Genomic DNA, 57671 nt, shown 5'->3' on the forward strand with positions numbered 1-57671 from the left:
GAGAAAAAGGCGGCATCGGTCAAGCCGCTGCCGCCCAATAATATTTTGCTCCGTTCTGCTCCACCGTTTGGAGTTTACACAGAATTTGGGATACACCCATAAAAACAGTCCCGAAGTACTCGGTACCTTTGCCACACGCTCACCCATGCGTCCAAACCCTATTGCACTGGATTGTGTTCAAGTAACCTATATTGACCATGAAAATGCCGTGATTGGACTTGCATATATCGAAGCGTTTGACGGTTCTCCTGTATTGGATATTAAGCCATATACGCCGAGCCTCGACCGCGTGGAAAATCCTGTTGTTCCCGAATGGTGCAGCCATTGGCCGAAGTCTTATGAAGAATCCGGCGATTTTGATTGGGAAAGCGAAATGACTAGTTAAGCAATGCTACCGAAAACGTCTGCCTGCATAAGGCAGGCGTTTTCTTTATGCCTGAAAGAAGGTGATTTAATTGGCCTACGTTCCCGTTCCCAAGGACCTGACCGCCGTGAAAACGAAGGTCCTGCTCAACTTAACAAAGCGGCAGCTTATCTGTTTCGGCGGCGGTGCGATGATCGGCATCCCGCTTTTCTTTTTGCTCAAAGGACCGGCAAACCTCAGCGCCAGCGGCGCTTCTCTCTGCATGGTTCTCGTCATGCTGCCATTTTTCCTGATGGCCGTCTATGAAAAAAACGGCCTGCCGATGGAAAAGATCGTCCGCAATATCGTGCGGGTGCTGTTCCTGCGGCCCAAACAGCGGCCCTATCAGACCAACAACTATTATGCCGCCTTGACGCGGCAATTCCAACTGGACAAGGAGGTAAACGACATTGTTCGGAACACACAAAAAAGCGGTACGGCAAAAGGGAAAGCTCCAAGAAAAAGATGCGGTTAAGGCGCACTTTCACGACACGCTGACCCGCGCCGAACGCCGTCAGATCGAAGCCGCCGTCGCAAGGGCGAAGCGGACGGACAAGAAGGAAAAATCCGCGCAGGATAGTATCCCGTTCCAGCGGATGTTCCCGGATGGCATCTGCCGCGTGACGGACAGCTATTACACGAAAACCATTCAGTTTCAGGACATCAACTATCAGCTCAACCAAAACGAGGACAAGACCGCCATCTTTGATAGCTGGTGCGACTTCCTCAATTATTTTGACAGCTCCATTCGGTTTCAGCTTTCCTTCCTGAACCTCTCCGCGACGCGGGACAGCTTTGCGAAAAGCGTCACCATCCCGCCCCAGGGCGACGATTTTGACAGTCTGCGCGCGGAGTACACCGAAATGCTCCGAAACCAGCTTGCCAAAGGCAACAACGGCCTCATCAAGACCAAGTACCTGACGTTCGGCATCGAAGCGGACAGCCTGAAAGCGGCCAAGCCCCGGCTGGAGCGCATTGAAATCGACATCCTCAACAATTTCAAGCGCCTCGGCGTCACCGCCGCTTCTCTGAACGGCACGGAGCGCTTGCGGCTGCTGCACGACATTTTCCAGATGGACGCGCCGGAGCCGTTCCGCTTTTCGTGGGACTGGCTGGCCCCCTCCGGCCTCTCCGTCAAGGATTTTATCGCTCCCAGCTCCTTTGAGTTCAAAAGTGGCAATCTGTTCGGTATGGGACGTAAGGTGGGCGCGGTCAGCTTTCTCCAAATCCTTGCGCCGGAGCTGAATGACCGGATGCTGGCGGATTTTCTGGACATGGAAAGCTCCCTCATCGTCACCATGCACATCCAGTCCATCGACCAGGTGCGGGCCATCAAAGCAGTGAAGCGGAAAATCACGGACCTGGATTCCATGAAGATTCAGGAGCAGAAAAAGGCCATCCGTTCCGGGTACGACATGGATATCATCCCCTCGGACCTCGCCACCTACGGAGAGGAAGCGAAAAAGCTGTTGCAGGATTTACAGTCCCGCAATGAGCGCATGTTCCTTGTGACCTTCCTCGTCCTGAACGTGGCCGACAACCGGCAGCGGCTGGACAACAACGTATTTCAGGCCAGCTCCCTCGCACAGAAATATAACTGCGCGCTGACCCGTCTCGACTTCCGACAGGAAGAAGGGCTGATGTCCTCGCTCCCACTCGGATACAACCAGATCGAGATAAGGCAAAGTACATGCTGGCGTCCAAATTGATTCAACGCAAACAGTATGACAAAGCGCAAGAAATTCTGGATATGCTGCCGGACTGGAATGCGTTGGACAAGCGCGGGATGCAGGCAGATGTATGGAGCAAACAGGGAAAAACCGCTAAAGCGGCGGAATTGTTAGAACGGAAATTGACATTGAGCGTACAGGATCACCAGACCACTCTGGTCAAATTGATTCAATTGGCTGTGCAGGAGGGCGATGAGAAATCAGCCTTATCTCTGGCAGATTGTGCTCAAAAAGAATGCGTGGCTTTCCACTTGGGCGAATACTGGTCGAACATTGCCCCGTTGGAAGCAGCCGTTGCTCGAAGAGATGTGTTGAGCAGTATGAAAGCCCTGACGATACTACTGGACGCTGCGGCAAGACCGTGGAATAGTCGTTTTTCTCCGCTATTCCATCATATTCCATGCAAGGAAAGCTCGACAGAATTTAGTTTTCATCTTCTCACACCGCTGTTGTCTAATTTGGAACAGGCACCGGAATATGAATTCCTTCGTGCTGTTCCGGAATTTCAGGAAATGATCAAATCTTATAGTGCTAAATGCACTGATGACAAAAAGGAACCCAATAGGTAACATCTGCCCGTAGAATTAAAATTTGTCAGACACGGCAACAATCGCTTAATGTGCTTAATCTATGTTTAACCCGATGTAACAAATCTTAAAATAGCTATTACGTTTAAGGGCAATCGAGAAATCGGTTGCTCTTTTTCTATTTCAACACCGAAGGAGCGTAAAAAATTGAAACTTGTAATCAGTGAAAAGCCCTCGGTTGCCCAAAGCATCGCCGCCGTGATCGGCGCGAAGCAGCGCGGCGGCGGTTATCTGGAGGGCGGCGGCTACCTTGTTTCCTGGTGCCTGGGCCATCTCGCGGAGTTGGCCGAAGCGGATACTTATGATAAAAAGTACGCCAAATGGCGGCGTGAGGACCTTCCCATTCTGCCGGAGAGCTGGCGCTTCACCGTAGGGAAAGACAAATGGAAGCAGTTCGATATTCTCCGAACCCTGATACGCCGCGACGATATAAGCGAGGTCATCAACGCCTGCGACGCTGGACGCGAGGGAGAGCTGATCTTCCGCACCGTTTACTGTATGGCGGGCTGCACAAAGCCCATGAAACGGCTTTGGATTTCCTCAATGGAGGACGAGGCCATCCGTCAGGGCTTTGCCGACCTGAAACCGGGCCGGGACTACGACGGCCTGCATCAGTCCGCGCTCTGCCGGTCCAAGGCCGACTGGCTGGTGGGCATCAACGCAACGCGCCTCTTTTCCGTCCTCTACCACCGTACCCTGAACGTCGGGCGTGTTATGTCCCCGACGCTGGCCCTTATCGTGCAGCGGGAAGCGGAGATTTTCGCGTTTCATCCGGAGCCGTTTTACACGGTCAACCTCGCCTGCGGCGGCTTTACCGCCACAGGCGACAAACTGAAAGCAAAGCCGGAGGCCGAAGCGATTGCTGCCGCCTGCAAGGACAGGGCGGCAACCGTCGGCGCCGTGGAGCGGAAAGAAAAATCTGAAAAGCCGCCCGCGCTCTACGACCTCACCACGCTCCAGCGCGACGCCAACCGCCTGCTCGGCTATACGGCCCAGCAGACGCTCGATTATCTGCAATCGCTCTATGAAAAGAAGCTCTGCACCTATCCTCGCACGGACAGCCGGTTTCTGACAAATGATATGGAAGGAACCGTTCCAGCGCTTACTTCCGTCGCCACTGCGATCTGCGGCACGGACGCGCCTGAACCCCTTAACGCCGGTCAGGTCTGCGACAGCGCGAAGGTCAGTGACCATCACGCCGTCGTTCCCACGTCCGCAGCGGGCAAAGCGGACGTTTCTGCGCTGCCTGCCGGAGAGCGTGAAATTTTGCGGCTTGTATCCCGGCAGCTTCTCTGCGCGGTCAGTGAGCCGCACCGATACGCCGAAACCGCCGTTACGCTTGACTGCGCCAGGCATGGCTTTGCCGCCAAGGGCAAGACCGTCCTTGTTCCCGGCTGGAAAGCCTATTTGCAGGAACAGGCGGACAAGCCCCTGCCTGAACTGGAGGAAGGACGGAATATTTCTGTCACCGCCGTTTCCGTCAAAGAGGGCAAAACCTCGCCGCCCAAGCACTACACAGAGGACACTCTCCTTTCCGCGATGGAGACGGCAGGCGCAAAAGATATGCCGGAGGACACAGAGCGTAAGGGCCTCGGCACCCCCGCCACACGCGCGGCCATTCTGGAAAAGCTCGTCACCACCGGCTTTGTGGAGCGGAAAAAGGCTAAGAAAACGGTCAGTCTCATCCCGTCCCAGGTGGGCGTGTCCCTTGTCACCGTTCTGCCGGAGCAGCTTCAATCCCCGCTGCTGACCGCCGAGTGGGAAAACCGGCTCAAGCAGGTGGAGCGTGGAGAACTGGAACCGGACGCTTTTATGGACGGCATTGCCGGAATGCTCCGGGAGCTGGTAAGAACCTATGCGCCGCTCAAGGGTGCGGAGGTACTGTTTCCATCCGGACGTGAAGTCGTCGGCAAATGCCCCCGCTGCGGCGGCGACGTGACCGAGAGCAAAAAAGGCTTTTTCTGTGAAAATAGCGACTGCCGGTTTGGGCTGTGGAAGGACAATAAATTCTTTGCCAGCAAGAAAAAGACGCTGACAAAGGCCGTCGCCGCCGCGCTCCTGAAGGACGGGCGCGTAAGGCTCACCGGCTGCTATTCTGAGAAAACCGGCAAGACCTACGACGCTACGGTAATTTTAGAGGACACCGGGGAGCGCGTCAATTTCAGGCTGGATTTTGGCAAGGAAATGAAAAAGCTTGGTGAGCTATGAAACCTACAAAATACGAGTAGGAGACGATCATCTGCTATAACGAGGAAGAAGCGACGGTTTACACATACAATAAGAAGCTCATCCAAAAGCTCAGAAGGCTCTCGGAGAAATACCCCGACAAAGTGAAGTCAGAGCGCCCGGAGCATCGTGGAGCCGTCAGCTATCTTATCCCCAAACGCTGTGTTTCCGTCCGGGAACCGTACAGCGACCGGCGGCGTGAAGCCGACAGTTTGCGAGCCAAAACAACGAAAATACGTCCACCCGACAGGAGCATACGTTCCAAAAAATAAATAATGAGCGCGCTCCTGCATGGGCTTCCCAAGCCTGTGCTGGGGGCGCGCTATTTTTGATTCTATGAGCTGTGAAAGGAGCAAAACTATGGCCGAAAACAGCAATAACAAAGATCGTTTGAAGGAAATTACCGACAGCATTGAGCAGGGCATCCGGGACCTGTTCCAGAGCGACCGCTACGCGCAGTACCTCCGCACCATGTCCCGGTTCCACCGCTATTCCGTCAACAACACCATGCTTATCTACATGCAGAAGCCTGACGCCACCTTGGTTGCGGGCTTCAATAAATGGCGCGATCAGTTCAGCAGGAACGTCATGCGGGGGGAAAGGGGCATCAAAATCATCGCGCCCACACCCTTCAAAAAGAGAATCGAGGAAGAAAAACTCGACCCGAATACAAAACTTCCCGTTCTGGATGAAAACGGCAGCGTCGTCATGGAGGAAAAGGAAATCAAGATTCCCATGTATAAAGTGGTGTCCGTGTTCGACGTGTCGCAGACCGATGGAAAACCGCTGCCGACGCTGGCCAACGACCTCACCGGGAACGTAAAGCAGTATGCCGTTTTCATGGAGGCGCTGCGGCGTTCCTCTCCCGTACCAATGGAATTTGAAGCGATGGAGCCGAATATGGACGGCTATTTTAGCGAAAAAGACCAGCGTATCGCCATCCGCACCGGCATGAGCGAGGTGCAGACCGTTGCCGCCGCCGTCCACGAAATTACCCACGCCACGCTGCATAACTATGAACAGGCCCGCCTTGCCGCCGCACAGGGCGACGAAACCGCAGAGCCACCCAAGCCAAAAAGCCGGAATACCGAGGAAGTAGAAGCCGAATCCGTTTCTTTTTCCGTGTGTCAGTATTACGGCATCCAGACCGGCGAAAACAGCTTCGGTTATATCGCCACATGGAGCCACGGCAAGGAGCTGCCGGAGCTGCGGGCCTCTCTGGAAACGATCAATAAAACCGCCTCCGGCCTCATCACCGACATTGACCGGAGTTTCCGCGAGGTCTTAAAAGAGTATGATCCCGTTCTGGAGCAGTTTGCCGGTGACGTGTATCAGTGCACGGCCTCCGTGATGGAGCCGCCACTTCCGCTGCACCCCGCCGAGGAAGAAATCCCCATCATCGTGGAGGATTTGAAGAACGGTTCTGGAAAGAGTGTCCGCGACGATATTTTGAACGCCGCAAAAAAGGACGGCGCGCGCTCACCGGGTGATCTGCTGCGGCGGCTGGACGAAATCGAAAAAATCTACCCGCCGAGGGAAACCGAGGCGATGTATCTGCTGGATCATGCCGCGTATCTCTATGTGAAGGAAAACGAGAACGGATACGGCTACACCCTTTACGACAAGGAAAGTCTGCGGGAAACGGTCAGCGGGTTTGCCGATGACAGCGCCGGTTCCATTTCCGACGCTTACGATCAGGCGCTTTCTGCTGAAAATCTGACACCCGAAAGCACCGAAAAGGTGTCGCTGGATATCCTCCGGGAGATCGACGCCGTGCGGGAGCGCGATATACACGAATATCTCCATAAAAATCATATGAGCATGGACGGCCATCCGAACACAGAGCCGGAGCTGGCGCTGGACGAATACCCCATGCCGGATTCGGAGCTGACTGTGGCCGATTTGGAAGCCTGCGGGTATCTGGACGGAGACCTGCTGCCCCTCTCCAAAGACCGGGCGCTGGAGCTTTTCGAGCAGGACCTCACCGTCTACATGATTGAGGACGGCGGCGCAAGCATGGCGTTTGACCCGGATGAGATTCATAAGCATAGCGGCCTGTTCGCCGTGAGCCGTGAAGAATGGGAGGACAGCCGGGAATTTTCCGAAGCCATTGAGGACCGGATGAAACATCAGGAGCAGCGGGAAGCCGCTTTTCTGAACGCCTCTCAGGATGCTTTCGCCATTTATCAGTTGAAGGGCGGCGACGAACTGCGGGATATCCGGTTTGAGCCTTTAAGCTGGCTGGAATCCAAGGGGATCGCCGTAGACCACGGACACTATGATCTCGCCTACACCGCCCCGCTTATGGACAAAGGCGATACGGAGGACCGGCTGGAGGCTTTGTGGGACAGGTTCAACAACGACCATCCCGCCGATTATCACAGGCCGAGCCTGTCCGTCAGCGACATCGTTGCCTTAAAGCAGAACGGCGTTGTATCCTGTCATTACGCAGACAGCTTCGGTTTTCAGGAGCTTCCGGCTTTTCTGAAACCGGAAAACTATCTAAAAAACGCGGAGATGGCGATGGAGGATGATTACGGGATGCTCGACGGCATCATCAACAACGGTCCAAAAGCCACCGTCGCGGAGCTGGAGCAGCAGGTCAAAACCGGCCAGCCGATCTCGCTTCTGGAGCTTGCCGAGGCGTCGCGGCGGGAAAGCGCCGAAAAGAAAAAATCCGTCGTGGAACGGCTCAGAAATCAGCTGGTCAGCCGGGAATACAAAAAAACAGCGCCCGACAGAGGCGCGGAAATGGAGCGATAACATGTTTACAAACGATGAAATCAATCTCATGTGCATTTACAACACCGGAACGCGAGAGGGCCTGATCGCGGAGCTTGAGCAGATGCGCGGCTATCTCGGCGCGGAGGAAACAGAACTTCTGGCTCTGACCGATTCCGCGCTGGGAAAGCTCCGGGCCATGAGCGATAACGAATACGCCGGGCTTGATTTGTTCCCGGACTTTGATGAGGCCGAATAAACCAGTCAGTTGTATAGTGACATTGTCCTGAATAGGCGCTATACTGATAAACAAATAGGAATTTGCTTCGCCGTCGGAGGAAAAGGTGTACACAAATTGATACATGGAGGATGTAATATGTTACCAAGAAGGGTCCTTGCATCTGGAACGCCCTACAGAAACATGCTCTCATGGAAATAGTAGAGCAAGGGGTGTACTTTAATTTTCTAAAATGCAAAATATCTGCAACATTTGACAGGCAGAAAAAAATCAACAAATTTCTTTGATCCTATAAAAATTGGACGTATTCCCTCCATTACACCGACAACGCCTGCGATTTTCTATATAACCTAGCTTCTCCAAATCCCGCAGCGCCCGTTTCACGGTGCTGCGGGATAATTTTAGGTCTGTGGCGATTGTTCGGATGGAAGGCCAGCATACGCCATCCTGATTTGCCCGATCCCGGAGGTACATAGACACCATCCGGGCACGGGATGGCAGCCGGTCATCAGCGTAGATTGTTCCAAAATAGCTCATGTGGATTCTCCTTCTATGGATAGCCTGTTGTTCTTTCTCTGTCTTAATCTTTCAAGTGAGTCCTTCTTGGGGTGCCACCATGAACCTCCCCGTGGCCCACATGACTGCGCTGATGCCCCCTTGGCGGCACGGTATGCTGACAAGAGGCGGGGATGAGATGGATGAGATGATTACGTGGGGATACTCTTATCAGTATGAGGATTGGAAGTTTCCCAACGGGACGCGGGCCATAGCACTGATTCGGTCCTATGATAACGAGAAGAAGTAAATCCACGGCAGGATCGTAGGCAAGTGGTAAAGGAGAGGCGCCTCCCAAACGGTTATTTTGCACTAAAATTTTTATGCTGAACTAAAGTACATTTAAGGCAACACCGCGCAACGGCATAAAAAATCCACGCCATCTGCCAGACGCGGCAAACAGCGTGGAACTCTTCTGATTCTATCTGGGAAGGCAAACCGAATCAGACTGCCAGACAGGGCCTGTCAGCCAGAATCAGATTTGCCAGCGCAAACATCATATTCAGTTTAGCGGTCTGCTTTTGCAGACCTCGGTATCGCGTTTTTCGGTACCGCAGCAGACCTTTCACAACGGCAAAAACGTGTTCTACTTTGGCACGAACCGATGATTTTTCGTGCTCTCTGCGCTTGAGCTGGGCTTGCGAGCGGATGGAACCCTTTTTGATTTGCGATGGGCGACGATTGAGCTTGTAACGGATGCGCTTGCCGGTTTCGTTCTTTGTAATAGCATCCTCACGCTTTGCCGCTCCCAGATAGCCGCTGTCCCCGTATACAACGCTTTCCTCTCCCGTCAGCAGTGAGGAGGTCATGGCAACATCATGGACATTGGCGGCTGTCACCTCGACCGTGTGAACCAGGCCACTGTCTTTGTCAACACCTACGTGCGCTTTGTAGCCGAAGTGCCACGCATTGCCCTTTTTCACCTGATGTGCATCCGGATCCCGCTGCTTATCCTGGTTCTTTGTGGAGGACGGAGCGGCAATGATGGTGGAATCCACAATGGTGCCTTTCTTTAAAAGCAGGCCCTTTTCTCTCAGCAGTTTTACTACCTGTGCAACAGCTGCTCCTGCAAACCATTGTGCACGAGGATATTCCGAAAGCGACCGAGTGTATCGCCGTCCGGTACCTGATTGCTGGACTCCACGCCACAGAAATCCGAAAAGGCACGGCTGTCGATCGCTTCGGCCACCGTTGCCTCGTCGGATAGATTATATAAGTTTTGCAGCAGATACAGCCGCAGCATCAATTCCAGGTCATAGGGCTTGTTTCCGCGCTCTCCCTTATAGTAGCACGGCTTGATCATGGTGATCCATTTACCCACGGAACTATGCATTCGATCTGCTCGAGAAATTCTTTTCTTCGTCCGTACCTGTGCCAGTTCATCGCACAGAGCAGACATACTCATCTGCTTATCCATAGTTCTATTTTATCATATCTGCTTACTTACCGCAGCTTTTTTTGTGCGGTGTTGCCTTAATAATATCAATTTTCAACCTGTTTCAGTGTGTTTTGACTGAGACCTAACTTATAATAGGATGGAGGATTTGACTTTTCATCTCCCGCTTCTTTTAACTGAAAGCATGTATACAAAATGTATCCATCTTTGTATTCCGCAGTCACGGAGGTGCTTCCATTGATCTCGTGATAAATATCCAGATTTGCATTATATACTTGAAATGCGTCTGTATCACACACTTTTGTTATTTGAGAACCATCCAGTTTTACTTTATCAATTTCGTCTAAATTAGGAAGATAATACACCCATTCGCCTGCTACACAAGGCGCTTCCGCTACATCTTTCACAATGATGTTACCGTTTGCATCATCGTTTTTCTTAATGCAAAGATTGTGCTCATCATCAATATATGCTATCCAATCATTATTATCTGACGAAGCTTTGGAACTGGCCTGCGTGGCGGATGACGAAGATTCGGAAGGCAGATTTTCCGCTAAGGAACCAGTTCCAGAACTTACCACATCCTCCCCATTTGGTGCGCTGCAGCCGGTCGTTAGAATCAACAGCGCTGATAAACAAATGAAAAACATCTTTCTAAATTTCATGGAAATATACCCCCTAAATATTCTTTATGACAAACCGTATATTTAATAAGCTTTTGTGAAGGAATATGCCGCCTGAGCTTCCAAGAGAGCACCCGAGGCATTATAAACTCAGACGTACAGCTTACCCGAAAAGTTCTGTGATTTGATCTTTTCTTGCCATAATGTAAACCTCCGTTTTGGTGTTTCCATTCTACACCGCAACGGAGGTTTACACAAGCTCTGGGACGGGCTTGCCGGATGCTTCTTCCTTCGTATTTATTTCGCAGCTATTGGTAGTTTCAGCTAAAAAGGATCATGTTTTTCAGCGCATATTAGTACGTCTGTTCCTTTGAATTGAAAGACTCGGTTTCCAGCAGTGTCGTTCCAGTGGAGTTATATATCTTTGCGGTAGTCAGAACCCTATACGTACCTCTGGCAACATAATAATCTTCTTCAATAATCAGACCAGACTGTCCACTTCCAGATTTACTCCATGATTTTACATTTTCCCATGAACTGTTGTTCTTTTTTTGCAGTGTAACGGTTAAATTCACATAGTACGAATTACTGGACGCATCAACACTTCCTGAACAATGCGCTTTCCCAAGAGAGCTAATTTTAAGCCCTGCACTCATTTGCCAGATATAGGTGTAGTTGGGTGTCATTATGCTGCTGCTTGAGTAACTGCCGGTTTCAGCGGCCAATGCGGGTGTCGCGAGAAGGGTAACCATTAGAACTGCAAGGACAGATGCTAAGATTTTTTTCATGATAAATGCCTCCTTTATGTTTTTATTAATAAAAACAACAAAGGAGGCATTATGCAACAGCAAAATAAATATTAATTTACAAATTTTACGTTCTCGGCTATTTTTGTAGCCTCATCAGTAGATATTTGCCCTTGAACAACAAACAAATGGCCGTCCATTTTCCATACCACAGTGGTAATTGAGCCCTTCTCAGATAATGTTCCGTCATGCCCGTTAATCTTTATCGTTTCAATCAGTGAGGCATCTTCTGTGTCGATCGATAAGCTGCTGTCAGATTCATATTCAGTATAAATAATGCTGGAGGAATCAGCGTTTTCTAGAATAACCTTTTTCAGCGAATCAGAAGAGGACATTTCCGTAACTTCATATCCCTCCGGCATATAACTAGGAACATAGGAATTGGTCCAATTTACAATCAATTTTTCATTATCCCCGCTCTGATCGTCGTCTTGAAGTTCATACGAGGTGTATTTCGGTTCAATGCTGATCAGAAAATTAAGGACACTGAGGCGAAATGCCTGTACTGTCACCATCATAGACGAAAAGGTAAGAAATATTGCCAGAACCACGACGGCTGCTTTATTGAGAGCTGAGAAATGATGTACTCTGCGAAACTTTTTCTTTTTCTTCAATTGGGCGTCCAGAAGCCTCGTAAATCCTTTTATGTTTTCGGCTGAAGGACTATTCGGTTGATTAGCATTGAGCGTTTTATTTTCCTCTAAATATTGTTTTCCCTCTTCCTCTGCGGCATCACTCATTACCAATCGGAACAGGGCGTCCTCATACTCTTCGTTTAGCTTAATAATGTTGTCTTTACTCGGCACTGCTACTCATCTCCTTTTCCATGAGCCGTCTAGCATTTCGTCGAGCACGAGTCAGATACTGTCGCACGCTATCAGGTGATATTCCAATCGTTTCCGCTATTTCAGGATCACTCATATCAAGCAGGTACTTGAAATAGAGCAGGTCCTTTTGGCTCTGTGGCAGCAAAGAAATCGCGTGACGCAATGACGTGATATCTTCCTCTTGAATAAGTCGGTCATCAAATTCACTGCCGGATTCCGTACAATCATCCAATATATCCGTGTTTTCGCTGTAATACAGATGCTTCATTTCCACGGCCTTGTGCTTTAAATGATTGATTGAGACGCTTTTAATCGTATAAACAATATATGTAGTGAGTTTGCAACACTCAAAATTACGAATTAACGAAACTTTTTCAATTAGTTTGACAAATACATCGTCTATTAGGTCCTCAAGGTCATCTCTGCTATGCGTGATATTAAAAATATTTTTGCGTGCAAGATTGTAGTAGTTTTTATATAAATTGAGCATAAAGGCGCGGTCATCATCATCAAGCTGTGTGACCAGCGTGGCAAACATCACGATCTACATCCTCCCAACCTTCGGTTTACATATTATTATACATCAACTGCGCGATACCGTAAACCGATTCTATATCTGTAGAACACTATCTTTAGTGTTCTAATAAGCTGTTCAGAATAAGACGAAGGCTCTCTCGTCCATTCAGCTTTAAAGAACGATATTTAGCCACTACATCGGCTTCTTCTTCGTTTAGATCGAATTTTTCAATTCTCTCCGGTTTGCTCGAAATATCCGTATTACCAACCAAATAATCAATGAAGGTACCAAAAAAGTTTGCAAGTAGCTTTAGAGTTTTAATATCGGGCTCATAAATTCCGTTCTCGTAACTGTATATCTTTTGCTGAGTGGAACCAACGGCGTTTGCCAGTGCTTGCTGACTTAATTCGGCATTTTCTCTGAGTTTCTTTAAATTATCCAAAGAAACACCCCTAGACTAATTTTAACAAGTTTCGCGAGTAAAAGCAAATCGCATCTCTTGTTATTTTCTACGTGCAAAATAGGTTGTGTAATAAAAGAAAAGCGGGTACAGCCGTAAACTAAAATTTGGAGCTTGAGGTTTGTGTAAAAAATGTTATGATTCCATGTTGCATTTTGCAGTGATAGCTGTTTTTTATATAATGAATGCAAAAATCAGGCGAGCGTCTATATGATGCCACAGCAAAGAAAATCAATAATATGGCTGTCCACAAGACCGGTTTATAGTATTGGTATTTACTGGAAGGGATATACTCCGTTGCACAAATCTCAAGGATGATAACGCAGGGCAAAGCACCTTGCTATAGGATTATTTTAAAAGCGGGAAGGCCAAAAGCAGATGAAACACATAAAAAAGAACATCCTGACCTTGTTACTAACAGGACTGATACTGGCCAGTTTGGTAGGCTGTGGGGCGGGTGGTACTTCCTCAACCGCACCTCAAAGTTCAACCGTTCCTGGAAGTACCTCCACAGAAGATTCTTCCGGTATAGCTGAATTAAATGGTTACTTGACAGAAAGGCCCATACCAGATAATTTTCAATACAAGGACAGGCTTTATATTGGAGGCGAGAACAATTACTATCTCATCGATATGGAAGAAAATTTAGTTCGCTGGGGAACCAATTGGGACAACTGGGATATGGGTTGGGAACAAGGCGGGAGTACAGACGTCACTCTACAGCCATTTAATCAACGGAATGCCCTTGTGCAGCACGCGGTCAAATATGTCAGAAGCTTCAGTGCTTCCTTTGTGTTAGATGAAAATCACAATCTGTGGGCATGGAGTGCGGCCAACGCATGGCCGCTGGTGGACAGTGAGGGAGACAAACCTTTCAATGAGCCCCGAATAATCATGTCATCGGTCAGAGATATCGCCGCCTCAGATCTTGATATGGCTGTTGTCATGGAGGATGGTACACTGAAGCTCTGGGGCAGCGACAAAGACTTGCAGAAGCCCAGGGATATCTGTAAAAATGCCGAAAAAGTCTTTAACACTCGATCCGGTTATTATTACATCGATACCGCAGGAAACCTTTATAATATGAATTGTATTTCACCTAACGGACCGGGTAGTCCTTTGCGTGAGAATGTGGAACCCATATTACTAGACACGGAGGTGGCAGATATAGCGGATGCGTATGATCCGTTTGTTGGCGTTCTGTTGGTACTAAAAAAGAATGGAATGGTGGAGCTTTTGAACAGTCAGGATGCACCCCCAACTGTTACCCTGGTGGCGGAGCATGCGAGGGCCATAAATGGCTCTGGGTTTATCTCGGTGGATGGGGATTACTGGCGTGTAAACACGGATTCCGGAAAATATGTGGGTATGGAGAAAGAGAAGAATACGGTCTGGGCTGTCTATAACTTTGTTGGGGATTCCATTCGAATTCTGAAGGACGGAAAAATTGAAGTTCGACTTAACAAGGACTCTTGATTGGTAATGTGCAACGGGGGTTGCTGCGGCAGCCCCCGTTGCATGAATTGGTTTTTGTTGACCAGCGCAACCATCTGCGGAATAGGACGATTGGACGGTACGGATACAGAACTGCCGACCAATTGCGTAGGACCACCACCATCAAGAAGAATGCCTCTCACATATGGATTGTTGGGATTTCCAGTTCCGTCAGTAAGAGCAAACGTCCGCATAGTGGAGTTCCTTGCTTTCATCTGAGACGAATAGAAAAGAGGTCCTGATATGACTCATTGTATCGGCTACCACAAATAATTACAAAGTACCTCTGAATAGTATTTTAAGTGGGGCGCATAGGGAGGTTAGTATGAAAAAATTAGTTAGAATCATCAGTTGTACAACACCCGAGAGAAGAGGGTTCCCGTCTATAAATTTTGCCTTTCGTAAAAAAGGAAAATTCAACAGGTGTGTCCAGAGAAATTGGGGCAGCGGCTGGATTCATGTGGGACTCGCTTTTGCCTGCTGTATCTGCATGGTATTCCTTTTGTCCCTCAAGGCATACGCCCTGAATACCAGAAATCAGCCACTTTCCTCGCAATCATTTATCAACTATGCCATTGGGAAAGATAACGTTTTATATGCATGGGGCGAAGAGTATCATTCACCAGATGGCCGCCAACCAACATCATGGGAAGACGCCTATCCTCTTCTGAAAAACGCTGCCGCCGTTGCCGCCGGATGGAATGGCGCTATGGCCATTGACATGAGCGGTACGCTCTGGGGATGGGGTAATTATAGGCTCGACAACGCCGTCAAACTGAAATTGGAGGAGCCCTACCACATCATGGAACACACGGTGGATGTGGCCACCGGCCTTAGCCACTATCTTGCGCTGTCCGCCGATGGAACCTTATACGGAGGAGGACATAATGAGCAATATCAGTTGACTGCCGATGGCCCAAGCGGTAGTGAATTTTCTGATCCTGTCCCTATTTTGGAAGGTGTGCAGTCAATCGCTACCGATTACAATGACGCTAGCTTCGCGGTGTTGGATAATGGGGAACTCATGTTTTGGGGAACATTGACCGACGTCCAATCCCCAACCCCTATTTGCCTTGCGAAAGACGTCCGGAAAATATTTCCTGGCGGGTATGTCCTGTTTCGGGATGGGACCCTTTCCTTCATAACCGAACAGAAAAGTCTGTCTGGTGTAAAAATCATATTGGAGCCTCTTTTGAACTCTGTAGAGAATGTATTTATAAACGCTGTTCAAACAGAGGATGGAAATTTCTGGCTCTGGTCGGATGAAGAGCGGCAGTATCAAAAGGTATCCATTGATGCCGGTGTAGTCTATATCTTCTATTCGCCGGACGGACTCATCATCAAAACAGGGGATGGTGATATCCGGCAAGTACCAATGAATGCGGTAACTATCACAAAAGTGCAGTCCGGTAGCAGCCATGCCAATGAATTAGATCTTTGGGTAATCAGCGGTAGTATGATTTTTATTATTTGTGCCGCAATGTTTAGAAAAAGGGCAGTCCAATAATTGAACTGCCCTTTCTTCATAGATATGGTTCTAGTTAATTACTATTCCGCAATACGATGACTTCTGCTAGCTTTCGTGACTGTACAATTGTCACGTCCGCACCATTGCTACGATTTGCTCTGAACTGCGTGGAGCCGCCGCCATCCAACATGATGCCTTTGTACCGCGAATTTGTGCTGTTACCATCAGTGATGTCAAATGCACTCTGAATCGCTGCGCGAAAATCTATGTAATCGCATTCGTTTTCTGTTGCAATCAAATAGACATTGTCAGTATCCAGATCCGCAACCATAGCAGTTCGCATAGCAGTAGAATGTTCCACCATTTGATCCGGTTTGTAACCGACCTCATTTACAGCAGCATCATAGAAGTTTTTATAACCAAGCCAGAAAGAAATTCCGCCCTGCGCCCAAGTGCCGTAGGCGCTTGTATTCGGCATAGTGCTTGCATCATCGTCTGGCCGACTAAACAGGCATACCAAACTGTTTCCATTCCAAAGGATAACCCCGCCGCCAGTATAATTATTCTGGTTGCCATCATTACTGTTCGGGCCAACGACTCCGCCATTAACCTTCGCTAAACTAATGACTCTTTTGGGATTGGTTGCAGAATTGGGAAAGTTAAAAAATCCACCATTGCAGCCATAATATCCGGATTCTTTTAGAGTCTTCTCGCATCGCAGATTTTTCAAGGTAATATTGCTTGCATGTGTACGCAGCATATGAAGCAGAATGCCGTTGTAGGTCCCCGTACGATAAGTGTGATTTGTTGCCATAATAAATCTCTCCTTTAATTTATTTTCTGAAGCTTCAGATACTAAATAAAGGGTGATTTAGTGTTCATTTGTAAACCGACTTATAATAATTTAGAAAATACTGCATGATAGTATAAAAAAATCAGACTGCTTACCGATTACGGCCAAGAGCACGGAAAGGTCCTGATCTTATTTGCGTAGAAAACCAAAATCAAACCTTGGAGCAGATGCTATCGGCTAGAATTAGATGTTCCAGAGCAAACAGCATATATTATAAATAAGCAGGAGGTTCTTTCCTTGAAAAAGCTTTTATACATTCTATTAGCCGTCGTTTGCGCCCTGTCCATCTTCATGGTTCCGGGACAGGCCACCGAACCGTCGCCGGTGTTTTCCGCCGAAGTCAAGGAGGCCGCGCAGCGGGACATTGTCTCCCAGGAGTTTTTAGACGGCCTCCAAGCGTACAGTCGCCCCATAACCCGGGGGGAATTCGCGAGGCTTGCTTTAAACTTTGTCTCCGCGCTTTATGATTTTGGCGGACCGGGGCCTGATTTTTACGACATGTACTTCACTTACCACACAAATCCCAACGGGACTCCTTACCGGCTGAAGGATTATCATAATTGGCCGGACGGCGTACAGGTGGCTGAGGTATGGAATTACACGCTGCGCTATGAATATCTCCCGTTCAAGGACGTAAAAAGCGACAGTGAATCTGACACCATGATCCGTGCGGCGCAGCTCATCGGTCTGGTAAAGGGCCGGAAAAACGGCTGCTATGACCCCAACAGCAGCATTTCCAGGGAGGAAGCCGCCGTGATGCTGGGGCGGATCATCCATATCTATGGGCCAAAGACGGAGAAGCCTGTGGATGTCCTGCCATACACGGATGCGGAGGACATCGGCGAGTGGGCGCTTCCCTATGTCAAAATCCTGTGCGGCTCCGGCGTGATGAACGGAAAGGGCGACGGGGGATTCCACCCACGCGATTCTTACACGGTGGAGCAGAGCATCGCCACCTTCAACCGGATGTTCCCTGCGCTTTACGAGCAGACCACCCCCCTGTGCGGGCTTGAGGTTTCTTTTGAGCAGGAGTATCAAAATCTTTCCGTCGAAAAAAAGACGGCCTATTATAAGCAGTTGCTGGGAAAATACGGAATTATCTGCTATACGGAAGGCTCGCCCATGCACCCGGAGGACAGGTCCCTTCTACTACTCAAAGTATCCGAAAAGGGCGGGACAAAAGGCTGCAAAGCCGGAAATATCCCCTATCCTCTCGTCCCCTCTGATTTTCGATGGGACGCCGATGCCGAACGTCTATATTTCTTGGATGACAGACCGGAGGGGCTCCTGCGGTATTACTTGGATGCCACAACAATGGAGCTCGTTCTGCTTTCCGAGGCGTGAACGCCAATCGCGGAATGAGATGCATCAAATCTGGTTTTGATGCTTAGGTTATGAGTCTTGTTGATGGCGAGAGGGGTCCCAATGTTCCTGCGGACGCGCCCGTCCCCTGCGACCCCATTGGCACTATTATGCGGACGGTGCTGGCAACGACTCCTCTACAGAATTAGCCTTTAATTCCGCCTAAACCTCCACGGCTTACGGAATTAACTGGCATTGGAAGTAGAATATTTAAAAGAGTTTTTTCAAAGCGCTGGATAAGTGTCGGGTGGCAAAAGCTCATAACCTTGGCCACCCGAATCTGTTAAAGGGCCCGGTTTGCACAACAGTGCAAACCGGGCCCTTTAACAGATTGACGAGAGAATAGGCTGTTCTCTCACTTATACACAATATTCAGAAGACATCCTATCCAAATTTATTCCTTTTTGCTAAGCTGTACAATAACATCTTTTAGCTTTTGGGGGATAGGGAGGCCCATGAGACTCATGTTTTCCAAAATGCTAATTCCCTCGTTTGATAGATAAAACATAATAAGCAATGTTTTCAGAGCACTTCCGGAGCCTAATATGTATTTATCAATAATATTTCCCATAGACACGATCATAAAAATCAAGAACTTTTTGCATATGCCTTTGAAACCTATTTCACTCGAAACTTTTTTGTCATGAATTGCAACTAGAACACCTGTAATATAATCCAGCGCAACAAAGGCAATTAGCGCATAGAAGAGAGAATCAAGTCCTCCCAAGAACCAGCCCAACATACCTCCAAGCAAAGCCAGAGCTGTCTTAAAGTAATCCGTTATTGAATTCAAGATCTTACCTCCTTAGGCTTGTCCCAATAGAGAATTCTAATTTTTTTAAGCGCTCTCAGTTTTGCCTGATTTATAGCTTGTCTTGATATGCCCAATAAATGAGCCGTCTCCGTCGTAGTGTAGCCCCTCAAAAAAATGGATGTTATGACTGATAACTCAGATGCGGTTAGAAGCTGTTTGAAGGCTGAAAAATCGCACTCTGAATATTTATCAGTTGTCGAATAGATAGATTCAATATCATACAGTTCCTGCTCACTTAATTCTGAGTATAGTAGTGTTGTTTGACTTTTTTTAATCCATGCTAACCTTCTGACATAGCTATTATGTATTGACGTAGCTATATAAGACACTGTGACAGCATCGCATCTGTCCCGAAGGCTATCTGTCTGCATATCATGCAATAATTCGAGAAAGTCAATGAGCAGATCATTGTAGGCGTCTTCGTAATAGAGTTTACGAGAATACTTTTTAAGCAAAGGATTGAATTTATTGATAAGAGATAAGGTAGCATTACCATCGCCCCTTTGTGAGTTGTTGATAACATCATTCAGCATCGTGCATTCCACCTTTCAAATGCGAAAGAGTTGGAATGCATAATTTTGTAAACGCAGAAAGCTGAAAAAATTAATTTTTCAGCATTATCTTCACCTCCCCAAAAACAGCAAGCAGGTATTGCGGCAGTCAGATCGCAATACCTGCTTTTTCAGTATCTATTTAGTAGTAGGTGTATCGTATCCTGTGCCCTTCATTTTTTTGCTTTCAAAATTAAAGACAACGGAATTGTATATTTGCAACATTATCAATAAATTTTTGCTTACTTATTTGTGCAATGTTGCATATTTTCTTTTGAATTGTCTTTAATTAAAAAATGGTTTTACTTATCAAAAGTAAAAGGGCAAAGCTGTTAAAAAGCGGTAACGCAAAACCGAGGGCTACTTTCTGAAGTGATAGCCTAATTGCCGCAGCAACAAACAATACAGCCCCCTGCCCTAAAAAGAGCAGGGGGCTGTATTATTTGCAAAACATATTAACTTCCAGAGTATATATAAGGGGTGCGATTCAAGTGAAAAACTGGAGGCGGAAATAAAGAGGCGCTCTATAGCGTTTATGATGAAAAATATAGATATAAAATAAGGGATGAACAGAGAAAGTCTGTAATTTGCCAGAAGCAAATTACAGACTTTCTCTGTTCATTGGTTGTACAAACCTTTTTCATACATTGCCGATCTCCTCCATTTCAAAAATTTTACACAAATTGAAATGGAGGAATACAGAATGGCGAAAATTGATCTACGGAAATACTACCCCGATTTCTATACCAACAACTGCATCATCGAGGTGCCGGACGAAGTTGCGGCACTTATGGATTCCTACGAACACGCTGAAGCCGCATACTATCTGCGGCAATACCGTCATAAGGCGTATTACTCTCTGGATCGCGGCGACGGAATCGAGCATGACATCCTGTTTGTGTCCCTGTCACCCTGTGAAATCTACGAGCGAAAAGTAACGGTCGAGCAGCTTCACACCGCTATTGCCGCCCTGCCGGACAAGCAGGCCAAACGCATCTATGCCTATTACTTCTTGGGGATGAGCAAGGCTGAAATTGCACGGGCCGAGGGTGTGGCGGTAAATGCCGTAAAGGATGCTATATCAAGGGGCCTAAAAAACTTGGAGAAAATTTTGAAAAAGACTATGTAACTCCTGTCGTTTGACCCCAAAAATGAAAAGGTTTATGAGGGATATGCTTTTATTCTTCGCTGAACCTTGAAAATCGAATAAGGGACAAGCCGGATACATACCGCAAGCAGCGGCATACAGGGAGCCGGACGGCGGGTGCGCCACGATCTTTCCTTACGCAGGAGAGGGTGATTGGATTTCAGCGTAACGGAAAGGGAGCGAAGAACACCAGCGCCGCAGGCAGAGCAGCGTCTAACTGACGCAGGGCGGCTCTGTGGCAATCATCTGTATGTAATGAAACTTCCGTTCAGTCACAGTCCGAGCGTGATAAAACCGTCGCAGGCAATGAGAACGGCCCGCCATCAGCATGGGGGAAGGTGCAATTCCTATGGTAACAGGTACGCCGCCTGTTCGTCCGGAATGTCTGTAAACATAAAAGCAAATCGAAACAAAGGGACAGCCGCGCCGTTTTGCGCTATGTGCAACGATGACCCAAAGGAAACGACGCGGCTGATATCCCTTATCATTGAACAGAAAGGAGCATCCATCTATGGAACAAAAAATACTAGAGCCTACTTCTCTGATGAATCAGCAGACCGATGGCAGAACCCAGGTATTGATGATAGAGGGATGCCGCGTAAAAGTCAATTATCTCCCATCTGAAAAGAGGAAAGAAAATGTCCTCGACAATATTCAAAAATCTTTGCTTGCCGCCTGCCAAACCAAATAAGCCGTACGGCAAGTTTGCATGTACTCATACCAAGTGCAATAATGGTGATGTACACTGCTCCTTGACAACCGAATATTGAAACGGAAACGAGCCATATACATCATCTTTCAAATATCTAAAGCGAGGTAATGTATATGGATAAACTAATAAATAGCAATGCTCCCCACAAACGTGTGTATTGCCTTTACCGCGTATCTACTTTGGGACAGGTGGAAAAAGACGACATTCCCATGCAAAAACAGTGCTGCCGCGAATTTGCGGAAACGCAGGGTTGGACCATTATTAAAGAGTTTTCCGAAAAGGGTATATCCGGATTCAAGGTGTCCGCGAAAGATCGAGATGCTATTCAGCATATCCAGCAGGACGCTGTTGCCGGGAAGTTTGATATTCTGCTTGTATTTATGTTTGACCGCCTCGGACGCCGTGATGATGAAACGCCCTTTGTCGTGGAGTGGTTCGTAAAAAACGGTATTGAGGTCTGGAGCGCGATGGAAGGACAGCAGCGGTTTGATTCCCACGTTGACAAGCTGATGAACTACATCCGCTATTGGCAGGCCTCCGGGGAAAGCCTAAAAACCTCCGTACGTGTCAAAACGAGGCTGAGCCAGCTTACCGAAGAAGGGTTGTATACCGGTGGCTCCATACCTTTCGGATACAAGCTGGAGAAAAAAGGCCGCATCAACAAGCGCAATCGTGAGGTTTTTGACTTAGCCGTCGATGAAAATGAGGCTGAGATCATTCAACTGATCTTTCATAAATATGTGGACGAAGGGTACGGGGCGCAGCGGCTGTGCCGTTTTCTGCATGACAACGGGATAAAAAGCAGAGACGGAAAGGGCTTTCCCAATACCAGCCTGAACCGCATGATAAAAAATGTGCTGTACACCGGCATCATCAAAAACGGCGACAGTCAATCGCAGTACATTGAGGAACTTCGGATCATCGACGACAACGTGTTTGCCCAGGCACAGGAGATCATGCGGCAGAGAACCCAGCCACATAGCTCTATTCCGCTTAACTGTAAAGGGAAGTCGCTGCTGGTGGGAAACATCTACTGTGCTCACTGCGGAAACCGGCTGACCCTCACTACCAGCGGGAGAAATAAAAAAATGCCTGACGGCACCATTCAGAAAGAAGTCCGTATGCGATACCAATGCCATTACAATGTTCGGCATCCCGGAGAATGCGACGGCCAATCCGGCTATTCTGTAAAGAAAGTGGACGGTATTGTCGATCAGCTCGTCCGCATGAAGTTTTCCGAGATCACTGCGGCATCGGAATCTGAAATTCTCTCCAGCCAGCATGAAAAAGATATTGAACTGGCAAACTCAAAATGCGAGATGGCAAAGAAGCATCTGCTGGACAAGCAGAAGGAGCTTGACGATTATAAAGGTGAAACCCTAAAAGTCATTCGAGGCCAGAGCAAGCTGAGTAGCGACCTGCTGAATACGTTGGTAGCCGAATCAGAATTAAAAATTCAAGAGGCTCAGACGAGTGTAAACACGGCAGAGGCGGAGTTGCAGGAGTTACTTGAAACCTCGGAGGGATTGAAGCGCGAGTACGACCAACTGTTAAGCTGGGCGGACCTGTACGACAAAAGCTCCTTCGAAGCAAAGAAAATGATAGTATCGCAGTTCATCAAGGCTGTTCGCGTCGGCAGAGATTACAATATTGAGGTGGATTTCAACGTGTCCTTTGAAGAATTACAGAGCTATCGTGCCGATCATTCCGGGCAAGAGAAAATGCAGGCACCTGAGTCACGCACCGCATAAAAAAGTTCAGGAAAAGCCACTTTTAATAGCTTTTCCCGAACTTGGTGGAGACGAAGAGGATCGAACTCTCGACCTTACGGATGCGAACCGTACGCTCTCCCAGCTGAGCTACGCCCCCAAATATTTCCATTTTTACTGATGCGAATCAAGTGGTTGCCAAGTGAGTTACATGAGTGTTGCTGAAACCGTACCGCGTGCTCTCCCAGCTGAGCTACGCCCCCAAATATTTCCAATTTTACTGATGCGAACCGAGTGGTTGCCAAGTGAGTTACATGAGTGTTGCTGAAACCGTACCGCGTGCTCTCCCAGCTGAGCTACGCCCCCAAATATTTCCAATTTTAGTGATGTGAACCGAGTGGCTACCAAGTGAGTTACATGAAAGTGGCTAAAACCGTACCGCGTGCTCTCCCAGCTGAGCTACGCCCCCATATGATAGGCAACTGCTGCTTGAAACATGCCGCGCGGAATCTGATGAAACTGAGCCTTTGAGGAAAAATGAAAAGCGCGGGACGAAAACGAATCCTACGGAACTCAGAGACAAATGATATTATAGCATGATTTTTAAAAATGTAAAGCGAAATTTTGCAAAAATCTTGGGAATGTGACGGGTACCCTGTGAAAACATGAACAGTCGGTAAATTGGACTGGGAAACGCAAAGAAACACTACCAAACGAAAAGAAATTATGGTATACTGCTATAATTGAAATGATAAAATCCCGGTATCTATGGGGAGAGGAAGGAGGGGCGGATGCGTTGAAAAAGAAGCTGGGGCGGGGAACCGCCCTGATCCTTTTGTCCGCTCTGTGCCTCTTTTTAAGCGGCTGCACCGGACTGAGGCTGGGCACAGTGGAGGACCTTTACTGCCTGCCCAGCCTGCCCAGCGAGTATCAGGATCTGGAGGCCAGCATCACCGCCCTGATCGAGGAGGGCGCGGAGTATGCAGCGCCGTCGTCCGGGTCGAATATCCAGCCGGTGCAGTTGGTGGATCTGGATGGGGACGGACAGGAAGAAGCTTTGGCATTTATGCGCAAACCCACGGAAGAAAAACCACTGAAAATTTATATTTTCAGCGCGGAGAGCGGCAGCTATCAGCAGTCCGCGGTGATCGAGGGCAGCGGGAGCGCCATCTTCAGCGTTGTTTACAGCGATCTGAACGGCGATGGCCGCACAGAGCTGGTGGTGGGCTGGAAAACCGCGTCCGAAATGCAGGCGCTTTCCATCTATACGCTGGAAAACGGCCAGCCTGAGGAAATTTTACGCACGACCTACGTGAAATACGTCCTGACCGATCTGGATAGCGACGGCCTCAATGAGCTGGTGACTTTCCGCGCCGACACGGAGGGAATGGGCCTTGCGGATATGTATATCTGGCAGGATGGAACGATGACGCTGAAATCCTCTTCCAAAATTTCCGTAACCATGGCGGAGTTGAGTAACCTCGGACGAGTTGTGACCGGCGCTGTTCAGGGCGGAATACCGGCCCTGTTCGTGGTGGGCGTGGTGGATTCCAGCACGGAGATCACGGATATTCTGATCTCTCGAAACGGGGAACTGAACAACATTGTCCTGTCCAACATCACCGGCGCATCCACGGAGGTGGCACGGTTTTTGTCGCTGTATCCCATGGATATCAACGGCGACAAAATAACGGAGGTGCCGGTTCCGGTACTGCTGGCCGGATCGGACGAGGCGCAGAGCTATTACCGCATCGAGTGGTTCGGCTATGACGCATCGGGCGCGTCCACCCGGGTGCAGTCCACCTACCACAATGTGGATGACGGCTGGTATCTGGTGCTGCCGGAGAGCTGGCGGGATCAGGTGCTGGTGCGGCGGGAGGTCGGCCCCGAGGAGACAACGGTGACCTTCTTCTTCCGAAATGGCGCCGAATTTCAGGAGTTTATGAAAATCAGCGCTATCACCGGCGACAGCCGGGAAATTAAGGCCGTGCGGGGGGGGCGATTTATCCTTAGCCGCAGGGCGGAGACAATTTATTCCGCGGAGCTGCTGGCGGCCAACAATTCGTGGACGCTGGGCATTACCGAGGATCAGCTGCGCGGAGCCTTCAGCCTGATTACGGCGGAGTGGCTGGCGGGCGACAACTAAACCGCAGAGAAAGGACGGAAGTGCTCATGAAAAAGGTTTTGGTGCTGGAGGACGAGTCCAGTATTCGCAGTTTTATCGTGATCAATCTGCGCCGGGCAGGATACGACGTGATTGAGGCGGAGACCGGGGAGAATGCGCTGGAGTGCTTAAAGGACAATCCGGATACGCGGGTGGCGCTGCTGGACATCATGCTGCCGGGGATCGACGGCTTTGAGGTCTGCCGCCGCATCCGGGCCACCAATACGAAGATCGGCATCATTATGCTCACCGCCCGCTCTCAGGAGATGGACAAGGTGACGGGGCTGATGACCGGAGCGGACGACTATGTGACCAAGCCCTTTTCTCCCGCGGAACTGACCGCGCGGGTAGACGCGCTGTTCCGCCGGGCCGGGGGAGAGGAGCCTGCTCCGGCCGGAGAACTGAACCAGCCCCCGTTCCTGCTGAATACCCGCAACCGGACGCTGGAAAAAAACGGCCGACGGGTGAAGCTGACGCAGGTGGAATACTCCATCGTGAAGATGTTCATGGAGAATCCGGGAAAGGCCCTGAGCCGGGAGGAAATCTTGGATACGGTCTGGGGCCGGGACTATTTTGCGGAGCTGAAGATCGTGGATGTGAACATCCGGCGGCTCCGTCTGAAAATCGAGGACGATGTAACCAATCCCTCTTTTATCACCACGGTCTGGGGATACGGATACAAGTGGGGCCTTTAAGCCCGCGGCGGGAATACAGGAAAAAGAGGACGAAAAGCAATGCCGAAAAAAGGCGGGAAAAAACAAAAAAGATATCTGCGCATCAGCGGACTGCGCCAGAGATGGATTATCAATACCATCATGCCGGTGTTCGTTCTGCTGGTGCTGATCGTGACGCTGTTTTCCGCCGGTGTTGCCAGCTATTATTACAGTGGAATGCAGCGGGGGCTGGAGATTCGGGTGCAGGACGCTGCGGACTCCTTCAACAGCTATTTCATGAACAGCTACACCGAATACTATCAGATGGCGGTGTATTACACGGATTCCTTTGACGACAAAGACCGCATCGAGCTGCAATTTATTAGCCCCAGCGGCCGCATTCAGGCGTCCAGCTACGGACTCACCGTGGGTACCTCGCCTCGGACCACCGATATCACAGATGCGGTTTCCACGGGGGAAAAGGCGGTTTTTCAGGGAAAGGACCCCGCCACGGGAGAGAGCATTCTGTCCGTGGCCTACCCGCTGATGTTCAATGAGCGTGTGGTGGGCGTGATGCGGCTGGTGACGGCGCTGCGCACCGTGGACCGGCAGGTGATGCTGGCGGTGCTGGCGGTGTTTTTAATCGCGGCCGCCTGCATGGCCATGGTAGTGATCTCGAACCTCTTGTTCATCAACCGGGTGGTGGAGCCGGTGGCGGTGGTGTCCGACGCGGCAAAACGCATTTCCGGCGGAGGCTACGGCATCCAAATTGAAAACCGATATACGGACGAGTTGGCAGGGCTGGTGGATAACATCAATGATATGTCCCTGAAAATCGGACAAAACGAAAAGATGAAGACGGAGTTTATCTCCTCCGTCTCCCACGAGCTGCGCACGCCGCTTACAGCCATCAATGGCTGGGGCGAGACGATTTTGGCCGACCCCTCCAACGAGCCGGAGCAGATGAAAAAGGGCATTCGCATTATTTTGCGAGAGGCCCGGCGGCTTTCCACCATGGTGGAGGAGCTGTTGGAGTTTTCCAAGATGGAGGACGGGCGCTTTACGCTGCGGGTGGAGCCGGATGTGGACCTGCAAAGCGAATTTGAAGACGCCATCTTCACCTATCGGGAACTGTTTCGTCAGGAGGGGATTGAATTGGAATACGACACCGACGATGAGGAGCTTCCCCCTATCTCCGCAGATCCGGAGCGGCTTAAGCAGGTTTTTTGCAATGTGTTGGACAACGCTGCCAAGCATGGCGGCTCCGGTAAGCGCATCGCCGCCTCCGTCACCATGGAGAATGCATACGAAGTGGTGCGAGTGCGGGACTTTGGCCCCGGCATCCCGGAGGCGGAGCTGCCCTTTGTAAAGCAGAAATTTTACAAGGGTTCCTCTAAGGCCCGGGGCAGCGGCATCGGCCTTGCCGTTTGCGATGAAATTGTCACGCTGCACAACGGAAAATTTGACATTGCCAACGCCGAAGGCGGCGGTTCGGTGGTCACCATCCGCCTGCCCATGGGAAATTAAAAAACCGCCTTCGCGCCGTGCCGTCCCATGGCGGTCGGCGCGTGGGCGTTTGCGCTGTGCGGAGGAATCGGCGGGAACCTTTAGACCGTACAATTGTGTAGAACAAATGTTGCATTTATAAAAAATCTGTGCTATTCTAAAAAACATAGAAAGGGACACACATGGCAGATAACAATTCCTGCGCCTTCCGCACCAGCATCGGCGGGCAGGCGCTGATCGAGGGCATTTTGATGCGCGGACCGGAAAAGCAGGCCATCGTCGTGCGGGATCAGGACGGAAATTTGGTGGAAAAGGTGGAGGAGCTTCATCTCATCAAAGAGCGTCATCCCGCTCTGGGGTGGCCGCTGGTGCGGGGCACCGTGAACTTTCTGGATTCCATGATTAAGGGCGTGAAGGCCCTGATGTATTCGGCGGATTTCTATCCCGAGGACGAGGCGGCGCAGCCGTCTAAATTCGACCTGTGGCTGGAAAAGCATCTCTCCAGCAAAAAGCTGGAGGGGGCGCTGATCGCGTTTGCCACCTTTTTGGGTGTGGGCATGTCGGTGCTGCTGTTTCTGGTGCTGCCCACGTTTATTACCGGTGGAATTCTTCACTTTTTCCCGGGTTTCCCCCTGTGGGGACGAAACGTGGTGGAAGGTATTTTGAAGATCGTGATCTTTATGATTTATCTGATTGCCTGCTCCAAAATGAAGGACATCTACCGGGTATTTCAGTACCATGGCGCGGAACACAAGACCATTTTCTGCTACGAGGCGGGTCTGCCGCTGACGGTGGAAAACGTGCGCATCCAGCCCCGGCACCATCCCCGCTGCGGAACCAGCTTTTTGTTTGTGGTGATCTTTGTGTCAATTCTGATCTCCTCCGCCGTGTTTGGTGTGTGGCCCATTACAAACGTATGGCTTCGGACGCTGGTGCACCTATTGCTGCTGCCGCTGGTGGTGGGAATTACCTATGAATTTAACCGCTGGGTGGGGCGCAGCAGCTCCGGTCTTGCCCGCGCGCTGACCGCGCCCGGTATGTGGATGCAGAATTTCACAACCAACGAGCCGGACGATTCCATGATCGAGTGCGCGATTCGGTCGCTGGAGCTTGTTCTGCCGGATAAAAAGGGACAGGACGCCTGGTAAGGGTGTGTGTTTTGAAAAGGGAGAATTTCAAGTGAGCACGACCTATAATAATTTGTATATGGACCTCCGGGCCGGCTTGAAAGCCGCGGGGGTGGAGATGGCAACGCTGGAGGCACGGGAGCTTGTGTGCTTTGCCACCGGCAAGAGCCGGGAAGAACTGGTCCGGGACGGAGCGCTGTATGCCTCGCCGGAGTTGGAGGAGCGGACGTACGATCTGCTGAAGCGGCGTCTGGCAGGAGAACCGGTGGCGTATCTGATCGGCGAGTGGGAATTTTTCGGACTGCCGCTGGACATTTCTTCGGATGTGCTGATCCCCCGGGCCGACACTGAGGTGCTGGTTGCTCAGGCCATCGACTTTTGCAGATCGGTGGGCGAGTGCCGGGTGTTGGACCTGTGCGCGGGGAGCGGCTGCGTGGGCCTTGCCATTGCCAGCCAAACCCAGCAATCCCGGGTGGTACTGGGCGAACTGAGCGAGGCGGCGCTGAAAATCTGCCGCCAGAACATCCGGCGCTGCGGCCTTTCCGGGCGTGTAATCTCCTTGCAGATCGACGCGCGGCAAAAGCCCTCGGTAGCGCTGGGAGAGTTCCAGTGCATCGTGTCCAATCCGCCCTATATTCCCGCCGGAGACATTCCGGGTCTGGAACCGGCAGTGCGGGATTACGAGCCGCATCTGGCGCTGGACGGGGGAGAAGACGGGCTGGATTTTTACCGCGATATCGTGCAGAAGTGGCGGGAGGCGCTGTCACCCGGCGGACGGCTGTATTTCGAGGTGGGAATCGGTCAGGCGGACAGTGCGCTGCGGATCATGCGCGCGGCGGGCTTTGGAGATATCCAAGTGGTGAAGGACACCCACGACATTCCCCGTGTCGTGTTTGGAACGCTGTGCGCCGAGGTTTGAGCTTCGGGCAGTGCAGGCGGAGAAGGAACGTACATTTCAGGCAACACCGCACAAAGAACGCCTAGCGGCTTTGCGCACAGCTTTCTTGGATATTTTCCGCCATCTTGCACAGAAGTTTTTTGCCATACGTCAATATGGCGGCAAAATTCCGATACGATCTGACGAAAAATCTGACTGCGCAATCTGCACGCAATCTCTGTGCGGTGTTACCCTAAAAACCGATGGGATCGGATGAGATACACACTGAATTTCTGGTCCGGGCAGAGACGGCTGCCTGAAAAACAAGGAGGAAGAAAGCATGGCAAGAGATAAAGCGGCGGCGTCCTCGCTGCCGGACAAGAAGGCGGAGCCGGCATCCGACAAGGATCTGGCCATTAAAACCGCCATTTCCCAAATTGAAAAGGCATATGGCAAGGGTTCTATCATGCGGCTGGGTGACCGGGCGAATCTGGAGATCGACACCATTCCCACCGGGTCGTTGTCGCTGGATCTGGCGCTGGGGATCGGTGGCCTTCCCAAGGGCCGTATTGTCGAGATCTATGGGCCGGAATCCTCCGGCAAGACCACGCTGGCGCTCCATGTAGTGGCGCAGGCCCAGAAAAAGGGCGGCGAGGTGGCCTTTGTGGACGCGGAGCACGCGCTGGACCCGACTTATGCCCGGGCGTTGGGCGTGGACATTGAAAACATGCTGATCTCCCAGCCGGACACTGGTGAACAGGCGTTGGAGATCACCGAGGCGCTGGTGCGTTCCGGCGCTTTGGATGTGGTGGTGGTGGACAGCGTGGCCGCGCTGGTTCCCCGGGCGGAGATCGAGGGCGACATGGGCGACAGCTACGTGGGTTTACAGGCCCGGCTGATGAGCCAGGCCCTGCGCAAGCTCACCGGCGCCATCGGCAAGACCAACTGCATTGTTATTTTCATCAACCAGCTGCGCGAAAAGGTGGGCGTGATGTACGGCAACCCGGAAGTCACCACCGGCGGCCGTGCGCTGAAGTTCTATGCCTCTGTTCGCATCGACGTGCGCCGCATCGAAGCACTGAAAAACGGGACGGAGCTGATCGGCAACCGCACCCGGGCCAAAGTGGTGAAAAACAAGATGGCCCCTCCGTTCCGGGAGGCCGAGTTTGACATCATGTATGGCGAGGGCATCTCGCGGTATGGCGAGCTGGTGGATCTGGGTGTGAAGCTGGATTTGCTGCAAAAGTCCGGATCTTGGTTCTCTATGGGCGAGACGCGCATCGGGCAGGGCCGGGACGCCGCGAAAAAGTATTTGCAGGAAAATCCCGAGGTGACGGAGCAGCTGGATGCGGACATCCGCAAGAATTTTGACAAACTGCTGACCGGACAGTCCCGCGTGGCCGCAAAGGCCGCGGGCCGGGCCGTGGATGTGGACGCCGACGATTTCAACGATGAAAATTGACCATCTGGAGCGGTCAAAGCATATTAACGGCCGAGTCTTGGTGTTTTTAGAGGATGGAACCCTTCTTAAGGTCACGGAGCAGGAACTGCTGGATTTTGGCCTTCGCAGCGGGGATGAACTGGACGGAGAGACGCTGGAACGGCTGAAAAATGCCGCTGGAACCTCTGATACGAAGGCGAAAGCCGCGGCTCTGATCGGGCGGCGGGCCATGTCCCGCCGGGATTTGGAGAAGAAGCTGACGGAAAAAGGCGCTTCTCAGGCGGAAGCACGGTACGCCGCCGAGTGGCTGGAGGCCATCGGCGCGCTTGATGACGGAGAGTATGCCGCGCTGTTGGTGCGCCACTGTGCGCAGCTGGGCTATGGCCCCGGACGGTATCGCAGCGAGCTGTATAAACACGGCGTGAACCGGGAACTGTGGGAGGACGCCATGGCTGCCGCCCCGGACCCGGCGGAGCTGATCGAGCAATATCTCCGGGACCGCTTTCGCAAGGGCCCGCCGGATGAGCGGGAGCGCAAACGCGCCGCCGACGCGCTGGCCCGCCGGGGCTTTGGCTGGGGCGACGTGAAAGAGGGACTTGCCCGGTGGGAGGCGCTGGGAGAAGAGGACTGAGCCCCTTCTCCCAAAACGCATTAAAACTGCTGCCAAGGCGCCGTGAAGCGGCTTTGCCGAAGAAAAGTCCTGTTCGGGCACGGTCTAAAAAATGAAAACCAAAGCATTGGAGGAAGTATTTTGAGTTACAGTGTTGCGTTTATCTCTCTGGGCTGCGCAAAAAATCAGGTGAACTGCGAACAGATGATGGCCGCCGTCGCGGCGGGGGGACACTCTGTCGCCGCCGACCCCAGCGGGGCGGATGTGGCGGTGGTGAACACCTGCGGGTTTTTGGCCTCCGCCTGTGAAGAGGCTATTGACAACATTTTGCAGATGGCGGAGCTGAAAAAGGCTGGAAAGCTGAAAAAGATTCTGGTCACCGGCTGTATGGCCCAGCGGTACAAAGAAGATGTACTGGGAGAGCTGCCGGAGGTGGACGGAATTCTTGGCACCGGCAGTTACGGCGACATTTCCGCCGCCGTGGACGCGGTGATGGCCGGTGAACGGCCCTGCCGCTTTGGCAGCATTCACACGGCCGAGCAGGAAGGGGACCGGGTGCTTTCCACCCCGCCATGGTATGCATATCTCCGCATTGCGGAGGGCTGCGACAATCACTGCGCCTATTGTGTGATCCCATCCCTGCGGGGCAAGTACCGCAGCCGCCCCATGGAGCATCTGTTGGAAGAGGCACGGGACCTTGCGGACCGGGGCGTGAAGGAACTGATCGTCATTGCGCAGGATATCACCCGGTACGGAACGGATCTGACGGGAAAGCACGAACTGGCCCACCTGCTTCGTGAGCTGTGTAAGTTGGACTTCCACTGGATTCGGCTCCATTATCTTTACCCCGACGAAATCACCGACGAGTTGATTGATACCGTGGCCGCGGAGCCGAAGATTTTGAAGTATATTGACCTGCCCATCCAGCACTGCAACGACGCGATTCTAAAGGCAATGAATCGCCGGGATACCAAGGCGGAGCTACTGACGCTGCTGAAAAAGCTGCGGGAGAAGATTCCCGGTCTGGTGCTGCGCACCAGCATCATTGCGGGACTGCCGCTGGAGGATGACGCGGCGTTTGAGGAACTGTGCGCCTTTTTGCGGGAGACGAAAATTGAGCGGGCGGGCGTGTTCCCGTTTTCTCCGGAGGAGGGAACGCTGGCCGCGAAAATGGACCATGTGGACACGGAGGAAGCCCAGCGCCGGGCGGAGCTTTTGGTGGACGTGCAGTCCGACGTGATCGATGGGTACAACGAATCCGTGCTGGGTACTGTGCGCGAGGTGTTGTGCGAGGGCTTTGACACGCAGGCGCAGCTTTACTATGGGCGGAGCTATTCGGAGTCTCCGGACATCGACGGACGCATCTGGTTTTCCGGGGATGAGGCTCAGCCGGGTACCTTTGTCAACGTCCGCCTTACCGGCACGATGGACGGCGAGCTGACCGGAGAAAAGGAGTGAGGCCCCATGAATTTACCCAATAAGCTGACGGTCCTGCGGATTTTGCTGATTCCGGTATTCATGGTTGTGCTGTACTGGGGGTTTCCCGGCGCGAATTACGTGGCGCTGGTGATTTTTATTCTTGCCAGCCTCACCGATCTGCTGGACGGAAAGATTGCCCGGGCGCGAAATCTGGTGACAGACTTTGGAAAGTTCGCGGACCCGCTGGCGGACAAAATGCTGGTGACCGCCGCCATGCTCTGGTTTGTGGAAATCGGGCTGATGCCCGCTTGGGCGCTGCTGATCGTCATCTGCCGGGAGTTCGCGGTGAGCGGACTGCGGATGCTGGCGTCCGATGCGGGAAGGGTCATTGCCGCCGGCTGGTCCGGCAAGGTGAAAACCGCCGCCACCATGGTTTGCGTGGTGCTGATGTTCCTGCCCATTCCCGCGGTGCTGAACACCGTGTGCGTGTGGGTGATTGTGTTGACCACGCTGTACTCCGGCGTGGAGTATTTCATGAAGAACAAGGACGTATTTCGGTCCATGTGACAAAAGGCCCCGTCTCTCTTCCTCACGGAAGAGAGACGGGGCCTTTTTGGCTAAGAAAGAGACGATTGCGGAGTGTGCCGCGCGGCTGAAACGGATCGCTTACAAGCTGCTAAACAACCGCGTCACAATTTCCTCTGCACCAAGCGCCGCAAAGTCGTCCGGGTCCGTGAGAACACCGCCATCTTCAAACGCCCAGCGGAACACGCCGCCGGAAAAATCCGTATACACGGCATAGGGCTTTCGCACCGGCGCATATCGCCGGTACCAGACGGGACAGTGCCGCTTCATGACGGACTCTGCCAACGCCAGCGCCGCGCAGCTGTCTGAATCGGACGGAGACAGGGCGCTGAGCTGCACGCCGCCGCCGGGACAGTCGAGGCGGCTTTCCGTGGGTGTGGAGTGGGCCAGCAGAATACTGCCGTCGCCGCAGGTTCCCACACACAGCCAGACATGGCCTGTGATGCTGCATACATCCCCGGGGCAGAAACTGCCTGCATCTTCCGTCAACCGGCCCCAGCCCCGGCGGGCAAAGTCACGGGCCATCTCCTGAGCGGGGCCGACATAGCCGGGAAGGCAGCTGGCTTCGTGGAGCGTGTTGTACACCGCCCAGCCCAGATATCCGGAGCAGTCCAGCCCCGCAAAGTAGTAGGAATTCCGCCCGTAGGCGGGGTAAAAGTCCCGATAGGAATAGCGGAGGACCTGTGCTTGGAAGAACGCGAACCACTCCGGCGCAAGGCCGATGGAGACGGCCTGCGGCCCTGCTCCGGTATCCTGCCAGTTCCAGCCGCCGCCGTAGACATACAGCGCCTGTCCCAGCGGGGTCATGGCAGTGGCCAGCAGGTTTTTCAGCGTCCGCAGACCGGGAACATAGCCGCTGAACGGGGCTGGGGCGGGGGGCAGCGCATCGCAGGGGCAGACGGCCGACACAAGTCCGTTTAGAATTCTAATTTCATAGGTCCTGCCGATCTGCAAACAGTTCAGCAGTGCAAAGTCTCGGGCGGCAGAGACGGGCAGGCGATACAGGACCCCGTTGATCTGAAATCGGCAGCAGGGGTTCGCCGTGTCCTCATCCAGTGTGGTTTTTTTCGGCACAGCGCCCAGAAATACGGCCTTCATATCGTTTCCTCCTCCGGCGCGGATGCGCCTTGGTCTGCATACTCCGGTCTATGCACAAAAAGACCCTTTGATGACATGCCGGAGCGCAAGCTGCGTGTGTGCTTTGCCGAAACAAAAAAATCCTGCCGCCGACGAAAAAACTCGCGTTAAACGAAGCTGAAAAGATCTGCCGGAAAGATCTTTGAGACCTTTCCGGCAGATCAAATGTGCTTTTAGGGGGAATCAGACCAGCAGTTCACACACCAGATCGGTATAGCCGGAGGGATCCTCCAGCGGCAGACCCGCGATCAGCAATCCCTGATCAAAGAGGAGGGTGGCATATTTCTTCGCCTTCTCTGGGTCGTCCGTCACGGCCCTTTCCAGCGCAGCAAACACGGGGTGCGCCGTGTTCAGCTCCAGAATGCGGTCTGCTTTCAGCGCCTGCTCCGGCTGGACGGCGGCAAAATACTTCTCCATCTCAAAGCTCAGGCCTGCTCCGGCGGTGAGGCAGACGGGATGGGATTTCAGGATTTTAGAGGCCTTGACTTCTTTCACCTGATCACCAAGTGCCTCCTTCACAAAGTCAAAAACAGCCTTGTGATCGTCTTCTCCGCTTTCCTCCTGCTTCTTTTCCCCGTCCTCAGCGGGGGCGGCGTCGCCGGACAGGGCGGAGAGGAATTTCTTCTCCTGATAGGTCATGAGGGTCTGGGCCGTAAACTCGTCCACGTCCTCCGTGAAGTAAAGAATTTCTGTTCCCGCGTCTTTCAGCCCCTCCAGCTGGGGCAGGCGGTCGATGGACTCCACCGTCTCGCCGGCGGCGTAGTAAATGCTCTCCTGTCCCTCTTTCATCCGGGAGAGGTAGTCCGCCAGCGACACGGGCTTTTTCTCTGTGGAGGAATAGAACAGCAACAGGTCCTGCAAATCTGCCTTGTGGGTGCCGAAGTCGGCTACCACCCCGTATTTCAGCTGACGGCCGAAGTTCTTCCAGAACTTTGCATAATCCTCCGGCTCGTCCTTCATCATCTTGGCGAGGTCGGCGCGAATCTTTTTGTCCAGATTGGAGGCAATGACCTTTAGCTGCCGGTCATGCTGCAAAAGCTCCCGGGAGATATTCAGGCTCAGATCGGGGGAGTCCACCACACCGCGGACGAACCGGAAGTGTTCCGGCAGGAGGTCGGCACACTTGTCCATGATGAGCACGCCGTTGGAATAGAGCTGCAAACCTGCCTCAAAATCCTTGGAGTAGTAATTAAAGGGCTGCTGAGAGGGGATGAACAAAAGCGCCTTGTAGGTCACAGTACCCTCGGCGGACACCGCGATCACCCGCTGCGGGTCTGCGTAGTCGCTGAATTTATCCCGGTAGAATTTGTCGTATTCCTCTTTTTTCACCTTGGACTTCTGGCGCTGCCAGATGGGAACCATGGAGTTCAGCGTTTCCACCTCGCTGTAAGTCTCATACTCCGGCTTGTCGTCGGGAGAGTCTTCCTTCTTGCGGGTCTTGCTGACCTCCATGCGGATGGGGAAGCGGATATAGTCGGAGTATTTGCGCACCAGTTCCTGAATGCGCCAGCCTTCCAAAAATTCGCTGTATTTCTCGTCGTCCGTGTCGGGGCGGATGTGCATGATGATATCGGTGCCGACGGCGTCCTTTTCGCATTCTGTAACCGTGTATCCGTCCGCGCCGGAGGACTGCCACATGTACGCCGTGTCGCATCCGTACTTCTTTGTAACCACTGTAATGTGGTCGGCAACCATGAACGCGGAATAGAAGCCCACGCCAAACTGACCGATGACATCGGTGTCCTTTGCGTCGTCTCCAACCTCCTGCTTGAACTGGAAGGAACCGGAGGAGGCAATCACGCCCAGATTGCGCTCAAGGTCCTCCTTGTCCATACCCACGCCGTTATCAGAGACGGTGAGCAGCCGCGCGTCCTTGTCCGCGCGAATCTCAATTTTAAAATCCTTGCGGCCAAGGCCCACGCTCTCGTCGGTCAGCGCCTTGTAGCACAGCTTGTCACATGCGTCGCTGGCGTTGGAGACGATCTCCCGGAGGAAGATCTCGTGATGGGTGTAGATGGAGTTCACCATCAGATCCAACAGCCGCTTGGATTCCGCTTTGAATTGTTTCTTTGCCATGGATGATACACTCCCTTTTTTATTTTTGAACAAAAGACATTATACCATTGTATGCAAAAGAAATAAATATCTAATTGTAAATTCCGGTCGTCTCTGGGGAAATAATGCCGCCGCCCTTGAAATGTCCGTCCCCGAAAAGCAGAAAGAAATGACCAATTTGTAAATTCCGAGCAGAAATGGTTGTGGGGAATGAAAATTGCGAGTAAAATATGTCTCAAATCCCAAATGGGATATGTTTTTTCAAAAAGGAGCCTTCCTCTATGGGGTTTATGCAAAAATTAAAAAACGGATTTGCCCGTCTGATGTATGGGCGCAACGGCGTGGATCAGCTGGGGATGGCAACGATATGGGCCTGCCTGATTCTGGACATCGTTTCTATGTTCCTGCAGCGGCGCGCGGCGGTGGCGGCAGCGGTGCTGTACTGGGCGGCCATGGTGTTGTGGGTTCTGGCGATCTTTCGGATGTTTTCCAAAAACCTCTATAAGCGCAGAGAGGAGAACAGCCGCTGGGTGCAGATGCGCTGGAAATTCCAAAGCGGCCGCCGCGGCGCCAAGGAGCGCCACGCCGACAAGGATCACAAGTATTTCACCTGCAAGGGCTGCAAGACCATCTGCCGCGTGCCGGTGGGCAAGGGCAGCGTGGAGATTACCTGCCCCAAATGCGGGATGAAGATCCACGGAAAAACATGATTTTGAATGGAACGAGGCGACCGTCAAAGACGGCCGCCTCGCCGCATAGTGCCATAAGACTGCTTTCTAAAAGACGCTGTTCTTTGGAAAAGAACGGAATTGTAAAAAAATCCCGTTCCTTTCCATAAAAAGACGTTGAAATCCACGAAAGCACCTCTTATATTTCGACAGGTCGCGTTCTTGACGCTTATTTTACCGTGGGGTATAATTATTATAACAAAAACAGTGGACCGTAAGACAGACGAAAACGATTAACTGCCTGCGGACGAACAGTCCCCGGCGGGAGAGGAGTGAGGTCATGGCGGAGAGCGGACAGGCTTCCGGCTTCCATGCGGGCACCCTGACGGATGGTTGGACTTGGTTTGGCGCACATCCCGCGCGCAGACGGAACAAGGAGGGGTGGACGTTCCGGGTCTGGGCGCCCCATGCCGCGCATGTCAGCGTTGTGGGGGATTTCAACGAGTGGGATGTTTTCGCCGCGCCGCTGGAGCGGGAGGGGGAGACGTGGGTTGGCTTTTTGCCGGACCTGCCGCAGTACACGTCTTACAAATACGCAGTGACCGGGACGGACGGGAAGGTGCGCTATAAAGCCGACCCCTATGGATTCCACACAGAGACGCGTCCCGCCACGGCCAGCAAGCTCATAGATATCTCCGGCTTTTCGTGGACCGACGAAAAATTCCGGGAGAAAAAGGGCAACCGGCCCGTCTACACCTCGCCTCTGAACATCTACGAGGTGCATCTCGGCTCGTGGCGGCGGCCCAAGGACGGGGGATTTTACAATTACCGCGCCATCGCCAAGGATCTTGCCGCTTATGTGAAGGACATGGGATTCAACGCTGTGGAGTTGCTGCCGATCACGGAACACCCGCTGGACGACTCGTGGGGTTATCAATGCACCGGGTATTTTGCCCCCACGTCCCGCTACGGAACCCCGGCGGACTTCATGTGGTTCGTGGATTACATGCACAAAAACGGAATCACCGTGATTTTAGACTGGGTTCCCGCTCACTTCTGCAAGGACGAACAGGGCCTGTACGAGTTTGACGGAACCTGCTGCTATGAATATGCCGACCCGAAAAAGCGGGAGCACGCCGGATGGGGCACCCGTATTTTTGACTATGGCCGACCCGAGGTGGTCAGTTTCCTCCTGTCCTCCGCTCGGTTTTGGCTGGAAATGTACCATATCGACGGATTGCGGGTGGATGCGGTGGCCTCCATGCTCTATCTGGACTACGACCGGCCCGCCGGACAGTGGACCCCCAACAAGGACGGCGGACGCGAGAATTTGGAGGCTGTGGAATTTTTGCGCAGCCTGAACCGCATGGCCTTCTCCGTGGACCCCAGCGTGCTGATGGTGGCGGAGGAATCCACCGCTTGGCCGCTGGTGACCCGCCCGCCGGAGTCGGGAGGGCTGGGGTTCAATTTGAAGTGGAACATGGGCTGGATGAACGACATGTGCCACTATCTGAAGCTGGACCCCTATTTTCGCCAGTTTAACCACAAGGACATCACCTTTTCCATGATGTATGCCTTTTCCGAGAACTATGTGCTGCCTCTGTCCCACGACGAAGTGGTACATATGAAAGGGTCGCTGGTGGGGAAGATGCCCGGAGACTATGAGAATCAGCTCCGTTCTCTCAGGGGGTTCTATGCCTACCTTCTGGCGCATCCCGGAAAAAAGTTGCTGTTTATGGGGCCGGAGATTGGCCAATGGCACGAATGGGACGCAGGCGGTCAGCTGGACTGGTATCTGCTGGACACGGAGATTAATCGGCAGACGCAGATGTTTTTCCGGGCGGCCAACCGGTTTTATCAGAAGACACCGCCGCTGTGGGAGGTGGACTTTCAGTGGCAGGGGTTTGAATGGCTGGTGCCGGACGACAACCACAACAACACGGTGGTTTTCCTTCGCAGAGACGCAAAAGGCCGTGACCTTTTGTGTGCGGTGAACTTCTCTCCAAACGCCTATGCGGACTACCGGGTGGGCGTGCCGGATCACCGGCGGTATGTGGAGGTGTTCAACACCGACGCGATGGAATTTGGCGGCGGCGGATACGGAAACCCCGAGCCGGTAGCCGTGGAGGCCATTCCTTCTCATGGACGGGAATATTCGGTGGCCTTGCGCATCCCGCCCTTTGGCGGTGTATTTCTCCGGGGAGAGGGCACGGCTGCCGCGAAAAAAACTACGGGAAAGACGACAAAGCGTCCCACCGGGAAGAAAACCCGGCCCGTGCCGCAAACGGTAGAGTTGTCCGCTGAAAAAGCAGTGAAAGTCCCGGGAAAAAAGCCGGAAAAAACCGCGCCGCAAAAAGCGGGCGGCTCCACAGCGGAACAAGAGAGGAACCCGGGCAAAGCGGCCGCGAAATGCGCGGCGGCGAGACTCGAGAAATAAGGAGGCAGAGGCATGAAAAAAGAGTGTATCGCCATGCTGCTGGCAGGCGGGCAGGGAAGCCGCCTGTACGTGCTGACCGGCGAGATGGCAAAGCCCGCGGTCCCCTTTGGCGGAAAATACCGGATTATTGATTTCCCTCTGTCCAACTGCGCCAATTCCGGCATTGACACCGTGGGTGTACTGACACAGTATCGCCCGCTGGAGCTGAACGCATATGTGGACAACGGCCAGACCTGGGATTTGGACAGCTCCACCGGCGGCGTTCATATCCTGCCGCCCTATCAGTCCGCCGCAGGCGGTACTTGGTACAAGGGCACGGCCAACGCCATCTTCCAGAACATCGCCTTTGTGGACCGGTATGACCCGGAGTATGTGGTGATCCTCTCCGGCGACCACATTTACAAGATGGACTACTCCCAGATGGTGGAGCGGCACAAGGAATCCGGCGCCGCCTGCACGATTTCCGTCATGGAGGTTCCATGGTCCGAGGCTTCCCGCTTCGGTATCATGAACGTGGATGGGGACGACATGGTGGAGGAATTTGAGGAAAAACCGAAGCATCCCAGAAGCAATCTGGCCTCCATGGGTATCTATGTGTTTACGTGGAAGACCCTGCGGGCCTATCTGGAGGCGGACGAGGCAAATCCCGCGTCGGAGAACGACTTCGGGAAAAACGTGATCCCCGCCATGCTGGGCAATGGGGAAAAGATGGCCGCCTATCGGTTCACGGGCTATTGGAAAGATGTGGGGACGCTGGAGTCCTTGTGGGACGCCAATATGGATATGCTGTCTCCGGAGTCCGGTCTGGACCTTCTGGACGAGTCTTGGCCCATCTATGCCAAATCCATTTCCATGCCCACGGCCTATCTCGGCAAGCACGCCCGCGTGAGCCACAGCGCGTTTAACCGCGGCGGCGACTTGGAGGGCAGGATTGAAAATTCGGTCCTCTCTGCCGGGGTCAACGTGGAGGAGGGCGCCTCGATCAGCTATTCCGTGCTGATGCCGGGCGTTACTGTGAAAGCAGGGGCCGTGGTGGAGTATGCGATTGTGGGGCAGGACGCGATGATCGGAGAGAACTGCCGGGTGGGTACGTCGCCGGAGACGGTGGACCCGCTGGCGTGGGGCCTTTCGGTGCTGGCTCCGGGCTGCGTGCTGGAGGCGGGAACCGTGGTCCCTCCCAAGACCATGCTGGATAAAAACGGCGAGGAGGTGGCGAGATGAACGGACTGCACGGAATCCTCTTCTGCTATGAAAAGCGGAATGACCTGAAAGACCTTGTGGAGACGCGCTCTGCGTCCTCTATGCCTTTTGGCGGACGATACCGGGCCATCGACTTTGGCCTTTCCAATCTGGTGAACGCCGGGGCCACGGATGTGGGCATAGTGCTGCACGGTCGGTACCAAAGTCTGATCGACCATCTGGGCAGCGGAAAGAACTGGGATCTGAGTCGTAAACGCGGCGGACTGAAGCTGCTGCCGCCCTTCGCCTATGAGCGGCAGGGCGGAGGAACCGGCGAGTTTCGGGGCAAGATGGAGGCGCTGGCAGGCGTGCGCAGCTACTTGGATACTATCCGTCAGGACTATGTGGCGATGATGGATGGCGATCTTGTGGTGAATCTGCCTCTCAGCGAGATTTTGGAGGGACATATTCATTCTGACGCGGACATTACCGCCGTGTGCGGAAACGACAGCTTTGCTGTGGACAACGGCACCTATTTTGAGCCGGACAGCGAGGGACGTGTCCGGGAGGTTCTCTATCATATGCACACTCCCCGGGGTTATCGGGGGCTGGAAGTTTACATCGTCTCCACCCAGCTTTTAAAGGACTTGGTGGACGAGTGCATCAGCCGCGATCAATACAGCTGGCGGCACGATGTGCTGCAGGCCAGAGTGAAGGAGTTGAACATCCGCTCTTATATTTGGACGGGGTTTGCCGCGCAGATTCGCTCCGTACAAGAGTATTATGACCGGAGTATGCAGCTGCTGGACCCGGCTATCCGGGTGGACCTGTTTGCGCCGGAACGGCCCATTCGGGCAAAGAATGCCGACAAGTCTTCCAGCTATGTGGGTCCTGCGGGCCGCTGCGTCAACTCTTTGGTGGGCGACGGGTGCAATGTGGAGGGCCTTGTGGAAAACTCCATTCTATTCCCCGGCGTTGCGGTGCAGGAGGGCGCGCGGGTGCGCAACTGCGTGCTGTTCCGGGACACGGTGATCCGCCGCAATGCGGATCTTGCTTATATCATCGCGGATAAACGGGTAGAGGTGCTGGCGGACCGGACCTTGATCGGTCACTCCTCTTACCCCTTGGTACTGGGAAAGGGTGCCTGCGTGTAACACGCAGACGCCGGGTGGGTCCGCCTCTTCGGACCGGTGCTGTGAGAACGGAAAGGGGAAACTGCCATGAAAATTTTGTATGCGACCAGCGAGGCCGTGCCCTTCTGCAAAACAGGGGGATTGGCCGACGTCTCCGGCTCTCTGCCCGCCGCTGTTGCGGCGGAGGGTGTGCAGATGGCCGTGGTGCTGCCGCTGTACCAGCGGGTGCGGGAGCAGTTTGGCAAGGAGCTGGAGTACCTGAGCTACGATTATGTGAATCTGGCGTGGCGGCGGTGCTACTGCGGACTGTTTCGCCTTTTGCGGGACGGAGTGACCTATTACTTCCTGGATAACGAGCAATATTTTAACCGCCGGAATTTATACGGCTATATGGACGACGGGGAGCGGTTCGGTTTCTTCTCCCGAGCCGTGGTGCGGATGCTGCCCCACATGGCCTTCTGGCCGGATGTGATCCACTGCAACGACTGGCAGACCGCTCTCATCCCCATCTACCTGAAGGACGACGGCGTGCGGGAAGCACGCTACCGCTCCATCCGCACGGTCATGACCATTCACAACATTGAGTATCAGGGCCGGTATGGCACAGAAGTCGTGGGCGACCTGTTTGGTCTGGACCATGGCTGGGTGGACGACGGCACCATTATGATGGACGGCGATGTGAACCTGCTGAAGGCATCCATCCTCTGCACCGACGCGGTTACCGCCGTGTCCCCCAGCTATGCCGAGGAACTGAAGTACGCCTTTTTTGCCCATGGAATGGAGAGCGTTATGCGCCGGTGTGCTTATAAGCTCTCCGGCGTGCTCAACGGCATTGATATGAAACGCTATGACCCGGCGAAAGACAAGTATCTGACGGCGAATTACACAGCTGAGCATCTTGCGGGAAAGGCAAAGGACAAGGCGGAGCTTCAGCGGATGATGGCTCTGCGGGAGGAGCCGGACACGCCGATTCTGGCAGTGGTCAGCAGGCTGGTGCCCCACAAGGGACTGGACCTTATCAAAGAGGTCTTCCACGATATTATGGAGCTGCCGGTGCAGATGGTGGTGCTGGGACAGGGTGACCAACAGTATCAGGACTTTTTCGCTTGGGCGCAGACTCAGTATCCCGGTCGGATGGCGGTCCGGCTGGACTATAACGAGGCACTGTCCATGGCGATCTACGGCGGAGCGGATCTGTTTTTGATGCCCTCCAAGAGCGAACCCTGCGGACTGAGCCAGATGATCGCCATGCGGTACGGCACGGTGCCCATCGTTCGGGAAACCGGGGGCTTGAAGGACACCGTCCAGCCCTATGAGTCGTGGCGGGACACGGGCAACGGGTTTACGTTTGCCGCTTATAACTCCGGCGACATGCTGTTTGTCATCCGGCAGGCCGTGGGCCTTTACTGGGACTATGGAGATCAGTTCCGCCGCCTGCAGCAGCGCTGCATGGCGGGAGACTTCAGCTGGAAGCGCAGCGCGGGTGAGTACCTGCGGATTTATCGCAGCGTGACCGGTCAGCCCGGACCGGCTATCCCCAAAGAAGAACCGGAGACAAAGGGGGCTGCTGCGCCGGCAGCTTTGGGCGAAACGCCCGCCGAACAGGAGGCTCCGCCAAAAAAAGAGGAGGAGCCGGAGCCGATGTCCGAGACGGAGGACTCCCCTGAAATGGCGGGAAAGCCCGACCAGCTCAAGCTGGTGGGAAAGCCCGACCAGCCCAAACTGGCGGCAAAGCCCGACCAGCCCAAATTGGGGGCAAAGCCCGACCAGCCCAAACTGGCGGGAAAGCCTGACCAGCCCAAACTGGTGGGAAAGCCCGACCAGCCCAAGCTAGAGGAGGGAACTGCCCAGCCTGCGGCAAAAAAGACTGCCGCGAGAAAGGTGACCCAAAAGAAAGGACCTGCGGATCAAAAAGAGAAGTCCGCGGATAAGGCAAAAGAATGACGGCATTTACAACAAAAGAACTGGAAGACGCCCTGACCGCAAAGCTGATGGTCAATTTCGGCAAGACCGCTGAGGAGGCCGGAGACGCGGAGATGCTCCGCGCCTGCGCGTTGGTGCTGCGGGATGCCATGGCCTTGCGGAGCGTGGAGACGCGAAAGGAGACGCGCCGGGAGAAAAAGAAGAAAGTCCATTATTTATCTCTGGAATTTTTGATGGGACGGAGCCTGCAAAAAAATGCTTATAATCTGGGTGTTCTGCCTCAGATGAAAGAAGCGCTGGAGCATCTGGGCTTTCAGGCGGGAGATATTTTTGAGCTGGAGCCGGATGCAGGTCTTGGAAACGGCGGATTGGGCCGTTTGGCGGCCTGCTATCTGGACTCTTTGAGTACGCTGGAAATTCCCGCGGCAGGCTATTCCATCTGCTATGATCTTGGCATCTTCAAGCAGAAGATTGTGGAAGGTCAGCAGGTAGAACTGCCTGACAGCTGGAAGGGGATCGGCTCCGCGTGGCTTCTTCCCAAGCCGGAAGAGGCCCAGCAGATCCGCTTCGGCGGGACGCTGCGGGAGTTTTGGGATGACGGACATCTTCACATTGTACAGGAAGGGGGGACCACGGTGCTGGCCATCCCCTGCGATATGGAGATCGCCGGCTACAATACCCGCCACACCAACACCCTGCGCTTGTGGGACGCCAAGTCCCCCAAGCCCGTGGATATGAGCCTTTACTCCAAGGGCGAGTATTTCAAGGCCACGGAGGACGAGGCCATGGCGGAGGTCATCGCCAAGGTTCTCTACCCTGAGGACAACCACATCGAGGGCAAGTCCCTGCGTCTCAAACAGCAGTATTTCTTCGTCTCCGCCACGGTGCAGAGCATTGCGGAAAAGCATTTGGCGGAGTTTGGAACCTTAGTCAACTTCCATGAGAAAAATGTCCTCCAGATCAACGACACCCATCCGGCTCTGGTGATTCCGGAGCTGATGCGGATTCTCATTGACGACGCGGGCATGGAGTGGGATCAGGCGTGGTTCATCACCACCCACTCCGTGGCCTATACGAATCACACGGTGCTGGCGGAGGCGTTGGAGAAGTGGCCGCAGGATTTGTTCCAGCAGATTCTGCCCCGTATTTGGCAGATCACGGTGGAAATTGCCCGGCGCTGGCAGGAAACCTGTGAAAACTTCTTCCATGACATGGAAAAGGTTCGGGACACGGCGGTGATCTGGGACGGCGTGGTGCGCATGGCCAACCTGTGCATTGCGGGGGGAATGAGCGTCAACGGCGTGAGCGCGCTGCACTCTGAGATTTTGAAGAAGGACGTGTTCAAAAACGCCTGCGCCATGGAGCCGCAGAAATTTACCAACGTCACCAACGGCATTGACCACCGCCGCTGGCTGGCGGAGATCAATCCCCGGCTCCACAGCCTTGTGTGCGACCTGACGGGCGGGGAGCGGTATCTGATGGAGCCGGAGGCGCTGAAACAGCTGGACGATTACGCCGCCGACCGGGAGGTTTTAATCCGTCTGGCGGACATCAAGCGCAAAAATAAGGAGGATTTCGCCGCCTACGCAAAAAAACAGCAAGGAGTTTTTTTGAATCCGGACGCGATTTTCGACGTACAGGTGAAGCGGCTCCACGAGTATAAGCGGCAGCTTTTGAATGTGCTGCACATTATTGCGCTCTATCAAAGATTGCAGGACGATCCTGCCGCTATCACCCAGCCCCATACGTTCCTTTTCGGGGCAAAGGCCGCGCCGGGATACGCGGTGGCAAAGCGGATCATCCATCTCATCAACTCCCTCGCGGATCAGATCGACCACGACCCCATCTGCGAGGACAAATTGCAGGTGGCGTTTCTGGAAAACTACCGGGTGTCGCTGGCAGAACGGCTGATGCCCGCCAGTGAGGTCTCCCAGCAGATTTCCACCGCCGGAAAAGAGGCCAGCGGAACCGGCAACATGAAATTCATGATGAACGGCGCGCTGACCGTGGGGACGCTGGACGGTGCCAACGTGGAGATGCACGATGTGCTGGGAGACGAGAACATGTTCCTCTTCGGCCTTCGCTCCGACGAAGCGGCGGCGGTTCGGCGGGAAGGATACGTTTCCCAGCGGCTGTACAATCGGGACCCGGTGCTTCACCGGGTGCTGGACGCGCTGAAGACCGGCTTCCGGGACGGCGTGAACTATGAGGATCTCTACCAGCGCCTGCTGTTTGGCGACCGGGGCGGCCCGGCGGACGAATATCTGCTGTTGGCGGATTTTCAAGCGTACTGCGACGCGGAGAAGCGGATGGCACAGACCTATGCCGACCCGGCGAAGTGGAACGAAATGAGTCTGCACAACATTGCCCGCAGCGGTATTTTTGCCGCCGACCGGGCTGTGAGACAATACGCGGACAATATCTGGCATGTACCCCATCGCTAAAATGGAAGGCAAAAGCGCGCGGAGAGTAAGCTCTCCGCGCGCTTTGCACGTGTTTTTGCCGAATATCCGCAGACTGGACGCGAAGGCTGGATGTCTCCGCAGAGAAAAGAGCCGTTCGTGTTATCAAAGGCGATGGCGGAAAACGCCCAAAAGGGGCGCGCCCTTTACAAATTCCGGTAAAACGGATATAATAACAGATATTTCATACAAAAAGAAAAAATGCGCCCCAATTAGGATTGAGGCGCTGTAAAAACAAGATTGGAAGAGGACAAAACAACTATGGAATTAACAGAAGGCGTCCGGTTTGACAGTCTGGGATTGTCGCCGGAGATGATGCGCGCCCTTGAAAAGCGCAATATCGAAGTTTCCACGCCTGTACAGGCCGGGTGCATCCCGCCCATGCTGGCTTGGAAGGACGTGATTGCCAAGGCTCCCACTGGAACGGGAAAGACCTTTGCATACGGCATCCCCATTGTGGAGCACGTCGATCCGGAGGACGAATCCGTTCAGGCGGTCATCTTGGCGCCCACCCGGGAGCTGGCCATCCAGATCACGCAGGAGCTGCGGGACATCGCGGCGTACCGCCCCAGTGTGCGGATCGTGTGTCTTTACGGCGGACAGCCCATTAATAAGCAGATCGACATTTTGAAGAAAAAGCCCCAGATCGTCGTGGCCACGCCGGGGCGGCTGGCGGATCATATGAAGCGGCGCACCGTGCGGGTGGACACCGCCCAGACCGTGGTGCTGGACGAGGCCGACCGCATGCTGGACATGGGTTTCATCCATGACGTGACCCGTCTGCTGGATCGGATGAACCAGCGGAAAAACTTGGGTATGTTTTCCGCCACCATTTCCCGAGAGGTTATGGACATCGCGTGGGTTTATCAGCGGGACGCGGAGGAGATTACCGTTCGGGCGGACGAGCAGAACAAGCCGGATATCCTTCAGTACCGTCTGGAAGTCAGCTACGATGGAAAGGCCGAGGCCATTGACCGCATTATGAAGGGCGGAAACTATGACCGGGCCATGGCCTTCTGCAACACAAAGGGGTCCACGGAGCGCATCACAAAGTTTTTGCAGATGCGGGGGATGGATGCCGAGTGCATCCATGGCGACATTCCCCAGAAGAAGCGGGAGCAGGTGATGGAAAAGTTCCGTAAGGGCGAATTGCGGGTCTTCGTGGCCACCGATGTGGCGGCCCGGGGCATCGACGTGGACGATGTGGACGTGGTGTTCAACTGCGACGTGCCGGATGAGAATCAGGACTATGTCCACCGCATCGGCCGCACCGGCCGGGCCAAGCGCCACGGCGTGGCCGTGAGCATGATTGCGGATTACCCCGCCAAAATGCGGATCGACAACATCGCCAAATGTACCGCCAACACCATCATCCCGGCGCAGATGGACGAAAACGGCGTTCTCAGTGAGCTGAAAGAGGGCTAAGTTCCACCAAATAGAAAAAGAGCCGCCCCAGCTGTACCAGCCGGGGCGGCTTTGCATATGGAAAGAAGCCTGACGGAGGCATGCTCCGCTTTGCGGGATGGATTGCACGGCGAAGCGCACCTTAGAGAAGACAATCCGTGCGGAGGCGCTCAGGCAGCTTTGCTGGCCTGATTTTCTTCAAACTGCTTCACCTGATCCAGCGTCTGGCCCTCTACGGTCAGATCAGCCTTCAGCACAGGGTCGATGGCCACAGCCAGATACATGTTGTTGCCGAAGACAAATGCTCCGGAGGTGACGCCCACCACCTGCCCATAGACATTCAGCAGCGCACCGCCGCTGGAGCCTTGGGAGATGTCGGCGGTGGACATGATACAGGGGGTGCTGTAACCGGAAACTTCCCGGCTGACGTCGCTGATAATGCCGGAGGAAATGGCGAGGCCCAGCCCAAGGGGGCTTCCGATGGTATACACCGTGTCGCCCGCCCGCAGGGTGTTCCGGGAGGCCATTTCCAGATGGACAAAGCCCGGAGTCTTCACGCCCGTGATGGATTTGGTGCCAATGCGCAAAACCGCGATATCAATGCCCTCGTCATAGTAAAGAACCTTCTCCACGGGGTACTGTTCGCCGCTGACCAGCTTGACAATACCGGTGGAACTGCCTTTAATCGCGTGATAATTGGTGACGGCCAGACCGTCCTCACTGATAAAAAAGCCGCTGGCGGTGCCATCCGGCTCGTCCACGTTATAGTTTTTGCCCGTTTCATACATGCTCAACTGAAACACGGCGGCGGTAAATCGGTCGGCAGCCTGTCGGGCGGTCAGTTCCTGATTGGAAAGGCCCAGAGCCTTGGCTGTGGCGGCAGATGTAGCGGAGGAGGCCGTCAAACGGTCCAAAACCGTGTCGTCGCTTCCCTTATAGGTTGCGTACAGCGCCCCGGCGGTCAGCTCAAACAAATCGCCGCGCGTCAGCGTTTCGCCGTAATTCCGGGAAACAACCGCCATGTGCCGGGCAAAGGCGACGGAGTTCTCATAGGAAAAGTCGCTGTTGGTATAGCCAAGCATCCGCATCAGGGCCGCGCAGTAAGCCTGGGTGGAGATGGCCTGAGACGCGCCAAAGGTGTCTCCGGTGATCCCGTTGAGCCAGCCCTGTCCATAGGCATACCGAACAGACGGAACCGCGTAGGCGGGCACATCCTGAAAGGGAATGTGGGTCTTGTCTGCCGCGGTGGCCTTCTCGGCTCCTGCCAGACGGACCAGCACCACAGCGGCCTGTGCGCGGGTGGCGGAATCATCCACGTTATACGCGCCCCGAACCACGTTCAGAGCCGACAGCGTCTGCGCGGCGCGGATTCCCTCGCCGGTGAGCGCCTGAGCGGGAACGGCGCAGATCAGCAGCATAGCCGCTAGGGCCAGTGCGAAAAATTTTTTCTTCATACTTAAAAATGACCTCCACAAACGAACTTTTTCTATTTTATCACGCGAAAACACCCTTTTCAAGGCTGGAATGAAAATAGCGCCGCCCGGCAAAACTTCTGAAAAAGAGGTTGACCAATTGCGCGGGAGCCGTGGACAGACTTCAAAAAAACTGCTACAATAGGGCTTGGCAAAGAAATTAAAAAGGAGAAACACATGGCTGAGCAGCTTGCGCCGGGGCTTTGGCGCCTGAACATCCCCTTGGAGGGGAACCCTTTAAAAAACCTCAATAGTTTTTTGATCACCGGAGAGCGGAACCTGCTGATCGACACCGGCTTTAACCAACCCGCATGTAAGCGGGCGATGGACGACCAGCTTCGAGAGATCGGCGCGGACCTCAATCGGACGGATATTTTCCTGACTCATCTTCACAGCGACCACACCGGCCTTTCCACGTATCTCCACCGGCCCGGCTGCGCCGTGTTCCTCAGCGGGACGGACGCGATCCGGCGGGAGGAGTACAGCCACGAGGAAATCTGGCGGAAAAAATATGCCAGCTATGTGGAAAACGGCTTTACATGGGAGGAAATGAACTGGCTGTGGGACAGCAATCCCGCCAAAATGGAAGGCCCGGAGCCGTTGGACGGGGGCTTTGACCGGCTGGACGACGGCGCGGTGCTGGAATATGGCGGACGAAAGCTGCGCTGCATCCTGACGCCGGGACACACGCCGGGACACCTGTGCCTCTATGATGCGTGCAATGGCGTACTGTTTTCCAGCGACCATGTTCTCTTTCACATCACGCCCAACATCTGCCGGTGGGAGGGCGTTCCCGATGCACTGGGGGACTATCTGGAGAGCTTGGACAAGGTGAAGGACCTTCCGGTAAAGATGCTGCTGCCCGCCCATCGGGAGGAGACTGGCGATCTGCGCCAGCGGGCCGAAGAACTGAAGGCCCACCACGCCCACCGGCTGGACAACGCCGAAAGGATTGTGGCGGAGTCACCGGGACTGACCGCCTATGAGATCACCGGACGGATGCAGTGGAGCATCCGTGCCCGAAACTGGACCGAATTTCCACTGACGCAGAAATTTTTCGCGGTGGGGGAGGCGATGGCCCATCTGGACTGGCTGGAGGTACGGGGAAAGGTGACCCACCGGCTTGAAAACGGGAAGATACGCTACTACTCAATTGACAATCATAAAGGAGTCGACTGAAATGGATCTGAAAGAGATTTTATCCAAATGCGACCATACCCTGTTGGCCCAGACAGCCACGTGGAGCGAGATCAAGGCCCTGTGCGATAACGGAATGAAATACGCCTGCGCCAGCGTCTGCATTCCGGCGAGCTATGTCGCCCAAGCGGCGGAATATGTGGCGGGAAAGCTCCCCATCTGCACGGTGATCGGCTTTCCCAACGGATACTCCACCACCAAGGCCAAATGCTTTGAGGCGTCCGACGCGGCGGACAATGGGGCCGAGGAGATCGACATGGTCATCAACCTGGGCTGGGTGAAAGACGAAAAGTGGGACGACCTGCTGGCGGAAATCAAGGCGGTAAAAGCCGCGTGCAAGGGAAGACTCTTGAAGGTCATCATCGAAACCTGCTTTCTCACCGACGCGGAGAAAATCAAGCTGTGTGAGATTGTGACTGCCTCCGGCGCGGAATTTATCAAGACTTCCACCGGCTTTGGCGGCGGCGGAGCCACCCGGGAGGACGTGGCGCTGTTCAAGGCCCATGTGGGCCCGAACGTACAGATCAAGGCCGCCGGCGGTATCGCGGATTTAAAGGACGCGGAGGACTTTATCGCGCTGGGTGCGGACAGACTGGGCACCAGCCGGGTAGTAAAGGCAGTCAAGGCGCTGGAAAAGTAAGCGCTGAATAGTGAAAGGGTACTTGCGGGACAAGCGTCCCGATATGGAAATTAAAAATTTTAAGGAGGAAATTCTCATGTCCACTCCCCACAACAGAGCAGAAAAAGGCGATTTTGCCAAAACAGTCCTGATGCCCGGCGATCCTCTGCGGGCAAAGTATATCGCGGATAACTTTTTGAAAGACGCACGGCTTGTGAACAATGTTCGCGGCGTGCAGGGCTATACCGGTATATATAAGGACACCCCCGTGTCCGTCATGGCTTCCGGTATGGGTATGCCCGCCATCGGGATCTATTCCCACGAGCTGTTCCATTTCTACGATGTGGACAACATCATCCGCGTGGGCAGCGCCGGGGCAATTACGGACAAGCTGAACCTGCGGGACGTGGTGCTGGGTCAGGCGGCCTGCACAGATTCCAACTTTGCTCACCAGTTTGGTCTTGGCGGAACCCTTGCCCCTGTGGCGAACTATGAACTGCTGGAGACGGCGGTGAACGTGGCCCGCAAGTCCGGGGCCAGCTGGGTCGTGGGCAGCTTTTTCTCCAGCGACATTTTCTATAACAAGGCCGAGGACTCTCTGAAATGGGCGGATTACGGCGTGGTCGCGGTGGAGATGGAATCTGCGGCGCTGTACTGGAACGCACTGGAAGCGGGCAAGCGGGCGCTGACGATCTGCACCGTGTCCGACAGCATTGTCACCGGCGAGGGTCTGCCCGCCGACGAACGGCAGAGCAGCTTTACGCAGATGATGGAAATTGCACTGGACACCGCAGTGGAGATGGCAAAAAAATGATAGGCCATTCCTTAAAAATGTGTCAAAACAGAAAACTCTTTTAATTACAGTTGAAATTTAAGGAAAGAATTGATATAATTGCCCATGGTTTGTGGAAGGGCGACCTCTCGCCCGACTCAACCAAAATTTTGAAAGAAGGTTTGATTCCAATGAAGAAGTTTCTTGCACTGGCACTGGCATTGGTCATGACCGCGTCTCTGGCCGCCTGCGGCAACGGCAGCAGCTCTGCCGCTTCTGGCTCCGCCTCCGCGTCCGGCAGCGCAGCGGCTGCCTCTGACTATCGCGTGGCCATGATCACCGATTACGGTGACATTACCGACCAGTCCTTCAACCAGACTACTTACGAGGCATGCAAGACGTTCTGCGACGACAACAGCGTACAGTTCAACTACTACAAGCCCGCCGGTGACTCCACCGCCGAGCGTGTGGCAATGGTGGACGCCGCTGTGGCCGATGGCTATAACGTCATCGTGATGCCCGGTTACGCGTTCGGCGGCACCATCGTGGAAGCCGCTCCCCTGTATCCCGACGTGAAGTTCGTGGCTCTGGACGTGGCCGCCGGTGACATTCTGGAGACCGCCGTGGCTGCCAAGGGCGAGACTTATGACTACAATCCTGCCAACTGGAATATGGCTGACTATGTCGATCTGAGCAACGTGTATTGCGCCGTGTATCAGGAAGAACTTTGCGGCTACATGGCCGGTTACGCGGCTGTGAAGCTGGGCTATAACCATCTGGGCTTCCTGGGCGGCATGGCGGTCCCCGCCGTGGTTCGTTATGGCTATGGCTATGTTCAGGGCGCTGACGCCGCTGCCGCTGAGACCGGCACAGACGTATCCATGGAGTATGTCTACGGCAACCAGTTCTTCGGCGATGCCGATATCACCGCTTACATGGATAACTGGTATCAGACCATGGGCGTGCAGGCTGTGTTTGCCTGCGGCGGCGGTATCTATACCTCCGCAGCTGAGGCTGCCGCCAAGGTGGACGGCGCCAAGGTCATCGGCGTGGATACCGACCAGTCCGGCATCATCGACGCTTACGGCGAGGGCATGACCATCACCTCCGCCATGAAGGGCTTGGCTGCTACGGTCAACACCCTGCTCACCGAAATCGTTCTCAACGACAACTGGTCCTCTTATGCCAACCAGATCCAGACTCTGGGCCTTGTCTCCGGCGATGATCCCGAGGCCAACTACGTCCAGATCCCCGTGGCGACTACCCAGTGGGGTGACGGCTTCACGCAGGACGACTACAAGGCGCTGGTTGCCAAGCTGTACAGCGGCGAGATCACCGTGTCCAACGACACCAGCACCGAGCCGACTGTCACCAACATCACGGTCAATTACGCTGGCAACATTAAGTAATCACCGCATTTTTCGAGGAAAGAGGACGGGTTTTTTGCCCGCCCTCTTTTTTTGTGGAAAAATACCTTTTATCACAGGGAACGAGAGCGGGTGAAGGGTAGAAAACCTTGGCCCGTTCACTCACTCCGGCAATTTCGCCGGGAGATGGACATAAAAGTGCGATACGCCGCAAAATCAGTGGCAAGGGTATGAAAAAACTGATATAATAATTAAAAAGTATAAATTAAATGGTATGCGGCCGCTTTTTGCAGTCGTGGAGCGAATCAGGAGGAAACCGTATGGAAGAAGAAAAGGACCCGTTTGCGCTGATTACAATGACGATCCCCAAACGGGCGCCGGTGTTTCCCGGGAGTGTAGGAACCTTCCGCTACCGTTTGGTGCGGGATGGAAAAGCCGGGGAGGGGACGGTGCAGGCCAGCGTTTACGAAAATATATGCTTTGAAAAAGCAAAGCATATCGAAACAGAGTCGTTTCCGTGGACGGAGGAGGGGATGGCCCAGATCCGCGCATGGCTCAACCAGAAACTTCAGGAGCGGGGGACGCAGCCCTTCTCCATCCTTGGCGGACGGGACGTGGAATGAGCGTCTGCCCGATCCGCAGCCGAGAGGCCCGCTGTACAGCGGGCCTCTCGGTGCGTTTGGGCCGGTTGGAATGAATGAAGGCAACACCGCACAAAGAACGTCTAGCGGTTTTGCGTGCAGATTGCGGAATCTGCACCAGTCTCTGTTCGGCGCTACCTTAAAAACCCAAGCATTGGAACGGAAAAGGGATACATGAATTAAAAAAGACTTTTAAAGATTTGGGCAAATTTAACAAAAGCAGAGGGGAATTTTTGAAAATTATATTTTTTAAAAATGAATCAAAAAGGCTAGAATGTAACCAAAGGTGTAACCTGATGATGCTATAATAACCCCATTATCTGAGAAGTCTGCAAAGAAAGGACGGCTTGAAACAATGGGCGAGAAGCGGTGGGAGAATCGGTATCGCGACACGGTGGTCTGTATAGACGAATATGTGGACGGCGTGTGCACGGGGCGGCTGACGAATCCGGGACTCCCTGAACCCATTCTGTTCCATGGGGTGATGCAGTTCCTGCTGGAAATGGAAAAACTGCTGGACGATATGCGGTTTCCGGAGCCTTTCACGCGGACTCGGAGTTTTGCGCCGGCGGCGGCGCCCCCCAGCAATACGGTGCCAAGTACCGCGCATGGCCATCTGGCTACCTTTAATCTGCGTGTCCTGTTCCGGCAGAATGCCAGCTGGCAGGGTTCCGTGCAATGGCTGGAGGGTCGGCAGGAAGAGAGCTTTCGCAGCGTATTGGAGCTGCTGTTGCTTATGAACAGCACACTGAAACAGGGACAGAGCGAAGAGAGTACATGAGTTCCCCGCCACAGGGAATGTGGCAGATACCAAATTAATCTTGAAGGGGCAAACCGTTCGAAAGGGCGGGACGCAAAGCCAGGGAGCTACGGCGAAAGCTATGCCAGCCCGGCTGCCACGATTTTTTGATTCAATGCAAATTTGAAAGGAGAAAAATCATGGCAAAAAACTTGAAAAGAAGAGGATTGGCACTGCTCATGACAATCATCATGAGTATCAGTCTGCTGCCAATCAACGTAATGGCTGAGGGCGACGCAGACAGCGCCGGCAGCGCTTCCCAGACGGAGGAATCAGTTTCCGGTGATAGCTCCGCCAGCACGGGCGATGTCGCTACCGGCGACACCAGCACGGGCGATGCCGCTACCGGTGACACCAGCACGGGCGATGCCGCTACCGGCGACACTAGCACAGGTGATGCCGCTACCGGCGACACCAGCACGGGCGATGCCGCGACCGGCGACACCAGCACGGGCGACGCCGCTACCGGCGACACCAGCACGGGCGATGCCGCTACCGGCGACACCAGCACGGGCGATGCCGCTACCGGCGACACCAGCGCGGGCGACGCCGCGACCGGCGACACCAGCACGGGCGATGCCGCTACCGGCGATACCAGCACGGGCGACGCCGCTACCGGCGACACCAGCACCGGTGATACCGGTACTGTAACCGATCCGGCAGCGCCTGTTACCCCCGTTGCCCCCGTGACTCCTGTCGATCCCGCCGCCCCTGCGGTCCCTGAGAAGACCCCGGAGGAGTTGGCAAAGGAAGAAGCGGACCGTCTGGCTGCGGAAGCCGCCGCCAAGGCAGAGGCTGACCGTCTGGCCGCGGAAGCTGCCGCTAAGGCAGAGGCAGATCGTCTGGCTGCCGAGCGCGCTGCGTTCGAGGCCGCGTATCCCGAAATTTCCGGTGAAAAGTCCTTCAACAATGTGACCGCCAGCGTGAACGCTCCCTTCGGCGCGTTCCCCGCAGGGACCACGTTGACCATTGAGCCGGTGAAAAACGGCTTTATGGAGGGTGTTGTCTCCGCGGTTAAGAGCCTGTTCGGCGCGGATGCGGCCACCACCCTCTCCACTCTGATGGAGAATGTGGAGGCTGCCACTGCCGAGGATGAAACTGCCACCGGTGCGGTTGCGTTCAATATTACTTTTACCGACGCCGAGGGCAACGAAATTCAGCCCAACGCTGAGTACCCTGTGGACGTGCGCTTTGAGGTGGCCTCCGACAACGAGATGGTGGCTGAGAGCAGCCAGCTGCAGGTTTTCCACATGGAGAATGAGACATCCGTGGCCACGCCCGTGGGTGAGCCGCAGGCAATCACGGATTCTTCGGTAGCGCAGGAAATCTCCGTGAGCTCCGACCACTTTTCTATCTGGGTAGTTGGCGGAGTTACCGAAAAACCCACCGCCACTTATACCTACTATGTCAACGGCGCGAAGTACAGCGAGCAGATCGTCAAGGACGGCGAAACGCTGAATCAGCCCGAAGCGCCTGCTTCTACGGAGACTGGAAAGATTTTTGTCGGTTGGTATACAACCGCAGAGGGCGGCGACCTGTTTACAGCCTTTGGAGCGACCGCCGTAAGCAAGACGCAGGAAATTAACCTGTATGCGCGCTTCGACACAAAGTACTATGTGTTCTACAAGGAGTCTGAAACCGGCCGCGTGGTTGCCACGCAGGAATACGCCAACGGCGCAGCTGTGGACACCGCCTCGGTTGCCTACTCCGTCAAGGCGGACCAGGCACTGGTGGGCTGGAGCACCAACCCCACAGCCACCGCAGCAGACAAGAACCTCACGGTGAACGGCGGAAACATCACCCTGTATCCTGTGGTGAAGAACGCACATTGGATTACCTTTAATTCCAACGAAGGTTCTCCCGTCGATCCTATGTATGTTCTGAGCGGGGAATCCACCGGCACCCTGCCTGCCTCTACCCGCGCGGGTTATAAGTTTGATGGCTGGTATACCGCGTCCGGTGACAAGTTTACCGGCGGCAAGCTGACCGAGAACATCACTCTGACAGCAAAGTGGACTGCGCAGGAATCCAACTACACGGTGGTGTACTGGCAGGAAAATGCCGACGACAACGGGTATACCTACGTGGAAAAGGTCAGCAGATCCGGTAAGACCGGCGATGAAGCTACCTACAAAAACAAAAGCTATACCGGCTTTAAGCTGAACACAACCAAGACCGACGCGGAGAACGTCACGATTTCCGGCGATGGCACTACCATCAAAAATGTGTATTACAGCCGTAATACCTATACCCTGACCTTCCTCTCCAGAGATGGTGCTGTATGCGGGAAAGTGGAGCATGAACATTGGCGGGGCTGGAAATACGATCCCGATGATTGCTATAATAAAAATGGAACGCTTACCTGCACAAAGGAAGAGCATACCCATACCGATTCCTGCTATGTGGTTGCATCCTTCAGTGGGATTAAGTTTGGTGAAAAGACCACAAGTTATTGGAATCAGGCAAATAATAAAGTTTCCAGTTATCTGTGGTTTACCACTTCGAATGGCAGCACCGCCTATTCGGAGCCTCCTACGATGCCCCAGAACAATCTGACTGTTTACGGTGAATATAATGCAGCTGTCAGTTATATTTACTATTACGAAAAGGGCACAACAAAGGAAATTCACCCTGCGTTCCAACTGAACCGCAGCGGATGGACCTTCTCGGATGAGGACTATATTGTGCTTCCCGGCTTTACCTTTGCGAACTCGGACGGTCCGTCTACTTCTGGCGGCCGCTATGTGGGAAAACTTTACTATACCCGCAATAACTACAACATTACCTTTAACACCAACGGCGGGCCTAATGTAACCGCTGTCAAT

Annotated in this window: 48 protein-coding genes, 1 tRNA gene, 3 pseudogenes and 2 riboswitches (1 of these 54 only partly in view); of the genes and pseudogenes, 38 read left to right on the forward strand and 14 right to left on the reverse strand. The window is 53.6% G+C overall.

The features are described from left to right. The 8 genes and pseudogenes from ON16_RS15420 to ON16_RS12495 all read left to right on the forward strand — a co-directional run. Window positions 1-385, forward strand: a 385-nt coding sequence (locus ON16_RS15420) for a TrmO family methyltransferase domain-containing protein (RefSeq protein WP_144032136.1), incomplete at its 5' end; no start/stop codon positions are given. 70 nt (window positions 386-455) lie between these two features. Then, entirely contained in the window at window positions 456-878 is a 423-nt protein-coding gene (locus ON16_RS12470) for a PrgI family protein (RefSeq protein ID WP_040663194.1), read from the forward strand. A gap of 19 nt (window positions 879-897) precedes the next feature. Next, window positions 898-2088, forward strand: a pseudogene (locus ON16_RS12475) (VirB4-like conjugal transfer ATPase, CD1110 family); the annotation flags it as partial. Between the two features lie 5 nt (window positions 2089-2093). Then, entirely contained in the window at window positions 2094-2702 is a 609-nt protein-coding gene (locus tag ON16_RS12480) for a tetratricopeptide repeat protein (RefSeq protein WP_040663197.1), read from the forward strand. A gap of 165 nt (window positions 2703-2867) precedes the next feature. Continuing rightward, window positions 2868-4928, forward strand: a complete 2061-nt coding sequence (locus ON16_RS12485) for a DNA topoisomerase 3 (RefSeq protein ID WP_040663200.1) — start codon at window positions 2868-2870, stop codon at window positions 4926-4928. Window positions 4929-5294: 366 nt separating this feature from the next. After that, window positions 5295-6239, forward strand: a pseudogene (locus ON16_RS16420) (ArdC-like ssDNA-binding domain-containing protein); the annotation flags it as partial. Window positions 6240-6296: 57 nt separating this feature from the next. Further along, window positions 6297-7709, forward strand: coding sequence for a YodL domain-containing protein (locus tag ON16_RS16425; RefSeq protein WP_439645735.1), 1413 nt, complete (start codon window positions 6297-6299; stop codon window positions 7707-7709). Window position 7710: 1 nt separating this feature from the next. Continuing rightward, a complete protein-coding gene (locus ON16_RS12495; protein WP_040663206.1) occupies window positions 7711-7926 on the forward strand; it encodes a transposon-transfer assisting family protein in 216 nt (71 codons plus the stop codon). A 249-nt stretch (window positions 7927-8175) separates the two neighbouring features. Here the strand turns inward: ON16_RS12495 and ON16_RS15430 are convergent, their stop codons facing one another. Then, a complete protein-coding gene (locus tag ON16_RS15430; protein ID WP_081579700.1) occupies window positions 8176-8442 on the reverse strand; it encodes a helix-turn-helix domain-containing protein in 267 nt (88 codons plus the stop codon). A 79-nt stretch (window positions 8443-8521) separates the two neighbouring features. Here ON16_RS15430 and ON16_RS12500 point away from each other — a divergent pair, with 79 nt between their 5' ends. Continuing rightward, window positions 8522-8710, forward strand: coding sequence for a hypothetical protein (locus ON16_RS12500; protein ID WP_040663210.1), 189 nt, complete (start codon window positions 8522-8524; stop codon window positions 8708-8710). 193 nt (window positions 8711-8903) lie between these two features. Here the strand turns inward: ON16_RS12500 and ON16_RS15110 are convergent. The 6 genes and pseudogenes from ON16_RS15110 to ON16_RS12535 all read right to left on the reverse strand — a co-directional run bounded on the left by ON16_RS15110 (window position 8904) and on the right by ON16_RS12535 (window position 13071). After that, window positions 8904-9865 (reverse strand): annotated as a pseudogene (locus ON16_RS15110) (IS5 family transposase). Window positions 9866-9942: 77 nt separating this feature from the next. Beyond that, on the reverse strand, window positions 9943-10521 hold the full coding sequence (locus tag ON16_RS12515) for a DUF5050 domain-containing protein (protein ID WP_040663213.1): 579 nt from the start codon (window positions 10519-10521) through the stop codon (window positions 9943-9945). A gap of 311 nt (window positions 10522-10832) precedes the next feature. Continuing rightward, window positions 10833-11267, reverse strand: coding sequence for a hypothetical protein (locus tag ON16_RS12520; RefSeq protein ID WP_040663216.1), 435 nt, complete (start codon window positions 11265-11267; stop codon window positions 10833-10835). Window positions 11268-11338: 71 nt separating this feature from the next. Further along, window positions 11339-12091: a DUF4367 domain-containing protein gene (locus ON16_RS12525; RefSeq protein WP_040663219.1), complete on the reverse strand. Its 753-nt coding sequence runs from the start codon at window positions 12089-12091 to the stop codon at window positions 11339-11341. Beyond that, window positions 12081-12650 (reverse strand): RNA polymerase sigma factor, encoded by a 570-nt coding sequence (locus ON16_RS12530; protein ID WP_040663222.1) that lies wholly within the window; start codon window positions 12648-12650, stop codon window positions 12081-12083. The genes ON16_RS12525 and ON16_RS12530 overlap by 11 nt, the downstream gene beginning before the upstream one ends. Before the next feature lie 94 nt (window positions 12651-12744). After that, complete coding sequence (locus tag ON16_RS12535; protein WP_040663225.1) at window positions 12745-13071, reverse strand: helix-turn-helix transcriptional regulator; 327 nt, start codon at window positions 13069-13071, stop codon at window positions 12745-12747. A gap of 396 nt (window positions 13072-13467) precedes the next feature. Between ON16_RS12535 and ON16_RS12540 the strand changes: the two genes are divergently transcribed. Continuing rightward, entirely contained in the window at window positions 13468-14565 is a 1098-nt protein-coding gene (locus ON16_RS12540; protein ID WP_040663228.1) for a hypothetical protein, read from the forward strand. 343 nt (window positions 14566-14908) lie between these two features. Next, a complete protein-coding gene (locus tag ON16_RS12545) occupies window positions 14909-16090 on the forward strand; it encodes an RCC1 domain-containing protein (RefSeq protein ID WP_040663231.1) in 1182 nt (393 codons plus the stop codon). A 34-nt stretch (window positions 16091-16124) separates the two neighbouring features. Here ON16_RS12545 and ON16_RS12550 read toward each other — a convergent pair whose 3' ends face one another. After that, window positions 16125-16865 carry a hypothetical protein gene (locus ON16_RS12550; protein ID WP_040663234.1) on the reverse strand — a complete coding sequence of 247 codons (741 nt, stop codon included), beginning with the start codon at window positions 16863-16865 and terminating at the stop codon, window positions 16125-16127. Window positions 16866-17141: 276 nt separating this feature from the next. On the opposite strand from ON16_RS12550, the gene ON16_RS12555 reads away from it, so the two are divergent. Next, window positions 17142-18248, forward strand: a complete 1107-nt coding sequence (locus ON16_RS12555; RefSeq protein WP_040663237.1) for an S-layer homology domain-containing protein — start codon at window positions 17142-17144, stop codon at window positions 18246-18248. A 412-nt stretch (window positions 18249-18660) separates the two neighbouring features. On the opposite strand, the gene ON16_RS12560 is transcribed toward ON16_RS12555, so the two are convergent. Continuing rightward, window positions 18661-19059, reverse strand: coding sequence for a phage holin family protein (locus ON16_RS12560; RefSeq protein ID WP_040663240.1), 399 nt, complete (start codon window positions 19057-19059; stop codon window positions 18661-18663). Beyond that, complete coding sequence (locus ON16_RS12565; protein WP_040663243.1) at window positions 19056-19613, reverse strand: sigma-70 family RNA polymerase sigma factor; 558 nt, start codon at window positions 19611-19613, stop codon at window positions 19056-19058. The genes ON16_RS12560 and ON16_RS12565 overlap by 4 nt, the downstream gene beginning before the upstream one ends. A gap of 330 nt (window positions 19614-19943) precedes the next feature. After that, a riboswitch (cyclic di-GMP riboswitch) is annotated at window positions 19944-20023 on the forward strand. A 311-nt stretch (window positions 20024-20334) separates the two neighbouring features. On the opposite strand from ON16_RS12565, the gene ON16_RS12570 reads away from it, so the two are divergent. The 3 genes from ON16_RS12570 (at window position 20335) to ON16_RS12580 (ending at window position 23241) form a co-directional block, all read left to right on the forward strand. Further along, window positions 20335-20760, forward strand: coding sequence for an RNA polymerase sigma factor (locus tag ON16_RS12570; RefSeq protein ID WP_040663246.1), 426 nt, complete (start codon window positions 20335-20337; stop codon window positions 20758-20760). A 529-nt stretch (window positions 20761-21289) separates the two neighbouring features. Then, complete coding sequence (locus ON16_RS12575) at window positions 21290-21469, forward strand: hypothetical protein (protein ID WP_040663249.1); 180 nt, start codon at window positions 21290-21292, stop codon at window positions 21467-21469. Between the two features lie 134 nt (window positions 21470-21603). Next, complete coding sequence (locus ON16_RS12580) at window positions 21604-23241, forward strand: recombinase family protein (RefSeq protein ID WP_040663253.1); 1638 nt, start codon at window positions 21604-21606, stop codon at window positions 23239-23241. A gap of 42 nt (window positions 23242-23283) precedes the next feature. Here the strand turns inward: ON16_RS12580 and ON16_RS12585 are convergent. After that, window positions 23284-23359, reverse strand: a tRNA-Ala gene (locus ON16_RS12585). Window positions 23360-23995: 636 nt separating this feature from the next. Between ON16_RS12585 and ON16_RS12590 the strand changes: the two genes are divergently transcribed. The 9 genes from ON16_RS12590 to pgsA all read left to right on the forward strand — a co-directional run bounded on the left by ON16_RS12590 (window position 23996) and on the right by pgsA (window position 33563). Continuing rightward, complete coding sequence (locus ON16_RS12590; protein ID WP_040663256.1) at window positions 23996-25345, forward strand: FG-GAP repeat domain-containing protein; 1350 nt, start codon at window positions 23996-23998, stop codon at window positions 25343-25345. Window positions 25346-25371: 26 nt separating this feature from the next. Further along, entirely contained in the window at window positions 25372-26058 is a 687-nt protein-coding gene (locus tag ON16_RS12595; protein WP_040663259.1) for a response regulator transcription factor, read from the forward strand. Window positions 26059-26097: 39 nt separating this feature from the next. Continuing rightward, window positions 26098-27543: a sensor histidine kinase gene (locus ON16_RS12600; protein WP_040663262.1), complete on the forward strand. Its 1446-nt coding sequence runs from the start codon at window positions 26098-26100 to the stop codon at window positions 27541-27543. Between the two features lie 161 nt (window positions 27544-27704). Continuing rightward, window positions 27705-28670, forward strand: coding sequence for a DUF1385 domain-containing protein (locus ON16_RS12605; RefSeq protein ID WP_040663264.1), 966 nt, complete (start codon window positions 27705-27707; stop codon window positions 28668-28670). A 31-nt stretch (window positions 28671-28701) separates the two neighbouring features. Next, window positions 28702-29568 (forward strand): peptide chain release factor N(5)-glutamine methyltransferase, encoded by an 867-nt coding sequence (gene prmC, locus ON16_RS12610; RefSeq protein ID WP_040663267.1) that lies wholly within the window; start codon window positions 28702-28704, stop codon window positions 29566-29568. Between the two features lie 298 nt (window positions 29569-29866). Then, on the forward strand, window positions 29867-30988 hold the full coding sequence (recA, locus tag ON16_RS12615; protein ID WP_081579702.1) for a recombinase RecA: 1122 nt from the start codon (window positions 29867-29869) through the stop codon (window positions 30986-30988). Continuing rightward, window positions 30978-31598 (forward strand): regulatory protein RecX, encoded by a 621-nt coding sequence (locus ON16_RS12620; RefSeq protein WP_040663270.1) that lies wholly within the window; start codon window positions 30978-30980, stop codon window positions 31596-31598. The genes recA and ON16_RS12620 overlap by 11 nt, the downstream gene beginning before the upstream one ends. A 120-nt stretch (window positions 31599-31718) precedes the next feature. After that, on the forward strand, window positions 31719-33035 hold the full coding sequence (rimO, locus tag ON16_RS12625) for a 30S ribosomal protein S12 methylthiotransferase RimO (protein WP_040663272.1): 1317 nt from the start codon (window positions 31719-31721) through the stop codon (window positions 33033-33035). 6 nt (window positions 33036-33041) lie between these two features. Continuing rightward, the gene (pgsA, locus tag ON16_RS12630; protein ID WP_040663277.1) at window positions 33042-33563 is read left to right on the forward strand and encodes a CDP-diacylglycerol--glycerol-3-phosphate 3-phosphatidyltransferase; all 522 of its coding nucleotides are present in this window, start codon (window positions 33042-33044) and stop codon (window positions 33561-33563) included. A gap of 99 nt (window positions 33564-33662) precedes the next feature. Here pgsA and ON16_RS12635 read toward each other — a convergent pair whose 3' ends face one another. Together ON16_RS12635 and htpG are read right to left on the reverse strand one after the other, a co-directional pair. Continuing rightward, entirely contained in the window at window positions 33663-34679 is a 1017-nt protein-coding gene (locus tag ON16_RS12635; protein ID WP_051131752.1) for a hypothetical protein, read from the reverse strand. A gap of 222 nt (window positions 34680-34901) precedes the next feature. After that, window positions 34902-36794: a molecular chaperone HtpG gene (gene htpG, locus ON16_RS12640; RefSeq protein ID WP_040663280.1), complete on the reverse strand. Its 1893-nt coding sequence runs from the start codon at window positions 36792-36794 to the stop codon at window positions 34902-34904. A 260-nt stretch (window positions 36795-37054) separates the two neighbouring features. On the opposite strand from htpG, the gene ON16_RS12645 reads away from it, so the two are divergent. The 7 genes from ON16_RS12645 (at window position 37055) to ON16_RS12675 (ending at window position 48000) form a co-directional block, all read left to right on the forward strand. Further along, entirely contained in the window at window positions 37055-37483 is a 429-nt protein-coding gene (locus tag ON16_RS12645; RefSeq protein WP_051131753.1) for a hypothetical protein, read from the forward strand. 298 nt (window positions 37484-37781) lie between these two features. Beyond that, entirely contained in the window at window positions 37782-39878 is a 2097-nt protein-coding gene (gene glgB / locus ON16_RS12650) for a 1,4-alpha-glucan branching protein GlgB (protein WP_040663283.1), read from the forward strand. A 12-nt stretch (window positions 39879-39890) separates the two neighbouring features. Further along, window positions 39891-41099, forward strand: coding sequence for a glucose-1-phosphate adenylyltransferase (locus ON16_RS12655; protein ID WP_081579703.1), 1209 nt, complete (start codon window positions 39891-39893; stop codon window positions 41097-41099). After that, window positions 41096-42211 carry a glucose-1-phosphate adenylyltransferase subunit GlgD gene (gene glgD / locus ON16_RS12660; protein ID WP_040663287.1) on the forward strand — a complete coding sequence of 372 codons (1116 nt, stop codon included), beginning with the start codon at window positions 41096-41098 and terminating at the stop codon, window positions 42209-42211. The genes ON16_RS12655 and glgD overlap by 4 nt, the downstream gene beginning before the upstream one ends. Window positions 42212-42277: 66 nt before the next feature. Then, a complete protein-coding gene (gene glgA, locus ON16_RS12665) occupies window positions 42278-44134 on the forward strand; it encodes a glycogen synthase GlgA (RefSeq protein WP_040663290.1) in 1857 nt (618 codons plus the stop codon). Next, window positions 44131-46557, forward strand: coding sequence for a glycogen/starch/alpha-glucan phosphorylase (locus ON16_RS12670; RefSeq protein WP_040663293.1), 2427 nt, complete (start codon window positions 44131-44133; stop codon window positions 46555-46557). The genes glgA and ON16_RS12670 overlap by 4 nt, the downstream gene beginning before the upstream one ends. 279 nt (window positions 46558-46836) lie before the next feature. Next, window positions 46837-48000: a DEAD/DEAH box helicase gene (locus ON16_RS12675; RefSeq protein WP_040663296.1), complete on the forward strand. Its 1164-nt coding sequence runs from the start codon at window positions 46837-46839 to the stop codon at window positions 47998-48000. A gap of 149 nt (window positions 48001-48149) precedes the next feature. Here the strand turns inward: ON16_RS12675 and ON16_RS12680 are convergent, their stop codons facing one another. Beyond that, window positions 48150-49433: a S1C family serine protease gene (locus tag ON16_RS12680; protein ID WP_040663299.1), complete on the reverse strand. Its 1284-nt coding sequence runs from the start codon at window positions 49431-49433 to the stop codon at window positions 48150-48152. 195 nt (window positions 49434-49628) lie between these two features. On the opposite strand from ON16_RS12680, the gene ON16_RS12685 reads away from it, so the two are divergent. The 7 genes from ON16_RS12685 to ON16_RS12715 all read left to right on the forward strand — a co-directional run. Next, the gene (locus ON16_RS12685) at window positions 49629-50630 is read left to right on the forward strand and encodes an MBL fold metallo-hydrolase (protein WP_040663302.1); all 1002 of its coding nucleotides are present in this window, start codon (window positions 49629-49631) and stop codon (window positions 50628-50630) included. Between the two features lies 1 nt (window position 50631). After that, window positions 50632-51288, forward strand: coding sequence for a deoxyribose-phosphate aldolase (deoC, locus tag ON16_RS12690; RefSeq protein ID WP_040663305.1), 657 nt, complete (start codon window positions 50632-50634; stop codon window positions 51286-51288). Between the two features lie 76 nt (window positions 51289-51364). After that, window positions 51365-52081, forward strand: a complete 717-nt coding sequence (gene deoD, locus ON16_RS12695; protein WP_040663308.1) for a purine-nucleoside phosphorylase — start codon at window positions 51365-51367, stop codon at window positions 52079-52081. Between the two features lie 149 nt (window positions 52082-52230). Then, window positions 52231-53448: a BMP family ABC transporter substrate-binding protein gene (locus tag ON16_RS12700; RefSeq protein ID WP_040663311.1), complete on the forward strand. Its 1218-nt coding sequence runs from the start codon at window positions 52231-52233 to the stop codon at window positions 53446-53448. A 278-nt stretch (window positions 53449-53726) separates the two neighbouring features. Further along, on the forward strand, window positions 53727-54029 hold the full coding sequence (locus ON16_RS12705) for a hypothetical protein (protein ID WP_040663314.1): 303 nt from the start codon (window positions 53727-53729) through the stop codon (window positions 54027-54029). A gap of 373 nt (window positions 54030-54402) precedes the next feature. Then, a complete protein-coding gene (locus ON16_RS12710) occupies window positions 54403-54828 on the forward strand; it encodes a hypothetical protein (protein ID WP_040663317.1) in 426 nt (141 codons plus the stop codon). Between the two features lie 37 nt (window positions 54829-54865). Continuing rightward, a riboswitch (cyclic di-GMP riboswitch) is annotated at window positions 54866-54948 on the forward strand. A gap of 38 nt (window positions 54949-54986) precedes the next feature. After that, on the forward strand, window positions 54987-57671 hold part of the coding region annotated (locus tag ON16_RS12715) for an InlB B-repeat-containing protein (protein ID WP_040663320.1) (this coding region is incomplete at its 3' end). Its footprint extends 965 nt past the window's final position; 2685 of 3650 annotated nt are visible.

This window comes from Oscillibacter ruminantium GH1 (genome assembly GCF_000307265.1).
Taxonomy (GTDB): Bacteria; Bacillota; Clostridia; order Oscillospirales; family Oscillospiraceae; genus Oscillibacter; species Oscillibacter ruminantium.

Coding starts and splice junctions, on each gene's coding strand:
- pgsA (WP_040663277.1), top strand. CDS start 33,042: ATGAATTTACCCAATAAGCTGACGGTCCTGCGGATTTTGCTGATTCCG.
- ON16_RS12680 (WP_040663299.1), bottom strand. CDS start 49,433: ATGAAGAAAAAATTTTTCGCACTGGCCCTAGCGGCTATGCTGCTGATC.
- ON16_RS12670 (WP_040663293.1), top strand. CDS start 44,131: ATGACGGCATTTACAACAAAAGAACTGGAAGACGCCCTGACCGCAAAG.
- ON16_RS12545 (WP_040663231.1), top strand. CDS start 14,909: ATGAAAAAATTAGTTAGAATCATCAGTTGTACAACACCCGAGAGAAGA.
- ON16_RS12570 (WP_040663246.1), top strand. CDS start 20,335: ATGGCGAAAATTGATCTACGGAAATACTACCCCGATTTCTATACCAAC.
- ON16_RS12515 (WP_040663213.1), bottom strand. CDS start 10,521: ATGAAATTTAGAAAGATGTTTTTCATTTGTTTATCAGCGCTGTTGATT.
- ON16_RS12620 (WP_040663270.1), top strand. CDS start 30,978: ATGAAAATTGACCATCTGGAGCGGTCAAAGCATATTAACGGCCGAGTC.
- deoC (WP_040663305.1), top strand. CDS start 50,632: ATGGATCTGAAAGAGATTTTATCCAAATGCGACCATACCCTGTTGGCC.
- ON16_RS12605 (WP_040663264.1), top strand. CDS start 27,705: ATGGCAGATAACAATTCCTGCGCCTTCCGCACCAGCATCGGCGGGCAG.
- ON16_RS12645 (WP_051131753.1), top strand. CDS start 37,055: ATGGGGTTTATGCAAAAATTAAAAAACGGATTTGCCCGTCTGATGTAT.
- ON16_RS12635 (WP_051131752.1), bottom strand. CDS start 34,679: ATGAAGGCCGTATTTCTGGGCGCTGTGCCGAAAAAAACCACACTGGAT.
- ON16_RS12705 (WP_040663314.1), top strand. CDS start 53,727: ATGGAAGAAGAAAAGGACCCGTTTGCGCTGATTACAATGACGATCCCC.
- glgD (WP_040663287.1), top strand. CDS start 41,096: ATGAACGGACTGCACGGAATCCTCTTCTGCTATGAAAAGCGGAATGAC.
- deoD (WP_040663308.1), top strand. CDS start 51,365: ATGTCCACTCCCCACAACAGAGCAGAAAAAGGCGATTTTGCCAAAACA.
- ON16_RS16425 (WP_439645735.1), top strand. CDS start 6,297: ATGGAGCCGCCACTTCCGCTGCACCCCGCCGAGGAAGAAATCCCCATC.
- ON16_RS12700 (WP_040663311.1), top strand. CDS start 52,231: ATGAAGAAGTTTCTTGCACTGGCACTGGCATTGGTCATGACCGCGTCT.
- ON16_RS12710 (WP_040663317.1), top strand. CDS start 54,403: ATGGGCGAGAAGCGGTGGGAGAATCGGTATCGCGACACGGTGGTCTGT.
- ON16_RS12480 (WP_040663197.1), top strand. CDS start 2,094: ATGCTGGCGTCCAAATTGATTCAACGCAAACAGTATGACAAAGCGCAA.
- ON16_RS15430 (WP_081579700.1), bottom strand. CDS start 8,442: ATGAGCTATTTTGGAACAATCTACGCTGATGACCGGCTGCCATCCCGT.
- ON16_RS12540 (WP_040663228.1), top strand. CDS start 13,468: ATGAAACACATAAAAAAGAACATCCTGACCTTGTTACTAACAGGACTG.
- ON16_RS12595 (WP_040663259.1), top strand. CDS start 25,372: ATGAAAAAGGTTTTGGTGCTGGAGGACGAGTCCAGTATTCGCAGTTTT.
- htpG (WP_040663280.1), bottom strand. CDS start 36,794: ATGGCAAAGAAACAATTCAAAGCGGAATCCAAGCGGCTGTTGGATCTG.
- glgB (WP_040663283.1), top strand. CDS start 37,782: ATGGCGGAGAGCGGACAGGCTTCCGGCTTCCATGCGGGCACCCTGACG.
- ON16_RS12520 (WP_040663216.1), bottom strand. CDS start 11,267: ATGAAAAAAATCTTAGCATCTGTCCTTGCAGTTCTAATGGTTACCCTT.
- ON16_RS12500 (WP_040663210.1), top strand. CDS start 8,522: ATGAACCTCCCCGTGGCCCACATGACTGCGCTGATGCCCCCTTGGCGG.
- ON16_RS12575 (WP_040663249.1), top strand. CDS start 21,290: ATGGAACAAAAAATACTAGAGCCTACTTCTCTGATGAATCAGCAGACC.
- ON16_RS12600 (WP_040663262.1), top strand. CDS start 26,098: ATGCCGAAAAAAGGCGGGAAAAAACAAAAAAGATATCTGCGCATCAGC.
- ON16_RS12675 (WP_040663296.1), top strand. CDS start 46,837: ATGGAATTAACAGAAGGCGTCCGGTTTGACAGTCTGGGATTGTCGCCG.
- ON16_RS12655 (WP_081579703.1), top strand. CDS start 39,891: ATGAAAAAAGAGTGTATCGCCATGCTGCTGGCAGGCGGGCAGGGAAGC.
- ON16_RS12685 (WP_040663302.1), top strand. CDS start 49,629: ATGGCTGAGCAGCTTGCGCCGGGGCTTTGGCGCCTGAACATCCCCTTG.
- ON16_RS12530 (WP_040663222.1), bottom strand. CDS start 12,650: ATGTTTGCCACGCTGGTCACACAGCTTGATGATGATGACCGCGCCTTT.
- ON16_RS12565 (WP_040663243.1), bottom strand. CDS start 19,613: ATGCTGAATGATGTTATCAACAACTCACAAAGGGGCGATGGTAATGCT.
- ON16_RS12495 (WP_040663206.1), top strand. CDS start 7,711: ATGTTTACAAACGATGAAATCAATCTCATGTGCATTTACAACACCGGA.
- glgA (WP_040663290.1), top strand. CDS start 42,278: ATGAAAATTTTGTATGCGACCAGCGAGGCCGTGCCCTTCTGCAAAACA.
- recA (WP_081579702.1), top strand. CDS start 29,867: ATGGCAAGAGATAAAGCGGCGGCGTCCTCGCTGCCGGACAAGAAGGCG.
- ON16_RS12580 (WP_040663253.1), top strand. CDS start 21,604: ATGGATAAACTAATAAATAGCAATGCTCCCCACAAACGTGTGTATTGC.
- ON16_RS12550 (WP_040663234.1), bottom strand. CDS start 16,865: ATGGCAACAAATCACACTTATCGTACGGGGACCTACAACGGCATTCTG.